The sequence below is a fragment of the Kitasatospora sp. SolWspMP-SS2h genome (assembly GCF_003259315.1).
Classification (GTDB): Bacteria; Actinomycetota; Actinomycetes; order Streptomycetales; family Streptomycetaceae; genus Kitasatospora; species Kitasatospora fiedleri.
Genome location: NZ_QLLT01000014.1, coordinates 1 through 56584 on the forward strand (window position 1 = coordinate 1; position 56584 = coordinate 56584).

Annotated in this window: 50 protein-coding genes; 9 read left to right on the forward strand and 41 right to left on the reverse strand. The window is 73.6% G+C overall.

The genetic code is table 11. The features are described 5' to 3' along the window. Window positions 1-8: 8 nt before the first annotated feature. The 5 genes from K353_RS18365 to K353_RS36885 all read right to left on the reverse strand — a co-directional run bounded on the left by K353_RS18365 (window position 9) and on the right by K353_RS36885 (window position 5109). Window positions 9-860, reverse strand: coding sequence for an AfsR/SARP family transcriptional regulator (locus K353_RS18365; RefSeq protein WP_111554706.1), 852 nt, complete (start codon window positions 858-860; stop codon window positions 9-11). Window positions 861-965: 105 nt separating this feature from the next. Continuing rightward, complete coding sequence (locus K353_RS18370; protein ID WP_233533670.1) at window positions 966-2048, reverse strand: 4'-phosphopantetheinyl transferase superfamily protein; 1083 nt, start codon at window positions 2046-2048, stop codon at window positions 966-968. Continuing rightward, window positions 2026-2907, reverse strand: coding sequence for a hypothetical protein (locus K353_RS18375; protein ID WP_111554707.1), 882 nt, complete (start codon window positions 2905-2907; stop codon window positions 2026-2028). Before K353_RS18375 ends, K353_RS18370 begins: the two co-directional genes overlap by 23 nt. Beyond that, window positions 2904-3308 carry an acyl carrier protein gene (locus K353_RS18380; protein ID WP_111554708.1) on the reverse strand — a complete coding sequence of 135 codons (405 nt, stop codon included), beginning with the start codon at window positions 3306-3308 and terminating at the stop codon, window positions 2904-2906. Before K353_RS18380 ends, K353_RS18375 begins: the two co-directional genes overlap by 4 nt. A gap of 64 nt (window positions 3309-3372) precedes the next feature. Continuing rightward, window positions 3373-5109, reverse strand: coding sequence for an acyl-CoA dehydrogenase (locus K353_RS36885; protein WP_305000313.1), 1737 nt, complete (start codon window positions 5107-5109; stop codon window positions 3373-3375). Between the two features lie 231 nt (window positions 5110-5340). Between K353_RS36885 and K353_RS18390 the strand changes: the two genes are divergently transcribed. The 3 genes from K353_RS18390 (at window position 5341) to K353_RS18400 (ending at window position 7900) form a co-directional block, all read left to right on the forward strand. Continuing rightward, window positions 5341-6000, forward strand: a complete 660-nt coding sequence (locus K353_RS18390) for a ScbR family autoregulator-binding transcription factor (RefSeq protein ID WP_111554709.1) — start codon at window positions 5341-5343, stop codon at window positions 5998-6000. A gap of 153 nt (window positions 6001-6153) precedes the next feature. Then, entirely contained in the window at window positions 6154-6915 is a 762-nt protein-coding gene (locus K353_RS18395) for a polyprenol monophosphomannose synthase (RefSeq protein WP_111554710.1), read from the forward strand. A 73-nt stretch (window positions 6916-6988) separates the two neighbouring features. Next, complete coding sequence (locus K353_RS18400) at window positions 6989-7900, forward strand: YhjD/YihY/BrkB family envelope integrity protein (RefSeq protein ID WP_111554711.1); 912 nt, start codon at window positions 6989-6991, stop codon at window positions 7898-7900. 125 nt (window positions 7901-8025) lie between these two features. Here K353_RS18400 and K353_RS18405 read toward each other — a convergent pair whose 3' ends face one another. Continuing rightward, window positions 8026-10362, reverse strand: coding sequence for a D-alanyl-D-alanine carboxypeptidase (locus K353_RS18405; protein WP_111554712.1), 2337 nt, complete (start codon window positions 10360-10362; stop codon window positions 8026-8028). A 300-nt stretch (window positions 10363-10662) separates the two neighbouring features. On the opposite strand from K353_RS18405, the gene K353_RS18410 reads away from it, so the two are divergent. The 3 genes from K353_RS18410 (at window position 10663) to K353_RS18420 (ending at window position 12784) form a co-directional block, all read left to right on the forward strand. Continuing rightward, window positions 10663-11391, forward strand: coding sequence for a GPP34 family phosphoprotein (locus K353_RS18410; RefSeq protein WP_014137624.1), 729 nt, complete (start codon window positions 10663-10665; stop codon window positions 11389-11391). Between the two features lie 332 nt (window positions 11392-11723). Further along, on the forward strand, window positions 11724-12581 hold the full coding sequence (locus K353_RS18415; RefSeq protein WP_111554713.1) for a helix-turn-helix transcriptional regulator: 858 nt from the start codon (window positions 11724-11726) through the stop codon (window positions 12579-12581). Further along, on the forward strand, window positions 12578-12784 hold the full coding sequence (locus K353_RS18420; RefSeq protein WP_111554714.1) for a DUF397 domain-containing protein: 207 nt from the start codon (window positions 12578-12580) through the stop codon (window positions 12782-12784). The genes K353_RS18415 and K353_RS18420 overlap by 4 nt, the downstream gene beginning before the upstream one ends. A 132-nt stretch (window positions 12785-12916) precedes the next feature. Here the strand turns inward: K353_RS18420 and K353_RS18425 are convergent, their stop codons facing one another. Both K353_RS18425 and K353_RS18430 read right to left on the reverse strand, forming a co-directional pair. Continuing rightward, window positions 12917-14020: an ADP-ribosylglycohydrolase family protein gene (locus K353_RS18425; protein ID WP_111554715.1), complete on the reverse strand. Its 1104-nt coding sequence runs from the start codon at window positions 14018-14020 to the stop codon at window positions 12917-12919. A gap of 182 nt (window positions 14021-14202) precedes the next feature. Further along, window positions 14203-16791 (reverse strand): bifunctional FO biosynthesis protein CofGH, encoded by a 2589-nt coding sequence (locus tag K353_RS18430; RefSeq protein ID WP_111554716.1) that lies wholly within the window; start codon window positions 16789-16791, stop codon window positions 14203-14205. Between the two features lie 185 nt (window positions 16792-16976). On the opposite strand from K353_RS18430, the gene K353_RS18435 reads away from it, so the two are divergent. Next, window positions 16977-18245, forward strand: coding sequence for a DUF2092 domain-containing protein (locus tag K353_RS18435; RefSeq protein ID WP_233533671.1), 1269 nt, complete (start codon window positions 16977-16979; stop codon window positions 18243-18245). Window positions 18246-18327: 82 nt separating this feature from the next. Here K353_RS18435 and K353_RS18440 read toward each other — a convergent pair whose 3' ends face one another. The 29 genes from K353_RS18440 to K353_RS18580 all read right to left on the reverse strand — a co-directional run bounded on the left by K353_RS18440 (window position 18328) and on the right by K353_RS18580 (window position 51117). After that, window positions 18328-18657 (reverse strand): hypothetical protein, encoded by a 330-nt coding sequence (locus K353_RS18440; protein ID WP_146616504.1) that lies wholly within the window; start codon window positions 18655-18657, stop codon window positions 18328-18330. A 204-nt stretch (window positions 18658-18861) separates the two neighbouring features. Further along, window positions 18862-19788, reverse strand: a complete 927-nt coding sequence (gene rarD, locus K353_RS18445; protein WP_111554718.1) for an EamA family transporter RarD — start codon at window positions 19786-19788, stop codon at window positions 18862-18864. A gap of 152 nt (window positions 19789-19940) precedes the next feature. Next, complete coding sequence (locus K353_RS18450; protein ID WP_111554719.1) at window positions 19941-20978, reverse strand: 2-oxoacid:ferredoxin oxidoreductase subunit beta; 1038 nt, start codon at window positions 20976-20978, stop codon at window positions 19941-19943. Beyond that, window positions 20975-22924 (reverse strand): 2-oxoacid:acceptor oxidoreductase subunit alpha, encoded by a 1950-nt coding sequence (locus K353_RS18455; RefSeq protein ID WP_111554720.1) that lies wholly within the window; start codon window positions 22922-22924, stop codon window positions 20975-20977. The genes K353_RS18450 and K353_RS18455 overlap by 4 nt, the downstream gene beginning before the upstream one ends. A gap of 142 nt (window positions 22925-23066) precedes the next feature. Next, window positions 23067-23729 carry a response regulator transcription factor gene (locus tag K353_RS18460; RefSeq protein ID WP_111554721.1) on the reverse strand — a complete coding sequence of 221 codons (663 nt, stop codon included), beginning with the start codon at window positions 23727-23729 and terminating at the stop codon, window positions 23067-23069. A 45-nt stretch (window positions 23730-23774) separates the two neighbouring features. Continuing rightward, a complete protein-coding gene (locus tag K353_RS18465; protein WP_111554722.1) occupies window positions 23775-24788 on the reverse strand; it encodes a polyprenyl synthetase family protein in 1014 nt (337 codons plus the stop codon). 151 nt (window positions 24789-24939) lie between these two features. Then, complete coding sequence (locus tag K353_RS18470; RefSeq protein WP_111554723.1) at window positions 24940-25524, reverse strand: Uma2 family endonuclease; 585 nt, start codon at window positions 25522-25524, stop codon at window positions 24940-24942. A 143-nt stretch (window positions 25525-25667) separates the two neighbouring features. Then, on the reverse strand, window positions 25668-27305 hold the full coding sequence (nuoN, locus tag K353_RS18475) for an NADH-quinone oxidoreductase subunit NuoN (protein ID WP_111554724.1): 1638 nt from the start codon (window positions 27303-27305) through the stop codon (window positions 25668-25670). After that, a complete protein-coding gene (locus tag K353_RS18480; protein WP_111554725.1) occupies window positions 27302-28915 on the reverse strand; it encodes an NADH-quinone oxidoreductase subunit M in 1614 nt (537 codons plus the stop codon). The genes nuoN and K353_RS18480 overlap by 4 nt, the downstream gene beginning before the upstream one ends. Further along, window positions 28915-30813, reverse strand: a complete 1899-nt coding sequence (gene nuoL / locus K353_RS18485) for an NADH-quinone oxidoreductase subunit L (RefSeq protein WP_111554726.1) — start codon at window positions 30811-30813, stop codon at window positions 28915-28917. Before nuoL ends, K353_RS18480 begins: the two co-directional genes overlap by 1 nt. Window positions 30814-30830: 17 nt before the next feature. Continuing rightward, the gene (gene nuoK / locus K353_RS18490) at window positions 30831-31130 is read right to left on the reverse strand and encodes an NADH-quinone oxidoreductase subunit NuoK (RefSeq protein ID WP_100836724.1); all 300 of its coding nucleotides are present in this window, start codon (window positions 31128-31130) and stop codon (window positions 30831-30833) included. Further along, on the reverse strand, window positions 31127-31990 hold the full coding sequence (locus K353_RS18495) for an NADH-quinone oxidoreductase subunit J (protein ID WP_111554727.1): 864 nt from the start codon (window positions 31988-31990) through the stop codon (window positions 31127-31129). The genes nuoK and K353_RS18495 overlap by 4 nt, the downstream gene beginning before the upstream one ends. Continuing rightward, entirely contained in the window at window positions 31987-32577 is a 591-nt protein-coding gene (nuoI, locus tag K353_RS18500; RefSeq protein ID WP_111554728.1) for an NADH-quinone oxidoreductase subunit NuoI, read from the reverse strand. Before nuoI ends, K353_RS18495 begins: the two co-directional genes overlap by 4 nt. A 7-nt stretch (window positions 32578-32584) precedes the next feature. Then, window positions 32585-33934, reverse strand: coding sequence for an NADH-quinone oxidoreductase subunit NuoH (nuoH, locus tag K353_RS18505; protein WP_111554729.1), 1350 nt, complete (start codon window positions 33932-33934; stop codon window positions 32585-32587). Continuing rightward, window positions 33931-36372 carry an NADH-quinone oxidoreductase subunit G gene (locus K353_RS18510; protein ID WP_111554730.1) on the reverse strand — a complete coding sequence of 814 codons (2442 nt, stop codon included), beginning with the start codon at window positions 36370-36372 and terminating at the stop codon, window positions 33931-33933. The genes nuoH and K353_RS18510 overlap by 4 nt, the downstream gene beginning before the upstream one ends. Further along, the gene (gene nuoF, locus K353_RS18515; RefSeq protein ID WP_111554731.1) at window positions 36369-37727 is read right to left on the reverse strand and encodes an NADH-quinone oxidoreductase subunit NuoF; all 1359 of its coding nucleotides are present in this window, start codon (window positions 37725-37727) and stop codon (window positions 36369-36371) included. Before nuoF ends, K353_RS18510 begins: the two co-directional genes overlap by 4 nt. Next, on the reverse strand, window positions 37727-38446 hold the full coding sequence (gene nuoE / locus K353_RS18520) for an NADH-quinone oxidoreductase subunit NuoE (RefSeq protein WP_111554848.1): 720 nt from the start codon (window positions 38444-38446) through the stop codon (window positions 37727-37729). The genes nuoF and nuoE overlap by 1 nt, the downstream gene beginning before the upstream one ends. Window positions 38447-38463: 17 nt before the next feature. Then, on the reverse strand, window positions 38464-39792 hold the full coding sequence (locus K353_RS18525; protein ID WP_100836730.1) for an NADH-quinone oxidoreductase subunit D: 1329 nt from the start codon (window positions 39790-39792) through the stop codon (window positions 38464-38466). Continuing rightward, entirely contained in the window at window positions 39792-40514 is a 723-nt protein-coding gene (locus K353_RS18530) for an NADH-quinone oxidoreductase subunit C (protein WP_111554732.1), read from the reverse strand. Before K353_RS18530 ends, K353_RS18525 begins: the two co-directional genes overlap by 1 nt. Further along, window positions 40511-41065, reverse strand: coding sequence for an NADH-quinone oxidoreductase subunit B family protein (locus tag K353_RS18535; RefSeq protein WP_030459087.1), 555 nt, complete (start codon window positions 41063-41065; stop codon window positions 40511-40513). Before K353_RS18535 ends, K353_RS18530 begins: the two co-directional genes overlap by 4 nt. A 65-nt stretch (window positions 41066-41130) precedes the next feature. Continuing rightward, complete coding sequence (locus K353_RS18540) at window positions 41131-41490, reverse strand: NADH-quinone oxidoreductase subunit A (RefSeq protein ID WP_014137597.1); 360 nt, start codon at window positions 41488-41490, stop codon at window positions 41131-41133. Between the two features lie 415 nt (window positions 41491-41905). After that, complete coding sequence (locus tag K353_RS18545; protein ID WP_111554733.1) at window positions 41906-42820, reverse strand: DMT family transporter; 915 nt, start codon at window positions 42818-42820, stop codon at window positions 41906-41908. Window positions 42821-43509: 689 nt separating this feature from the next. Continuing rightward, window positions 43510-44790 (reverse strand): geranylgeranyl reductase family protein, encoded by a 1281-nt coding sequence (locus tag K353_RS18550; RefSeq protein WP_111554734.1) that lies wholly within the window; start codon window positions 44788-44790, stop codon window positions 43510-43512. A gap of 95 nt (window positions 44791-44885) precedes the next feature. Continuing rightward, window positions 44886-45581 carry a demethylmenaquinone methyltransferase gene (locus K353_RS18555; protein ID WP_111554735.1) on the reverse strand — a complete coding sequence of 232 codons (696 nt, stop codon included), beginning with the start codon at window positions 45579-45581 and terminating at the stop codon, window positions 44886-44888. A 44-nt stretch (window positions 45582-45625) separates the two neighbouring features. Beyond that, window positions 45626-46192: a hypothetical protein gene (locus K353_RS18560; RefSeq protein WP_146616505.1), complete on the reverse strand. Its 567-nt coding sequence runs from the start codon at window positions 46190-46192 to the stop codon at window positions 45626-45628. A 176-nt stretch (window positions 46193-46368) separates the two neighbouring features. After that, entirely contained in the window at window positions 46369-47043 is a 675-nt protein-coding gene (locus K353_RS18565; RefSeq protein ID WP_199528162.1) for a hypothetical protein, read from the reverse strand. Window positions 47044-47056: 13 nt separating this feature from the next. After that, on the reverse strand, window positions 47057-48265 hold the full coding sequence (gene mqnC / locus K353_RS18570) for a cyclic dehypoxanthinyl futalosine synthase (RefSeq protein WP_100836740.1): 1209 nt from the start codon (window positions 48263-48265) through the stop codon (window positions 47057-47059). Window positions 48266-48366: 101 nt separating this feature from the next. Beyond that, window positions 48367-50052 carry a serine/threonine-protein kinase gene (locus K353_RS18575; protein WP_111554737.1) on the reverse strand — a complete coding sequence of 562 codons (1686 nt, stop codon included), beginning with the start codon at window positions 50050-50052 and terminating at the stop codon, window positions 48367-48369. Window positions 50053-50229: 177 nt separating this feature from the next. Beyond that, window positions 50230-51117, reverse strand: coding sequence for a menaquinone biosynthetic enzyme MqnA/MqnD family protein (locus tag K353_RS18580; protein WP_100836742.1), 888 nt, complete (start codon window positions 51115-51117; stop codon window positions 50230-50232). 352 nt (window positions 51118-51469) lie between these two features. Between K353_RS18580 and K353_RS18585 the strand changes: the two genes are divergently transcribed. Beyond that, entirely contained in the window at window positions 51470-51673 is a 204-nt protein-coding gene (locus tag K353_RS18585) for a cold-shock protein (protein ID WP_100836743.1), read from the forward strand. Window positions 51674-51918: 245 nt separating this feature from the next. Beyond that, entirely contained in the window at window positions 51919-52917 is a 999-nt protein-coding gene (locus tag K353_RS18590; protein WP_111554738.1) for a bile acid:sodium symporter family protein, read from the forward strand. Window positions 52918-53063: 146 nt separating this feature from the next. On the opposite strand, the gene K353_RS18595 is transcribed toward K353_RS18590, so the two are convergent. The 4 genes from K353_RS18595 to K353_RS18615 all read right to left on the reverse strand — a co-directional run bounded on the left by K353_RS18595 (window position 53064) and on the right by K353_RS18615 (window position 56242). Further along, window positions 53064-53627 carry a TetR family transcriptional regulator gene (locus tag K353_RS18595; RefSeq protein ID WP_111554739.1) on the reverse strand — a complete coding sequence of 188 codons (564 nt, stop codon included), beginning with the start codon at window positions 53625-53627 and terminating at the stop codon, window positions 53064-53066. Next, entirely contained in the window at window positions 53624-53986 is a 363-nt protein-coding gene (locus tag K353_RS18600) for a DUF1304 domain-containing protein (RefSeq protein WP_111554850.1), read from the reverse strand. Before K353_RS18600 ends, K353_RS18595 begins: the two co-directional genes overlap by 4 nt. A 203-nt stretch (window positions 53987-54189) precedes the next feature. Then, window positions 54190-54750 carry a Uma2 family endonuclease gene (locus K353_RS18605; RefSeq protein WP_111554740.1) on the reverse strand — a complete coding sequence of 187 codons (561 nt, stop codon included), beginning with the start codon at window positions 54748-54750 and terminating at the stop codon, window positions 54190-54192. A gap of 154 nt (window positions 54751-54904) precedes the next feature. Next, window positions 54905-56242, reverse strand: a complete 1338-nt coding sequence (locus K353_RS18615) for a dicarboxylate/amino acid:cation symporter (protein WP_111554741.1) — start codon at window positions 56240-56242, stop codon at window positions 54905-54907. Window positions 56243-56584: the final 342 nt, after the last annotated feature.

Here is a 56584-nt window from a genome sequence, read left to right on the forward strand (position 1 = left end):
GACGGGCCCTAGCTGGCCGGGGCCAGCCGGCCGGCCGGGTACGGGGTGGGACGGCCGGCCGGGTGGGGGGTGCGGGCGGGGGCCGCGGCCGGGGCCTCCGACTCCAGCACCGCCTGGTGGGCGGCCCGGACCTCGGCGCACGGGTCGAGGCCGAGCTGGTCGATCAGCGCGGTGCGCAACCGCTGGTAGACCTCCAGCGCCCGCCAGCGCCCGCCGGTGCGGTGCAGCGCCCGCATCAGCTGCGCGTGCAGGCCCTCGTGCAGCGGGAACTCGGCGCACAGCGCGCCGAGTTCGACGATCAGTTCGTGGTGCCGGCCGAGCCGCATGTCGGCCGCGATCCGGCGCTCCAGCAGCGACAGCCGGACGTTCTCCAGCCGCAGCGCCTCGGCGGTCAGCCGGACGCCGGTGCGGGTGTCGGAGAGCGCGGGGCCGCTCCACAGCGCCAGCGCCTGGGCGAACAGCGCCGAGGCGCGCGCGTCGTCGCCGCCGTCGGCGGCCCGGTAGCCGGAGGCGGCCAGCCGCTGCATCCGCAGCATGTCGATGTCGCCGCCGGCCAGGTCGAGGGAGTAGCCGCCGGGCCTGGTCTGGAGCAGCCACTTCGGGTCCGGGGCGCCCGGGGCGGACCCGCTCCAGGCGGCGCCGATCAGCCGCCGCAGCCGGACCACGTACCCCTGGAGGGTGTTGTCCGCGCTGCGCGGCGGCGCCTCGCCCCAGATCTCGGACATCAGCGTCCCGGAGGGGACGGTGGAGCCCTGGTGGAGCGCCAGCAGGGCCAGCACCGCCCGGGGTTTGGCCGCCGCCGGCACCACCGAGAGCCCGTTCTCCGTGGCCCCGAATCTCCCCAACACCGTGATTTCCATCAGGACTTCCCCCTAGTCGCAACCGACGGTCGGAACCGGTCCTGCCGCGGTGCGGCGGCACGCGGTCGTCTTGGAGCACTATTGAAAAACCGACCAGACGGTTTGTCAATCGCGGGGCCGGTAGAACTCCCCGATCGCCGCGGCCAGCGCCGCGTCGGCCATCGAGGCCACCCCGACCGCCGCCGGGTCCGGCGCGCCGAACCCGGCGTCCCGCAGCGCGAAACTGGCCGCGTAGCCGGGCAGCGTCAGCGCCACCGAGCCGAAGCTCCACTCCGCGCCGGGGCCGCTGCCGCCGTCCGGGCCGCGCACCTGGAGCAGGTCGGGACCGGCGCCGGGCCCGCCCTGCTCGAAGCCGAACTCGGTGAACCGGAACCGCAGCCCCTGCCCGATCGCCTTGCTGTACGCCTCCTTGAGCGTCCACAGCCGCACCAGCGCCGGGTTGCGCTCCGGCTCCGGCAGCGCGGCCAGCAGCGCCGACTCGCGCGGCGTGCAGATCAGTTGCTCGGCCCCGGTGCCGACCAGCGGCCGGTCGGCGGCCTCCGCGTCGACCCCGATCAGCCCCCGGGTGGTCAGCCCGATCAGCAGCAGGTCGTCGGTGTGGCTCAGCGAGATGTCCACCTGGTCGCAGCCGCGCAGGTACGGCCGCCCGTGCAGGCTGTAGCCCAGCTCGATCGCCTCCGGGCGGACCCGGACGGCCCGGGCCGCGACGTGCTTGATCATCGCCCGGGAGGCGGCGAACCTGGCCCTCACCTCCGGGTGGGTCAGCTCCTGGTAGCGGCCCCAGTCCGCGCCCAGCAGCCGGCGCAGCGCCGGGCCCCCGGTGTCGGCCGGTGCCCACTCGTCGATCCGGGCGTGCAGCAGCGCGGTGCCGTGCACCTCCAACTGCCGGGCCAGCGGCTCGCCGAACGCGCACGGCCCCGGCGCCGGGATCGACCGGCTCGGCCCGGCGTCGCCCAGCGAGAGCCACAGCGCCGCCGGACGCCGCCCGGGCCGGGCCCGCCACGACGCCCCGCCGCCCGGCCGCAGCCCGTCGCCCGCCGCCGCGGACCCCGGTCCGGCGGCACCCGGCCCGGCAGACCCCGCCCCGGCGGCACCCGGCCCGCCGGGGCGTCCGGGCCCGTCCAGGCGGGCGAACAGCGGGCCGCGGTCCGGCGCGGCCCACGGCTCAGTGGTGCTCTCGGTCGTCATCGCCCCTCCTCGGCCGGTCCCGCCGGCCCACCAGCCGGGCCGCCCGCCGCGCGCACAGCAGCAGCAGCCGCTCGTCGAACGGTCCCGCCCCCGGATGCCGGGGCCGGGCCGCGCCGTGCCGCTCCAGGTCCACCACGGCCAGCCGGGGGAAGCGCGACGTCAGCCGCAGCACCCGGGCGTTGGCCTCCCGCCAGAGCCCGCCCAGCAGCGCCCCGTCCGCACCGCCGCCGGACGGAGCGGCCGGAGCCGACGGAACGGGCGGAGCCGACGGGTCGGCCGGGGCCGCCGGGTCGGGCCGCGGCAGGGTGGTGGTCAGCAGCAGTCCCGTGCCGACCCGCTGGTGCACCTCCAGCAGCGAGGACAGCAGCCGGTGGTGGTCGGCGGCGGCCCGCCGGAAGCCCTCCGGGCCGCTCGGCACGGCCAGTTCGCGGTCCAGCGCGCCCGGGTCGACCAGGCAGAGCGTCAGGTCCGGCCGGGACGCGTACACCCCCGAGGCCGGGTCGGCCAGGTCGTACGCCCAGGTGCCCGGCGGGGAGACCGCCGCCCGCAACAGCCTTCCGTCCCGGGCCAGTTCGACCGCGAGCGGGGGCAGCGCGGCGGCGGGCGGCACGTCCCCGGCCAGCGCCACCCGCACCGGACGGGCACCCGGCGGACCGTCCGCCGGCGGGCCCGGCGGCGGACCCGCCCGATCCGCCGCCGGGCCGGGCGCCGGCCAGGCCAGCAGGCTGCCCGCCCGGAGCAGCTCCTCGCCCTCCAGCACCGCCAGCAGGGCGGGCACCCGGCGGATCTCGCGCACCAGCCGCCCGCTGCGGTGCAGGTCGCGCAGGACGGCCAGGGCCCGGCGGGACGCGGCCGTCATGCGGGCACTCCCCCGGAGTCCGCGGGCAGCTCGGCCAGCAGCTCCGCCAGGTGCCCGTGCAGCAGGTCGACGGTCGGGTAGTCCCAGCACACCGCCGGGTCCAGCGCCAGCCCGTAGCGCGCCTCCAGCGCGACGTACAGCTGGAGCGCCGCCACCGAGTCCAGCCCGAGCCCCGCCAGCGGACGGTCGCACGGCACCTCCTCGACACCGAGACCGAGCCGCCCGGCCACCTGCTCGCACAGCCACCCCCGGACGTCCGCCCCGCCCGCCGCCTCGCTCCCCGGCCCGCCGACCGGCCCACCAGCCGGCTCACCGGCCAGCCCGACCGGTCTGCCCGCCGGTCCGCCCGTCGCGGGGCTCGCCGCCGCGGCCGTGGAACGCGCCGTCGTGGTTGCCGACATCAGGGTCTCCTCGTGATCGGGTCGTGTCGTGGGGCCGTGCGCCGGCGGCGCGGGGCCGGCGCGGTCATCCGGCCAGCGGGGTGTCGTACAGGTCGAAGCTGCGCAGGGACGCGAAGCGGTCCAGGAGTTCGCGGTGGACGTGGTCGGCGCAGGCGCGCGGCAGCTCGCCGGCCGGGTGGCCGAGTCGGCGCACGATCCGCGCGAGGGCGGGGGCCAGCCAGCCGGGGTCGGCCAGGAAGCCGTCCGGGCTCGCCGGGTCGGGCGCGGTCCGCTCGTGCTGCCAGACGCCCAGGCAGGCGGCGGCGGCCAGCACCAGCACGTAGCGGTCGGCGGCGGCGAACACCCCCGGGTGCCCGTCCGGGGCGCCCGCCAGGCGGCCCGGCAGCTCGCGCAGCTCCCGGACCACCGTCCCGGCCAGGGCGGCCGCCGACGCGGTCGCGGCCGGGGCCCCGGGGACGGCGGCGAGCGAGCGCAGCGTCGCGGTGCCCTCGGCCAGCGAGGCGGCCAGCGCGTCGTGCCGGGCGGCCGGCACCAGCCGGTCCAGGTCCAGCCCGGGCAGCGGCCCGCGGGGCCGGAACAGCTCGGCGGGGGCGGGTTCGCCGGACATCGGCGGGCGCTCCAGCAGCCGGGCCAACTGCGGGACCAGGGTGGCCAGGCAGGCCGAGTTCCCGGCGTGCCCGAGGCTGATCACCGGCAGGTCCCGGACGTTCTTCTGGAACAGCCCGTACGGGCCGGAGCGGTCGAAGACCCGCGCGCCCAGCACCACCGACAGGTCGTAGGTGCTCTCCCGCAGCAGCCGGGGCAGCAGGTAGCGCACCGCCGCGGCCAGCACGCTGGTCTGGGTGGGCAGCAGGTGCGCCGCCCGGGTCGCCACCAGGGCCAGGCTGTCGGCGATCAGCAGGTCCACGAAGGCGGCGTCCATCGCCGCCCGGGCCGCCGGGGTGCGCAGCAGCGGGCGTCCGTACCTGCTGCGCCCGACCGCGAAGGAGAGCGCGGTGCGCAGGCAGGTGTCGGCCGAGGCGATCGCCATCGACGGGAGCAGGCTGCGGGTCAGCTGGAAGGAGCGCTGGGCCAGGCCCACGCCGGTGCCGGGCGCGCCGAGCAGCCGGTCGGCGGGGGCGGGCTGTCCGGCGAAGGCCAGGCCCACCGCCTCCAGTCCGCGCATGCCGGTCATCCGGCGGCGCGGCAGCACCCGGTAGCGGCCCGGCTCGGTCCGCGCCGGGTCGAGCAGCAGGGCGCAGTGGTCGTGCGGGCCGGTCTCGGCCTCGGTGCGGGCGAACAGCACCAGCAGCCCGGCCCGGCCGCCGTTGTTGACCACCGGCTTCACCCCGCGCAGGGTGTAGCCGTCGGCGGTCCGGTCGGCCGTCAGCGAGCTGCGGACGAAGTCGCCGCCCCGGCCCGAGCCCTGGTGCGCCACCGCGACCCGGCCGCCGGCCAGCAGCAGCCGGGCGGTGCGCTCGCGCTGCTCGGGGCGGCCGCCGAACCAGACGTTGGCGGCGGCCAGCACCGAGGTCGCGCCGAAGCCGAGCCCCAGGGTGGCGTCCCGGCGGAAGACCGGCCGCAGCACCCGGGCCAGCGCGTCCACCCGGTCCAGCCGCCCGCCGAGCGCGGTCGGCACGAACTCGGCGGCGATGCCGTGCCCGTGCAGCAGGCGCTCGCCCTCGGCCAGCATCTCGGCCCGCTCGTCGGCGGCGAGCACCGCGGCCGCGCCGGTCGGGTTGCCCGGGTCGCCGGGGTCGCCGAGCAGGTCCTCGACCGCCGCCACCCGGGCGGCGACCGCCGCCTCGTCGGAGCCCGTCACGGATCCTCGCCCCCCTCGAATCTCCCGGTACGGGCGCCCCGGTGGGCTCCGAACGAACCATCGGAACGGTCGACGGCCGTGTCCGGTCACAGTGGTACGCCCGTGACCTGGAGCGGTCCTGCACCCGGGCTGGCGCCGGTTCAAAAGTTGAATACCTTGCGAGCGGTTTATTTTCCGGGCCCCGGTGTGAAATGTTGGCCGGGTCGCTCACAGGTTGGGGAAGGACCGCACGTGCTCAAGCAAGAACGCGCCCTGCAGACCCGTCGGACGGTGCTGGACGCGGCCGCCCGGGTGTTCGCCGTCAACGGCTACCTGGGGACGAGCCTCGCCCAGATCCTCGCCGAGGCGGGCGTCACCAAGGGAGCGCTCTACTTCCACTTCTCCTCCAAGGAGGAACTCGCCCGGGCCGTCGTCGACGAGCAGTTCGCCCCCGCCGCGGACGGCGAGGCCGCCCCGCTGCCCGAGGGCCCCGCGCTGCAGGCCGCGATCGACCTCAGCCACGGGATCGGGCGCTCGCTGCGCGAGGACCCGATGATGCAGGCCAGCATCCGGCTGGTCATCGAGCAGGCGTTCACCGAGCCCGACCCCGGGCCCTACCTGCGCTGGATCGAGGTGATCGAGCAGCTGCTCACCGAGGCGCACCGGGTCGGCGACCTGCGCGCCACGGTCGTCCCCGCCGACCTGGCCCGCTTCGTGATCAGCTCCTTCACCGGCATCCAGCTGGTCTCCGGCGTCCTCGACCACCGGACCGAACTCTCCCGCCGGGTCGGCGACATGTGGGAGCTGATCCTGCCGACCGTCGTCCCGCCGCGCCGCCTGCACAAGTTCCGCGCCCGCCCGGAGACCCCCGCCGACGCCGACACCGGAGCTGCCGACGCCGACACCGCCTGACGCCGCCCGCGCACCACCGGACCTGGGCCGGGGCGCCCGGGCGGACGCCCGGACCCACCCGGTGGCCGTGGGCACCGCTCCGGGTGACCTACCGTGGAAGTCGCGCGCACCCGTGTGCCGCCCCGGCCAGTCGCTCCTGAAAGGCACCCACCTGTGAGCTCCTCCCCGGAGACCCCGTTCGCCGGACTCGGCGAGATCCTGGTGATCATCCCGACCTACAACGAGGCCGAGAACGTCGAACGGATCGTGTCCCGCGTCCGCGCCGCCGTCCCCGAGGCGCACGTGCTGGTCGCGGACGACAACAGCCCGGACGGCACCGGCAAGCTCGCCGACGCCCTCGCCGCCGACGACCCGCACGTCAAGGTGCTGCACCGCCCGGGCAAGGAGGGCCTCGGCGCGGCCTACCTGGCCGGTTTCCGCTGGGGCATCGACGGCGGCTACGACGTGCTGGTCGAGATGGACGCGGACGGCTCGCACCAGCCGGAGGAGCTGCCCCGGCTGCTCACCGCGCTGCGCGGCGCGGACCTGGTGCTGGGCTCCCGCTGGGTGCCCGGCGGCGCGGTGGTGAACTGGCCGAAGTCGCGGCTGCTGCTGTCGAAGGGCGGCTCCACCTACTCCCGGCTGATGCTGGACGTGCCGATCCGGGACGTCACCGGCGGCTACCGGGCCTTCCGCAAGGAGACCCTGCTGGGCCTCGGCATGGACCAGGTCTCCTCGCAGGGCTACTGCTTCCAGGTCGACCTGGCCTGGCGCGCGGTGCGGGCCGGGTTCAAGGTCGCCGAGGTGCCGATCACCTTCGTGGAGCGCGAGCACGGCGCGTCCAAGATGAGCCGCGACATCGTGGTCGAGGCGCTGTGGCGGGTCACCGCCTGGGGCGTGGGCGACCGGGTCGCCAAGCTCACCCGGAAGAAGTAGGCGGCCGCCCTCCGACTCCCCCGGCCGGTGACGATGGAAGTTCCCGGCCGGCGGAGCTTGCGGAGGTGGCGGCGTGACGGAGTCACTGCGACGGGCTGGACGGGACCCCGACCCGGGTCCCCGGCGGTGGGAGTCCGCGAAGGAGCGGGCGGCCCGCCTCACCGCCACCGCCAAGGGCGCCCCCGAGCGCTTCCCGCTGGTCGGGCGGGCCGCCAGCAACCTGATCCGGGTGAACCTGCTGGACAACGCCACCCGGCTGGCCGCGCAGGCCTTCCTGTCCGCGCTGCCGGCCCTGTTCGTGGTCGCGGTGTTCGCCCCCGCGACGCTCAAGCACAGCATCACCGGTTCGCTGCGCGAACAGCTCGGCCTGCAGGGCAGCGCCCAGCAGCAGGTCCAGCAGCTGATGAACACCCCGCACGACGACAGCGCCAGCCAGAGCTTCGGGGTGCTCGGCGTGCTGGTCGCCCTGGCGTCCGCGACCGCGCTGAGCCGGGCGCTCCAGCGGGTCTGCGAACGGGCCTGGGAGATGCCGAAGCACAGCGCCCGGCTGGCCCTGTGGCGCTGGGTGGTGTGGCTGCTGGCGTGGCTGGTGTTCCTGGTCGTCCAGGTGCCGCTGCGCAAGGGCTTCGGCGCCGGCCTGTGGCTGGGCGTCCCGCTGACCTTCCTGGCCTCCACCGGCGTGTGGTGGTGGACGCAGCACCTGCTGCTCGGCGGCCGGGTCCGCTGGTACCCGCTGCTGCCGGGCGCGGTGCTCTGCGGTGTCGGCGAGGTCGGCTTCGGCATCGCCTCGCAGGTGTGGCTGCCGTACGCGATGTCCGAGTCGGTCGACAAGTTCGGCCCGTACGGGGTGGTGTTCACCGTGCTGTCCTGGCTGATCGCGCTGTTCACCGCCATCACCCTGGCGCTGGTGCTGGGCCGGGTGGTCTCCGAGGAGCCGATCGTGGCCCGCGCCCTCGGCACCCGCACCGAACCCGGCAGCTGGTAGCCCCGCGCCTCCCCTCACCCCCCTCCCTCTCCCCCTCCCTCGGAACGGCCCCGGCCCCGGTCCCCGCCGCAGTGGACGGGGGCCGGGGCCGGAGCGCGGGGCCGGGGGGCCGGGGTGGTGGGGCCTCAGCCGAGGCGCAGCAGGCGGGAGGTGATGGACGCCGGGGCCAGGTCCGACCGGAGGACGACCGGCACCTCGACCCGGCCGTCGCCCTCGCCCGCCGCGATCGTGCCGACCTGGGTGCCGGCCGGCAGGGTGTGGGCGATCTTCCCGACCGGGGTCAGGGTCAGGTGCGCGGTGATGCCGTTCCAGCCCGCGACGGTCAGGTCCTTGGCCGCCACCACCGGCACCTTGCCGCCCACGCCGTCGTCCACGTGGCCGACCACGTCGCCCTGCTTGGCCAGGGTCTGCCCGGCCAGCGCGGTCTGCGCGGCCACGTTGATCCGCTGGCTGGGCGCCTGGGCGGCGGTGACCAGGCTCGGGTCCTCCTTCGTCGCGGGCTGGCCCAGCGTCACGCCGAGGACCATCCGCTGCACGCCGCCGACCTCCTTGACCGCCGCCCACATCAGGCAGGACTGGGCGGGGGTGGAGGAGCCGGTCTTGCCGCCGATCATGCCGTTCTTGCCCAGCAGCTTGTTGGTGTTGTAGATCCGCTGGCCGTTGAACCGGGTGTCCGGCTCGGCGATGACCTGCTTGAAGATGTCCAGCTGCATGGCCTTCTCGGCCAGCTTCAGCTGGTCCTTCGCGGTCGACTTGGTGTCGTTGCTGTACCCGGCCGCGTCCGCGTAGGTGGTGTTGCCCATGCCGAGCTGCGCGGCGGTGTCGTTCATCTTCTTCACGAACTCCGGCTCGCTGCCGGAGTCCCAGCGGGCCAGCAGCCGGGCCACGTTGTTGGCCGACGGCAGCATCAGCATCTCCAGCGCCTCGTACTGGGTGAGCTGCTGGCCCTCGGTCAGCGGCACCGTCGACTCGTCGTTGTTGCCCGACTCCTGCGCGGCCAGCTTGTCCACGGTGAGCACCGGGCCGCTCTCCCCCTTCTTCAAGGGGTGCGCCTGGAGGATCAGGTACGCGTTCATCACCTTGGTGACGGACGCGATCGGCACCGGCGTCTCCTCCCCCGACGCCCCCAGGCTGCCCACGCCCACCACCTCGGCCGCGGCCTGGCCCTTCGTCGGCCACGGGATGGTCGGCTGCTCGCCCCCGAAGGTGAACGAGTCCGCCAGCGAGAGCTTCGCCTTCGGCGTCGGCAGCGGACGCAGCAACTGCGCCGCGACCAGCACGCCCAGCACCACGGCCAGGAAGACGCCCCAGACCGTGATCCGCTTCACCGCCCGGCGCAACGGCGTCATCGGACGGGCGCTGAGCGACTTCAGCACCTCCAGCGCCTCGATGGTGCTCTCCGGCCCGGGCGCGGCAGGCACCGGCGGCGCAGGCGGCGGAACGGCGGCCGCGGCGGGCGCGGACGCCCGAACGGGCGCGGGGACGGACGCGGCAGCGGCCGGGGCGGACTTCGGTCCGGCCTTCGGCTCCGGCCCGGGCGCCGCGGCCTCCGGGGGGAGCCGGAGCATCACGGTCTGCTCGGGACGGTCCTTGTCGACCCGCAGCGTCATCGTCGGATCGGGCTTCGCGGCGGGCCCGGCGTCGGAGCCGGTCTCCGCCTGCTCCGCGTCCTCATCCTCCTGCTCCGCGTCCTCGGCCTTGCCCCGGCCCGCCGCCGCACCGGCCTTCGCCGGTCCCGCCGCCCGCAGGGTCACGGTCGGCTGCGGCCCGGCCGGAACGGACTCCCCCTCCGACCCGCCCTCGGCCCCGACTCCCTCGTCCTCGTGCTCCGCCCCGGCCTCGTCCTCGCCCTCGTCAGCGGCCTCGGGCAGATCCGTCAGTCGGAGCATCATGGTCGGCTCGGGCTTCGCGGCGGAACCGGAACCGCCCTCGTCCGCAGGCGCGGCCTCGTCCTCGGCACTCGCCCCACCGGCGGGCGCAGCCTCGCCCTCGCCCTCGTCCTCGCCCTCAGACCCAGCCTCGGCGGCAGGCGCGGCCCCGTCCTCGCTCCCCGTCTCGGGCAGCTCCGGCATCCGCAGCATCATCGTCCGCTGCGGCCCGGCCGGAACGGCTTCCGCCTCCGATTCCTCCGGGTCCTCCGCGTCCTCCGCGTCATCCCCTTCCCCTCCTCCCGCGTCCCGCGTCTCCGGCCGGTCCGGTACCGCGGGTGTCGGGGCCGATTCCGTCTCGGATTCCGGGGCGTCCTCGTCCCGAGGGGTGGGACGGGAGTCGGCGAGGGCGGCGCTCGCCTCGGGGAGGTCGGCGGGGAGGCGGAGGGCGGCGGTGCGGGTGTCCGCATCGCGGACGCGCAGGTGGACGGTGCCGTTGCCCCCGGCGCGCTCGCCGGGTTCGCGCGGGGTCTCCTCGGTCTCGGCCGACCGCGTCTCGCCGTCGTGCCGCTCGCTCTGCGGGGACTCGCCCACGTAACCCACTCCTCCTCGTCCGCCCGGCACCGCCGGTCCGATCACACAAGCTGGTTTTTTTCGGGCGGGTTCTCGGCCCGGCCCAGCACCTGTACAGTCTCCGGCACCGAGCCCGCAAGGGCCCGCCGCACCCCGCCCGACCGGCGGTTTTTCCTGCCCGTACGGGCTGTTGCCCGGTCAGACGCGGCGCCGTCGGACGGCGGTTCCAGCCTGCCCGGGCAAGGTCACGATTCGGAGGCGTACTCGACAAGCCTGTGTGAGAGGCGTCACCCTGTCATTCATCCACGCGGGGAGGCTTGGATGGGCAGAGGCCGTCGAACCATTCCCGAGGAGCTGCTGTTGCTCGCGCTGGACCCGGCCACGGGTACCACCGCACAGCCGCAGACCCTCGACCTCGGACTTGCCGGGGCGCAGCTCGTCGAGCTGTCCCTGGCCGGAAGGATAGTCCCGGACGGGGACCGGATCGCCGTGGTGGTGCCACGGCCGACCGGTGATCCGACACTTGACCACGCACTGGAGCTGTTGCGCCGGCGCGGCAGTCCGGTGCGCGCCGCGCACTGGATCGGTGGCCCGCGCCTGGGCCTCCGGCAGACGTACCTGGCGCACCTGGAGCGGTGCGGCATGGTGACGGCTGTGGCCGGCCAGGTCTGCGGGGTGCTGCCGACGACGCGCTACCAGGCGTCGGACGACTGCACCAACGCGGCGATCAAGCAGCGGCTGGACACGGCGATCCGCACCGGCGTGCCGCCGGACCCGCGGACGGCCGCGCTGGCGGCACTGGCGCACGCGGTCGGCCTGGGCAAGCACCTGTACCCGGGCAACGAGGGGCGGTCCTCGCGCTCCCGGCTGCGGGACCTGATCAGGTACGACCCGCTGGGCGGCATGGTGGCCCACGCGGTGATGGACGTGCAGAACGGTCTGCCCGCCCAGCAGCAGCAGGGCAGGTCGGCGCCCGCGGGTTCGCGCGGTCCGGCCGGTCGCCCCGCTGCCGCGGGGCGCGGCGTGGCCAGTCGGGTGGGCGCGCGATGAGCGGCGCACGCCGTTAGCGTTCGGTTCGGCAGGAGGGCGGGCGGCCCGGTGCGATGCACCGGGCCGCCCGCCCTCTGTCGTTCCACCGCGCCGCCGCCCGTTCCGCGCCCCGACGCCCCGTCAGGAACCGCGTGCGGCAAGGGTCTCCCTTTAGCGGGTGGACGCGCCGAGCGCAAGGGCCCGGTTCCATATTGAGCTATTTTCAGATGATCTGTTCTACTGCGGTACTGCGATTCCCGGGCGTGGACCGTGGGTGAAGTGGCATGCTGCTCAGCGTCAGGGGGTTGGTACCAATTACCGCACTGTTGCCAGAAGTGGGGCCGGAGGTCAATGTGTCCGCCAGCGTGAATCCGACGGTTCGCCGCCGTAGGCTCGGTGCCGAACTCCGGCGTCTGCGCGAACTCAGGGGGATGACCGCCGAAGAGGTGGCCGGCCGCCTGATGGTCTCCCAGTCGAAGATCAGCCGACTGGAGAACGGCCGCCGCTCGATCAGCCAGCGCGACGTGCGCGACCTGTGCGACGTCTACGAGGTCGAGGACGAGCGGGTCCGCGCCGGGCTGATGGAGATGGCCAAGGAGTCGCGCCAGCGCGGCTGGTGGCACGAGTTCGGGGACATCCCGTACAGCGTGTACATCGGGCTGGAGGCGGAGGCGTCCTCGATCCGGGCGTACGAGTCCTCGTTCGTGCCGGGGCTGCTGCAGACCCGCGAGTACGCCGAGGCGGTGGTGGCCGGGACGCAGCCGGACACCGACCCGACCGCGATCCGCCGCCGGGTGGACGTCCGGCTCAAGCGGCAGCACCGCATCAACGGCGAGGACCAGCTGGGCAGCCTGTGGGTCGTGATAGACGAGGCCGTGCTGCGCCGCCAGGTCGGCGGGAAGCGGGTCATGGCCGAGCAGTTGTACCAGCTCGTCGAACTGGGCGAGCGGGCGAACATCAACCTCCAGGTGATCCCCTTTAGCCACGGCTCCCACCCCGGCATGACCGGGACATTCTCCCTGCTGGAGTTCCCCGAGTCGGCGGATTCCACGGTCGTCTACTTCGAAGGAGTGACGAGCGATCTCTACCTGGAGAAGGACGCCGACGTCCGCCGCTATACCAATCTGTACGACCACCTGAGGGCCGCGGCGCTGAGTGTCGCGGAGAGCCGGTCGATGATCGCCACCATCGCAGAGGAGTTCATGAAATGAGCAAGGCCACCGAGAGCCTGACCTGGCGCAAGAGCAGCTACAGCGGGGGCAACGGTGCCTGCGTGGAGATCGCCCTGCCGGGTTCGGCTTCCGTCGCGGTCCGGGACTCCAAGGACCCGCAGGGCCCGCAGCTGCGCTTCTCCGGCGAGTCCTGGGCGGCGTTCGCCGTGGCGGCCGGTGCGGGCCGCTTCGGCGAGGTCTGATCCTCCGACCGGTACGGGGGTGCCCGCCGCTTCCCGCGCGGCGGGCACCTTCGTGTCCGGACGCCTTCGTGTCCGGACGCCTTCACGTCCGGGCCCGAGCGGTCGGCGGCCCGGACGGTCGGTGGCCCCGGGTCAGGCGTCGGCGGCCGGGTAGCGGAGCGACCAGGCTTCGGTGCCGTGCAGTTCGGGGCCGTGCAGCAGCTCCAGCACCAGGTCGTCGGCGAGTTCCAGGATGGTGCCGCGGCCCTCGACCTCGGCCAGCAGGTCCGGCGGGAGGGCGGTCTCGCCGTGCAGGGCGCCCAGCAGGTTGCCGCAGATCGAGCCGGTGGAGTCGCTGTCGCCGGAGTGGTTGACGGCCAGCAGCAGGCCGCTGCGGACGTCCTCGGCGACCAGCGCGCAGTACAGGCCGATGGCGAGCGCCTCCTCGGCGACCCAGCCCTCGCCGAGCGCCTCGACCCGCTCGGGGGACGGCGCCCCGGCCCGCACCGCGTCCAGGGCGGCGCGCAGCGCGGCGGTGGTCTCCTCGTGGCCGGTGCGCTCGGAGAGCAGGGCCAGCGCCAGGTGGACGCCCTCCTCCAGGGTGCCGCCCCGGGCGACCGCGTGGACGACCACCGCGAACGCCCCGGCGGACAGGTAGCCGGTGGGGTGGCCGTGGGTCAGCACCGAGCACTCGACGGCGAGTTGGAAGACCAGCGCCGGGTCCCAGGCGGTGAGCAGCCCGAACGGGGCGGCCCGCATCACGGTGCCGCAGCCCTTGGAGTTCGGGTTGCGCGGCTCCTCGACGGTGGGCAGCGGGCCGCTCTCGGTGCCGGCCAGGCCGGACAGGCAGGCCTGGCCGGGCGCGCGGCGGGCGTACAGCCACTCCTCGTGGCCGAGCCAGCCCAGGTCCTTGCGGCGCTCGTCCGGGCCCCAGTCCTGCTGGGTGGCGTACCAGCGCAGGTAGGCGCGGTGCAGGTCGGACGGCGGGTGCCAGGAGCCGGCGTCGCGGTTGATGTGGGAGCGGATCAGGCCGTCGACGGTGAACAGGGTCATCTGGGTGTCGTCGGTGATCGCGCCGCGCCGCCCGTACGCGGGGACGTAGCCGGTCACGCCCGTCTCGCCGTGGACCGCGCGGATCTGCTCCAGCTGCTCGAACTCGATGCCGCCGCCGAGCGCGTCCCCGATCGCCCCGCCGAGCAGGCAGCCCCGGACCCGGCTGCGGAAGTCCTGCTGCTGGGCGCGTGACCACAGAGGCATCACGGGGCGGAACCCTTTCGGTCGGCGGCCGCGGGCGGGCGCACGGGCGGTAGACGCACCCTATTCGAAGAGCAGCGCGAAAAGGCCCCCCGCCCCGAACATCGATTCGCCCGCCCGACCACGCCCGGTCACGCCCGCCCGGCGCGCCACCGCCCGCCCGGCGCGCCACCGCCCGCCCGGCCCTAGTCGGCCAGCGGCAGCAGCCGGGGCAGGTGCCCGTCGGAGGCGAGCGCGGCGGCCCGGCGCTCGGCCGGCACCTCGCCGTACAGGGTGGTGCGCTGCCGGGGCGGGCGGCCGGCCAGGGCGGCGATCGCCTCCAGGTCGCGCACCGACTTGTAGGAGCCCCAGGAGGAGCCCGCCATCCGGGAGATGGTCTCCTCCATCAGGGTGCCGCCCAGGTCGTTGGCGCCGCTGCGGAGCATCTCGGCGGCGCCCTCCGCGCCCAGCTTGACCCAGCTGGTCTGGATGTTGGTGAGGTGCGGGTGCAGCAGCAGCCGGGCCATCGCGGTCACCGCCCGGTTGTCGCGGGCGGTCGGGCCGGGCCGGGCGATGCCCGCCAGGTAGACCGGCGCGTTGGTGTGCACGAACGGCAGCGTGACGAACTCGGTGAAGCCGCCGGTGCGCTGCTGGAGTTCGGCGAGCAGCCGCAGGTGGCCCAGCCAGTGCTTCGGGGTGTCGACGTGGCCGTACATCATGGTCGAGGACGAGCGCAGGCCCAGCTCGTGCGCGGCGGTGACCACCTCGACCCAGGTCGCGGCGGGCAGCTTGCCCTTGGTGAGCACCCAGCGGACCTCGTCGTCCAGGATCTCCGCCGCCGTGCCGGGGATCGAGTCCAGGCCGGACTCCTTCGCCCGGGCCAGCCAGTCGCGGATCGACAGGCCGGTGCGGGTGGCCCCGTTGACCACCTCCATCGGCGAGAAGGCGTGCACGTGGATGCCCGGCACCCGCTCCTTCACCGCCCGCGCGATGTCGAAGTAGGCGGTGCCCGGCAGGTCCGGGTGGATGCCGCCCTGCATGCACACCTCGGTCGCGCCCACCGCCCAGGCCTGCTCGGCCCGTTCGGCGACCTGCTCCAGCGAGAGGGTGTAGGCGTCCACGTCGGTGCGGCGCTGGGCGAAGGCGCAGAACCGGCAGCCGGTGTAGCAGACGTTGGTGAAGTTGACGTTCCGGGTGACGCAGTACGTGACGTCCTCGCCGACGGTGTCGCGGCGCAGCTCGTCGGCGATCCGGGTCAGCGCGTCCAGCGCCGGGCCGTCGGCGTGGAACAGCGCCAGCGCCTGGTCGTCGGTCAGCTTCTCCGGGTCGTCGGCGGCCGTGGAGAGCGCGGCCCGCAGGTCCGCGTCGAGCCGCCGGGGAGCGGGCAGCGCGGCCTGTTCGCGCAGCGACTCCCAGTCGCCGTACACGTCGTCGAAGTCGGAGCGCCGGTCGCCGGTGCGGCCCTCGGTGTCGACGGTGCGGAACAGGTCGGTGCGGCCGCCGCCGGTCATGGGCTCGTCCGGCTCCTGCCAGGGCAGGCCGACGGGGCGGGCGCCCTCGACGGCCAGGCCGGTGGCCGGGTCGGCCAGCGCCCGGACGTGCGGCAGCAGGCGCGGGTCCAGCCAGGGCTCGCCGCGCTTGAGGTACTCGGGGTGGATGGTGAGCCGCTCGCGCAGCGCGAACCCGGCGGCGGCGGTGCGCTCGGCCAGCTCCTCGACGTGCGGCCAGGGGCGCTCCGGGTTGACGTGGTCGGGCGTCAGCGGGGAGACGCCGCCCCAGTCGTCGATGCCCGCGCCGATCAGCAGCGCGTACTCGGCGTCCACCAGGTTCGGCGGGGCCTGGATGCGGGCGGTCGGGCCGAGCACCAGCCGGGCCACCGCCACCGCCGCGGCCAGCTCGGAGAGTTCGGCGTCTGGCATGGCCCGCATCGCGGTGTCCGGCTTGGCCCGGAAGTTCTGCACGATCACCTCCTGCACGCCCTGGTAGGCGCGGGAGACCTTGCGGATCGCCAGCAGCGCGTCGGCCCGCTCCTCGTACGTCTCGCCGATGCCGATCAGCACCCCGGTGGTGAACGGCACCGCGCTGCGCCCGGCGTCCTCCAGCACCCGCAGCCGGACGGCCGGTTCCTTGTCGGGCGAGCCGTGGTGCGGGCCGCCGGGCTCCGACCAGAGGCGGACGGCGGTGGTCTCCAGCATCATGCCCATCGACGGGGCGACCGGCTTGAGCCGCTGGAAGTCCGTCCAGGACAGCACCCCGGGGTTGAGGTGCGGCAGCAGCCCGGTCTCCTCCAGCACCCGCACCGCCATCGCCCGCACGTACGCCAGGGTGTCGTCGTAGCCGTGCGCGTCCAGCCACTCGCGGGCCTCCGGCCAGCGCTCCTCGGGGCGGTCGCCGAGCGTGAACAGCGCTTCCTTGCAGCCGAGTTCGGCGCCCCGGCGGGCGATGTCCAGCACCTCGTCCGGGGAGAGGTACAGCCCGTGGCCGTCCTTGCGCAGCCTGCCCGGCACGGTGACGAAGGTGCAGTAGTGGCAGCGGTCCCGGCAGAGCCGGGTCAGCGGGACGAACACCTTGCGCGAGTACGTGATGACGCCGGGGCGGCCCGCCTGCTCCAGCCCGGCGTCCCGGAGCCGGGCGGCGACCGCGCACAGCCGCTCCAGGTCCTCGCCGCGGGCCTGCAGCAGCACCGCCGCCTCCGCGACGTCCAGCGCCACCCCGTCCCGGGCCCGGCGCAGCGCGCGCCGCATCGCGGTCGGGATCGGGGCGGTGGCGGCTGCGGACGGGGGCTGGAGGCTCATGGGCCCGACCCTACGCGAGAGGTAGCCCTCCGGGACCACACGACCCTGACGGCGTCTCAGGGTCGTGACGCCCCGGGTACGACGGGAGGCGTACGGCGATCTGCTGCCGCCGGGCGACGCCACCGGACGCCCCCGGGGGCTCTAATGGACGGTGACAGCGCACAGGCACTCGGAAGGGGGCTGCCATGGAGCACGACTCCACCGCAGACGCAGGACAGGACACCGCACCGCTCCGGATCGCTCCGGCCGAACGGGCCGAGCGCCCGGCCCGGCCCGCGCAGCGGCGCACCGCCGTCCGGGTGGGCGTGCCGCTGGCGGTCGCCGCGGCGGTCGCCGCCGGCATCGGCCTGGTGCCCGCGCTCGCCAGCGACGAGGCGCCCGACCTGCCCCCGGTCAGCGCCCAGGACCTGGTCGCGAAGGCGCTCGCCGCGGACACCGACACCTTCTCCGGCACCGTCCGGATCAGCGCCGACCTCGGCCTGCCCGCCGTCCTCACCGACGCCGCGTCCGGCTCCGGCGCCCTCGGCAGCCTGGCCCGCAGCGCGGGCGCGGGCGTCGGCGGCGCCGACCCGCAGCTGAAGGCCGTCGAACTGCTCGGCGGCTCGCACACCCTGACCGTCGCCGCGGCCGGGCCCGAGCGGCAGCGGCTCACCCTCTCCGGCGAGAAGTCCGGCTACGAGCTGGTCCACGACGGCGACCAGGTCTGGGCCTACGACCGCGACTCCCGGCAGGCCCTGCACGTCACCGGCGTCGGCGTCGGCGGCGCTGCCGGGGCCGGGGCCGGGGAGCACGACGCGGGCAGGGCCGGCATCGGCGCGTTCACCCCGCAGGACGTCGCCGCGCGGCTCCTGGCGCACTCCGCCGCGACCACCTCCGTCACCGTCAGCGGCACCGAGCGGATCGCCGGGCACGACGCGTACCGGCTGAGCGTCCGGCCGAAGCAGGCCGGTTCGACCATCGACGAGATCCGGGTCTCGATCGACGCCGAGAAGGGCGTGCCACTGGCCGTGCAGGTCCGCACGACCGACGGCGCGACCGCGTTCGACATCCGCTTCGGCACCCTCTCCTACGCCGAACCGGCCGCCGGGACCTTCGCGTTCACCGCCCCCAAGGGCGCGAAGGTGGTCGAGGCACCCGCCTCCGCCCTGCCGCACGACCCGCTCGCCTCCGCGCTGCCCGCGCTGCCCTCCCTGCCCGCCGAACCGGCCCCCGGGCAGGACGCGGCGGGCCGGGGTGCGGCGGGCGGGGTGATCGGCGAGGGCTGGACCACCGTGCTGCACGGCACCGCGGGCGCCGAGGCCGCGAAGGGCCTGGCCAAGTTCACCGGCCGTCCCGTCGACGGCGGCACCCTGGTCTCGACCCGCGTCGTCAACGCCCTGATCACCACCGACGGCCGGGTCTACCTGGGCGCCGTCACCCCGGAGACGCTCCAGCAGGCGGCGAAGCACTCCTGACCCGCGGGCGCGGGTCGGACGGCCGCCGGGGCCCGGCGGCCGTCCGGCTGTCCGGCCGTCCGGCTGTCCAGCCGTCCGGCCGTCAGAAGGCGGTGCGCCGGGTGGAGGCGGCGGCCAGGGCCAGGGCCGGGAGGTCGGCCGGCGGGACCAGGAAGAGCGGGGACCACCCGGCGCTGACCAGGCGCACCCCGGCGGTGAGGCCGTGCAGGCGGGCCAGGTGGGAGTGGCGGAGCTCGACCCGGTCGAGGCGGTAGGGCGGCAGCAGGTCGACCGGGTCGCCCGTGCCGGGGTGCCAGCGGATCTCGGCGGGCAGGCCGCGGTGCCGGACGATGCGCAGCTCGCCGCTCTGCGACCCGCCGGCCTCCCGCCGGACGGCGGGAACGTGGCGGAGCACGGGACGGGCGAGGTGCACCACAGGAGTTCCTCCCGCGCGCCGGGACAGCTGGCGACCGGGTCGCGCAGCACGGACGTTAGCAGTCCGGGCATCCGGTTGAGGAGATCCCGCGGAGACGTTCTTCACCGGCCCCGGGCCCGCGCGCGGTGCCCGCGCGCCCGTCCGCGGCCTCGCCGCCGCCCGAGCGCCCGCCGCCCCCGTCCCGTCGGCCCACGGCGTCCGTCAGCCCGCTGCGGTGGCCGGCACCGGGGTGCGCCGCCGTTCGACGCGCAGGCGCCGCAGCGCGTCCCAGCTGAGCACCACCAGCGCCACCCAGACCAGCGCGAACCCGGCCCAGCGGGCCGGCTCCATCGTCTCGTGGAACACCGTCACGCCGATCAGGAACTGCGAGACCGGCGCCAGGTACTGGAGCAGCCCCAGCGTGGTCAGCGGGACCCGCAGCGCCGCCGCGCCGAAGCACATCAGCGGGACCGCCGTGATCACCCCGCTCGCCACCAGCAGCGCGGTGTGGCCCCAGCCGTGGTGGCCCAGGGTGCCCTGGCCGCGCACCTCCAGGTACACCAGGAACGCCACCGCGAACGGGAACATCACCGCGCTCTCCACCGCGAGGCTCTCCGCCCCGCCCAGGCCGACCTTCTTCTTCAGCAGCCCGTAGGTGGCGAACGAGAACGCCAGCGTCAGCGCGATCCACGGCGGCCGGCCGTACGCCACCGTCAGCACCAGCACCGCGACGGTGCCGACGCCCACCGCCGTCCACTGCGCCGGGCGCAGCCGCTCGCGCAGCACCAGCACGCCGAACGCGATCGTCACCAGCGGGTTGATGAAGTACCCCAGGCTGGTCTCCACCACGTGCCCGGAGTTCACGCCCCAGATGTAGACGCCCCAGTTCACCGAGACGGTGGCCGCCGCGAGCGCCAGCATGCCCAGCCGCCGGGGCTGGCGCAGCAGCGGCCGGACCCACGCCCAGCGCCGCCGCACCAGCAGCATCGCCGCGACCGCGACCAGCGACCAGGCCATCCGGTTGGCCAGGATGTCGGCCGCCCCGGCGGGCTCCAGCAGCGGCCAGAACAGCGGGAACAGCCCCCACATCCCGTACGCCGCGAAGCCGTTCCACAACCCGACCCTGGCCTCCCGCGAACCCTCCGCCATGGCCTGCCTGCCCCCTCACCCGCGCGCCGTCCGTGTCACCCGAAAGGTAGCGGCCCGCGAACGCGGATGTCATCCCCGAATGGTGGGGACGGTGCTGACAGTGCCGGGGTCCGGGGGAGCGGCGCTCCCCCGGGCCCCGGCGGGAAGGTCCGCTACCCGCCCACCGTCCAGGTGTGGGGGCCCGCGAGCAGGGCGGCGAGGTCGCCCCGGCCGCGCCGGGCCTCGGCGCGGGCGAGCTGTTCGGTCATCAGCGTGTCGTAGACCGGGCGGGCGACGTCGCGCAGGACGCCGATCGGGGTGTGGTGCAGGGTGTCGGCGTCGGCGAGGCGGGTGAGGGCGAAGGCGGTGGCCGGCCCGGCCGCGTGGGCGTCGTGGACGATCGCGGTGCCCTCGCCGCGCGGGGCGATGCGCAGTTCGCCGTCCGGGTCGCGCACCACGTGGCGCTCGGCGCCGACCAGGACCGGCTGCCCGTGTTCGAGGCGGATCAGCGCCTCGTCGCGGGTGCCCGGCTCCTTGAGGAGCTCGAAGGCGCCGTCGTTGAAGATGTTGCAGTTCTGGTAGATCTCCACCAGCGCGGTGCCCTCGTGCTGCGCGGCGGCCCGCAGCACGGACTGCAGGTGCCGGCGGTCGGAGTCGATGGTGCGGGCCACGAAGGTGGCCTCGGCGCCGACGGCCAGCGAGAGCGGGTTGAAGGGGGCGTCGAGCGAGCCCATCGGCGTCGACTTGGTGATCTTGCCGACCTCGCTGGTGGGCGAGTACTGGCCCTTGGTCAGGCCGTAGATCCGGTTGTTGAACAGCAGGATCTTCAGGTTGACGTTGCGGCGCAGCGCGTGGATCAGGTGGTTGCCGCCGATGGAGAGCGCGTCGCCGTCACCGGTGACCACCCACACCGACAGGTCGGGGCGGGAGGCGGCCAGGCCGGTGGCGATCGCCGGGGCGCGGCCGTGGATGGAGTGCATCCCGTAGGTGTTCATGTAGTACGGGAAGCGCGAGGAGCAGCCGATGCCGGAGACGAAGACGGTGTTCTCGCGCCGGATGCCCAGCTCGGGCATGAAGGACTGCACGGCGGCGAGGATCGCGTAGTCGCCGCAGCCGGGGCACCAGCGCACCTCCTGGTCGGTCTTGAAGTCCTTCGCGGTCTGCGCCCCGTCCGCCTTGGGGACCAGGCGCAGGGCGGGGAAGTCGGTCATCGGTTCTCCTGCGCGTCGAGGCTGCCGAGGGCGGCGTGCAGCACGTCGGCGAGTTGGGCGGCCTTGAACGGCAGGCCGCGGACCTGGTTGTAGGACTGGGCGTCGACGAGGTAGCGGGCCCGCAGCAGCAGGGCGAGCTGACCGAGGTTCATCTCGGGGACGATCACCCGCTCGTAGCCGCGCAGCACCGCGCCGAGGTTGGCCGGGAAGGGGTTGAGGTGGCGCAGGTGGGCCTGGGCGACGTGGCCGCCGTCGGCCCGCACCCGGCGCACCGCGGCGGTGATCGGGCCGTAGGTGGAGCCCCAGCCGAGCACCAGGACCCGGGCCCGGCCCGCCGGGTCGTCGACCTGGACGTCGGGGACCGCGATGTTGTCGACCTTGGCCTGCCGGGTGCGGACCATGAAGTCGTGGTTGGCCGGGTCGTAGGAGATGTCGCCGGTGCCGTCCTGCTTCTCGATGCCGCCGATCCGGTGCTCCAGGCCGGGCGTGCCGGGCACCGCCCAGGGGCGGGCCAGCGTGTGCGGGTCGCGCTGGTAGGGGCGGAAGGCGCCGTCCGGGCCGTTCGGCTCGGTGGCGAACTCGACCCGCAGGTCCGGGAGTTCGCTGAGGGCGGGGAGCTTCCACGGCTCGGAGCCGTTGGCCAGGTAGCCGTCCGAGAGCAGGAACACCGGGGTGCGGTAGGTGAGCGCGATCCGGGCCGCGTCCAGGGCCGCGCCGAAGCACTCGGCGGGGGTGGCGGGCGCCACGATCGGCACCGGCGCCTCGCCGTTGCGGCCGAACATCGCCTGCAGCAGGTCGGCCTGCTCGGTCTTGGTCGGCAGGCCGGTGGACGGCCCGCCGCGCTGGATGTCGACCACCAGCAGCGGCAGCTCCAGCGACACCGCCAGCCCGATCGTCTCGCTCTTGAGCGCCACCCCGGGCCCGGAGGTGGTGGTCACCCCCAGCGCGCCGCCGAACGCCGCGCCCAGCGCGGCGCCGATCCCGGCGATCTCGTCCTCGGCCTGGAAGGTGCGCACCCCGAAGTCCTTGTGCTTCGACAGCTCGTGCAGGATGTCCGAGGCCGGGGTGATCGGGTACGAGCCGAGGAACACCGGCAGCCCGGCGCACTCCCCCGCCGCGACCAGGCCGTAGGACAGCGCCAGGTTCCCGGAGATGTTGCGGTAGGTGCCCGGGGCCAGCTCGGCCGGCGGCACCTCGTAGGAGACCGCGAAGTCCTCGGTGGTCTCGCCGAAGTTCCACCCCGCCCGGAACGCCGCCACGTTGGCCTCGGCGATCTCCGGCTTCTTCGCGAACTTCTGCCGCAGGAACAGCTCCGTGCCGTGCGTGGGCCGGTGGTACATCCAGGACAGCAGGCCCAGCGCGAACATGTTCTTCGCCCGCTCGGCGTCCTTGCGGGCCAGGCCGCTGTCCTTGAGCGCCTCCAGGGTCAGCGTGGTCAGCGGCACCGGGTGCAGCCGGAACGCCGCCAGCGAGCCGTCGCCCAGCGGGTCCGCCGGGTAGCCGACCTTGGCCAGCGCCCGCTTGGTGAACTCGTCGGTGTCGACGATGATCTCCGCTCCGGGCGACAGGTCCGGCACGTTGGCCTTCAGCGCCGCCGGGTTCATCGCCACCAGCACGTCCGGCGCGTCCCCCGGCGTCAGGATGTCGTGGTCCGCGAAGTGCAGCTGGAAGCTGGAGACCCCCGGCAGCGTCCCGGCGGGCGCCCGGATCTCGGCCGGGAAGTTCGGCAGCGTCGACAGGTCGTTCCCGAACGCCGCCGTCTCCGAGGTGAACCGGTCCCCGGTCAGCTGCATCCCGTCACCCGAGTCACCCGCGAACCGGATGACCACCCGATCCAACCGCCTGATCGGCTTCGCCGTCCGCCCGGACGCCGCCCGCGCCGCCCCACCGGGGCCGCCGCCGTCCGGACCGTCCACTGCTTCCGACTGATCGACCTGACTGGTCACTGCCGCGGACCTCCTCGTCGGGGAGCCAGCAGCGGGCGTGAGCCGTGTGCCCCGTCCGCCTGGTGCACCACTGGGCATCCTAAGCGGGCGGGGCGCGGCGGGAGGGGAACTCGCGCAGTCCGTTCGGGCGGTCAGCGGGCGGTCAGGACTCCAGGTAGGCGAGGACGGCGAGAACCCGCCGGTGGTCCTGCTGGCTCTGGCCCAAACCCAGTTTCTGGAAGATGTTCGACACGTGCTTCTCGACCGCGCCGTCGGAGACCACGAGCTGCCGGGCGATGGCCGCGTTGGTGCGGCCCTCGGCCATCAGGCCCAGCACCTCGCGCTCGCGGGGGGTCAGGGCCGCCAGGGTGTCGACCTGGCGGCTGCGGCTGAGCAGCTGCTGCACCACCTCCGGGTCCAGCGCGGTGCCGCCCGCGGCGACCCGGGCGACCGCGTCGGCGAACTCGCGGACCTCGGCGACCCGGTCCTTGAGCAGGTAGCCCACGCCCCGGGTGGAGCCGGCCAGCAGCTCGCTCGCGTACTGCTCCTCGACGTGCTGGGAGAGCACCAGCACGCCCAGGGCGGGGTGCCGTCCGCGCAGCTCCACGCAGGCCCGGACGCCCTCGTCGGTGTGCGTCGGCGGCATCCGGACGTCCGCCACCACGACGTCGGGCAGGGCGCCCCCGGCGTGCAGCGCGTCGACCGTCCGCACCAGGGCGTCGCCGTCGCCGACCCCCGCCACGACCTCCATCCCGCGGTCCGTCAGCAGTCGGGTCAGCCCCTCGCGGAGCAGTACGGAGTCCTCGGCGATCACCACGCGCAACATGGCACCGACCCTATCGAGAACCGGGCGGGCGCCGGGCCGCGGCCGCTACATGGTGCGGATCGCGACGGTGTCGCACAGCTCCTGGAGGGCGGCCTTGGCCGAGCAGTCGGGGAGGGTGTCGAGCAGCGCCCGGGCGTCCTCGGCGTAGCGCAGCGTCTCGCGGCGGGCCCGCTCCAGCGCCGGGTGGCGGCGCAGCAGGCGCAGCGCCTCGGCGTGCGCGGCGTCGTCGGCGGCCAGGTCGGTGTCGAGCAGTTCGCGCAGCCGGACGTCCTCGGGGTCGTCCGGGTCGACGGGCATCTGGCGCAGCAGCAGCACGGGCAGGGTGGGGACGCCCTCGCGCAGGTCGGTGCCGGGGGTCTTGCCGGACTCGTGGCCGTCGCTGGCGATGTCGAGGACGTCGTCGGCGAGTTGGAAGGCGGTGCCGATCCGCTCGCCGTACTGGGTGAGCAGGTCGACGATCCAGCGTTCGGCGCCGGCCATCAGGGCGCCGAAGCGGCAGGCCACGGCGATCAGCGAGCCGGTCTTGCCGGACAGCACGTCCAGGTAGTGGCGCAGCGGGTCGTCCTCGGGGCGCGGCCCGGCGGTCTCCAGGATCTGGCCGGTGACCAGCCGTTCGAAGGCGTCGGACTGGATGCGGACGGCCTCGGTGCCGAGGTCGGAGAGCACCTGGGAGGCGCGGGAGAACAGGAAGTCGCCGGTGAGGATGGCCACCGAGTTGTCCCAGCGGCTGTTGGCGCTGGGGGCGCCGCGGCGCACCGGCGCCTCGTCCATCACGTCGTCGTGGTACAGCGTGGCGAGGTGGGTCAGTTCGACGACCACCGCGGAGGGCACCACGCCGGGCGCCGCCGGGTCGCCGAACTGGGCGGCCAGCATCACCAGCAGCGGGCGGAAGCGCTTGCCGCCGGCCTCGATGAGGTGGCTGGCGGTCACCGTGATGAAGGGCACGTCGCTCTTGACGGCCTCGGCCAGGGCGGCCTCCACGGCCTCCATCCCGGCCTGGACGTCCCGGGTCAGATCGCGGTCCTGCACGCTCAGCCCGAAGGGCCCCACGACGGTCACGCTGACCACTCCTGTCCCTGGTCGATCCAGCGGGCCGGTCCCTCAGCGCCGCCGATGCACATACGAAGCAGCGTATCCGGTCCGGAGTGGATCACTGCACGGGCATGGGCCCGACTCCTCCGGTGGCGGGGGGCGGCAGGGAGGGCGTCGGTCAGCGCGGGACGATCCGGGTCAGGTCCACCTCGACGGGGTACGGCAGGAGGGTGCGCAGCGTGCCGTGGTGGACGGCCGTGCCGGGTGCCGGGGCGTACACGCCGGTCTCCGCGTCCAGGTGGAACTCGTAGACCACGGGGAGGCCGTCCTCGCCGCGCTCGACCCGCCAGAAGAACGGCACGCCCGCCTCGGCGTACATGCCGGGCTTGCGGAACCGGTCGTCGCTGCGCGAGCCGTGCGAGACCACCTCGACGGCGAGGGCCACGGCGGTGGCCGGGACGCACTCCGTGGTGAAGAAGTCGAGCCCGGTGCGGTCGAAGACGATCACGTCGGGCTTGGGCACGTTGTAGGGGTCGACCAGCACGCAACGCTCGGCGGCAGCCTGGTGCGGGTCCCGCCGGGCGCTGCGGAGTGCGAAGTACAGCTCGTCGCGCACGGTGTCGTGCCACAGATTGGTCATGCCGCGAACCACGATCGCCCCATCCACCAACTCGAACTCGAAGGGCAGATCGAGGTCCTTGACCTGGTCGTAGGTCCAGCCTCCCGAGGGCGGGGACGTCCAGTCGATCGGTTCGGCAGTCATGGCCACCTCCTGCACCCAGTGTAGGAGCCGAGCCTACGGGTGGCGACGAGTGGCGGAACGCTTCACCGGCGTGCCGTTCACCCCCCGAACAGCCGTCCGGCCCCCGCTCCGGTGGGGGCCGGGGCCGGGGCCGCGGGGGCGGGTCAGCGGACGAACAGCGAGGCCTTAGAGGCCAGGTCGAGGAAGTACTGCGGGAGCAGGCCGAGACCGAGGGTGACCAGGACGCCGACGCCGATGGCGGTGGCGGTGAGCGGGCTGGGCACGGCGACGGCGGGGCCGGAGGGCTGCGGGTCGGAGAAGAACATCAACACGATGACCCGGATGTAGAAGAACGCGGCGACCGCGGAGGAGAGCACGCCGACGATGACCAGCGGGGTGGCCCCGCCCTCGGCCGCGGCCTGGAAGACCGCGAACTTGCCGGTGAAGCCGGAGGTCAGCGGGATGCCCGCGAAGGCCAGCAGGAACAGCGCGAACACCGCGGCCAGCAGCGGCGAGCGGCGGCCCAGCCCGGCCCAGCTGGACAGGTGGGTGGCCTCGCCCTTGGAGTCGCGCACCAGGGTGGTCACGGCGAACGCGCCGAGCGTCACGAAGGAGTACGCCAGCAGGTAGAAGAGGACCGCCGAGACGCCGCGCCGGTCGGTGGCGATCAGGCCGGTGAGGATGAACCCGGCGTGCGCGACCGAGGAGTAGGCGAGCAGCCGCTTGACGTCCTGCTGGGTGACGGCGAGGACCGCGCCGACCACCATGGTGAGGATCGCCACGCCCCACATGACCGGCCGCCAGTCCCAGCGCAGGCCGGGGAAGGCGACGTAGAACAGCCGCAGCAGGGCGCCGAACGCGGCGGTCTTGGTGGCGGCCGCCATGAACCCGGTGACGGGCGTCGGGGCGCCCTGGTAGACGTCCGGCGTCCAGGAGTGGAAGGGCACCGCGCCGACCTTGAACAGCAGGCCGACGGCCAGCATGGCCAGGCCGATCAGCAGCAGCGCGTCGTTCTGGGTGGTGACGGCCAGCGCCGGGGTGACCGGGGCGACGCCGGAGACCGCGTCGGCGATCTCGCCGAGCTGGACCGAGCCCGCGTAGCCGTACAGCAGGGCGGTGCCGAACAGGAAGAACGCCGAGGCGAACGCGCCGAGCAGGAAGTACTTGACGGCCGCCTCCTGGGAGATCAGCCGGCGGCGGCGGGCGAGCGCGCACATCAGGTACAGCGGGAGGGAGAGCACCTCCAGCGCCACGAACATGGTCAGCAGGTCGTTGGCGGCCGGGAAGAGCAGCATGCCGCCGACCGCGAACAGGGTGAGCGGGTAGATCTCGGTGGTGCGCAGGCCCTCGCGGGTGGCGTCGCGCTCCTGCTCGCCGCCGGGGACGGCCGCGGCCTGGGCGGCGAACGCGTCGACCCGGTGGCCGTTGATCCGCGGCTCCAGCCGGCCCTCGGCGTAGGTGAGCACGGTCAGCACCGCGGTCAGCAGGATCACGCCCTGGAGGAACAGCGCGGGGCCGTCGATGGCGACCGCGCCCATCGCCAGCAGCCCGGCCTTGGTCGTGGCGTGGCCCTGCGCGGCGAGCACCACCACGGCGGCGAAGGCACCGCCGAGGCCGAGCAGCGAGACGCCCAGCTGGGCGGTGGCGCGCAGCCGTCGGGGCAGGAACGCCTCGACCAGGACGCCCAGCACCGCGGCGCCGAAGACCACCAGCATCGGGGAGAGCTGGCCGTACTCGATGTGCGGGGCGGGGATGCTCGGGCTGTTGCCGCCGGCGGCGGCCAGCGCGTGGACGGGGTTCACTCCTGCTCACCTCCGTTGGTGGCGGCGACCGGGTGGGCCGGCGCGGGGTCGGTGCGGTGGACCTGGCTGAGGGTGTCGTTCACGGACGGGCCGACCAGGTCGGTGAGCGGCTTCGGGTAGACCCCCAGCAGCAGGGTCAGCGCCACCAGCGGCGCGACGACGGCGAGTTCGCGGACCTTGAGGTCCTTGACGCCCTCGACGCCGGCCTTCACCGGGCCGGTCATGGTGCGCTGGTACAGCAGCAGGGCGTACAGCGCGGCCAGCACGATGCCGAAGGTGGCGACGACGCCGAGCGCCGGGTAGCGGCTGAAGGTGCCGACCAGGACGAGGAACTCGCTGACGAACGGAGCCATGCCGGGCAGCGACAGGGTGGCCAGGCCGCCGATCAGGAAGGTGCCGGCCAGCACCGGGGCGACCTTCTGCACGCCGCCGTAGTCGGCGATCAGGCGGGAGCCGCGGCGGGAGATCAGGAAGCCGGCCACCAGCATCCACGCGGCGGTGGAGATGCCGTGGTTGACCATGTAGAGCGTCGCGCCGGACTGGCCCTGGCTGGTCATCGCGAAGACGCCCAGGATGATGAACCCGAAGTGCGAGATGGACGCGTAGGCGACCAGCCGCTTGATGTCCTTCTGGCCGATCGCGACCAGCGCGCCGTAGACGATGCCGATCAGCGCCAGCACCATGATCACCGGGGCGAAGGTCTTCGACGCGTCCGGGAAGAGGCCCAGGCAGAAGCGCAGCATCGCGAAGGTGCCGACCTTGTCGACCACCGCGGTGATCAGCACGGCCGTCCCGGCGGTGGACTCGCCCATCGCGTTCGGCAGCCAGGTGTGCAGCGGCCACATCGGGGCCTTCACCGCGAAGGCGAAGAAGAAGCCGAGGAACAGCGCCCGCTGCGCGTTCGGGTCGATGACCAGCTTGCCGGAGGAGATCGCGTCGGTCAGCGCGGTCAGGCTGAACGTCGCCTGGCCCTGGTTCCCGGCCGCCACGTACAGGCCGATCACGGCGGCCAGCATGACCAGGCCGCCGAGCAGGTTGTACAGCAGGAACTTGACGGCGGCGTAGGAGCGCTGGCGGTCCGAGTCGGGGCCGCCGGCCCGGTCGCCGAAGCCGCCGATCAGGAAGTACATCGGGATCAGCATGGCTTCGAAGAACACGTAGAACACGAAGACGTCGGTGGCCAGGAAGGACACCAGCACCATCGCCTCGACGGCCAGGATCAGCGCGAAGAACGCCTGGGTGCGCCGCTTGGACTCGAACGAGCCCTCGGGGACGGCGGGGTCGGCGTCGTGCCAGCCGGCCAGCATCACCAGCGGCACCAGGACGGCGGTGAGCAGCGCCAGCGCGGTGCCGATGCCGTCCGCGCCCAGCGAGAAGCTGATCCCGAAGGAGCGGATCCAGGAGTGGGATTCGGTCAACTGGTAGCGGGCGCCGCCGGGTTCGTAGCAGGCGGCGATCGCGGCGGCCAGGCCGAGGGTGACGGCGGAGACCGCCAGCGCGACGGTCTTGGTGGTGCGCCGCCGGGCCTCGCTGGTCCCGGCCGGGAGGGCGGCGGTGAGCACCGCTCCGGCGGCCGGGACGGCACAGGTGGCGGAGAGGAGGTAGCTCATCAGACCGACCTCATCAGGAGAGTGGAGGCGACCAGCACCAGCGTGCCGCCGAACATGGAGAGCGCGTACGTGCGGACGTAGCCGGTCTGGATGCGGCGCAGCCGGCCGGAGAGTCCGCCGATCGCGGCGGCCAGGCCGTTGACGAGGCCGTCCAGGCCCCGGCTGTCGAACCAGACCAGGGTGGCGGCCAGTGCCGAGCCGGGGCGGACCAGGACGGCGTGGTTGAAGTCGTCCTGGAGCAGGTCGCGGCGGGCGGCCCGGGTGAGCGGGGAGCCGATCGGGGCCGTGACCGGGACGGGGCCGCGGCCGTACATCTGCCAGGCCAGGCCCGCGCCGGCCAGCATGCAGACGGTGGCGATCAGGCTGACCGCGAGCGGGGACAGCGGCGAGTCGCCCTCGGCGTGGCCGGTGACCGGCTCCAGCCAGTGCAGGAAGGAGCTGCCGAAGGCGAACAGGCCGCCGGCGAAGACCGAGCCGAAGGCCAGCACGACCATCGGGACGGTCATGGTCCTCGGGGACTCGTGCGGGTGCGGCGGTTCGCCGGTCTCGGGGTCCGGCTGCCAGCGCTGCTCGCCGAAGAAGGTCAGCACCATCACCCGGGTCATGTAGAACGCGGTGACCGCGGCGCCGAGCAGGGCGCACAGGCCGAGGATCCAGCCCTCGGTGCCGCCCCTGGCGAACGCCGCCTCGATGATCTTGTCCTTGGAGAAGAAGCCGGACAGGCCCGGGAAGCCGATGATCGCCAGGTAGCCGAGGCCGAAGGTGACGAAGGTGACCGGCATGTGCTTGCGCAGGCCGCCGTAGTGCCGCATGTTCACCTCGTCGTTCATGCCGTGCATGACCGACCCGGCGCCGAGGAACATCCCGGCCTTGAAGAAGCCGTGGGTGACCAGGTGCATGATGGCGAAGGCGTAGCCGATCGGGCCCAGGCCGGCCGCCATGACCATGTAGCCGATCTGCGACATGGTCGACCCGGCGAGGGCCTTCTTGATGTCGTCCTTGGCGCAACCGACGATCGCACCGAACAGCAGCGTCACCGTGCCGACCACCACCACGGCGGTCCGGGCGTCCGGCGCCAGGTCGAAGATGGCCCCGGAGCGGACGATCAGGTAGACGCCGGCGGTGACCATGGTGGCCGCGTGGATCAGCGCGGAGACCGGGGTCGGGCCCTCCATCGCGTCGCCCAGCCAGGACTGCAGCGGCACCTGGGCGGACTTGCCGCAGGCCGCCAGCAGCAGCATCAGCGCGATCGCGGTGAGTTTGCCCTCGCTCGCGTCGCCCGCGGTGGCGAACACCGGCCGGAAGGCGAACGAGCCGAACTCGACGAACATCAGCATGATCGCGATGGACAGGCCCATGTCGCCGACCCGGTTGACGATGAACGCCTTCTTGGCGGCCGTCGCGGCGCTCGGCTTGTGCTGCCAGAACCCGATCAGCAGGTAGGACGCCAGTCCGACGCCCTCCCAACCGACGTACAGCAGCAGGTAGTTGTCGGCCAGCACCAGCACCAGCATGGCGGCCAGGAAGAGGTTCAGGTAGGCGAAGAAGCGGCGGCGGCGCTCGTCGTGCGCCATGTAGCCCACCGAGTACAGGTGGATCAGGGTGCCGACGCCGGTGATCAGCAGGACGAAGGTGACCGAGAGTTGGTCGAGCTGGAAGGAGACGTCGGCCTGGAAGCCGCCGACCGGGATCCAGCTGAACAGCCGCTCGGTGACGGCGCGGTGCTCGGCGTCCCGGCCGAGCATGTCCGCGAACAGGGCCAGTCCGAAGGCGAAGGAGAGCGCGGCCAGCAGGGTCGCGATCCAGTGCCCGGACCGGTCCAGGGCCCGTCCGCCGAGCAGCAGCAGGGCAGCACCGGCCAGCGGCGCCGCGATCAGCAGCGGAATGAGAGAGTTCACTGTGAAGGGCCCTCCGCCTACAGCTTCATCAGGTTGCTGTCGTCGACCGAAGCGGAGTGCCTGGTCCGGAAGATCGAGACGATGATGGCGAGGCCGACCACGACCTCGGCCGCCGCGACCACCATGGTGAAGAACGCGATGATCTGGCCGTCCAGGTTGCCGTGCATCCGGGAGAAGGTGACCAGCGCCAGGTTCGAGGCGTTCAGCATCAGCTCCACGCACATGAACAGCACGATCGCGTTGCGCCGCAGCAGCACCCCGGAGGCGCCGATGGTGAACAGCAGCGCGGCGAGGTACAGGTAGTTGGCCGGGTTCACTCCGCCTCCTCCTTGGTCGGGGCCGGCGTCGGGGTCGGCACGGTCTCCAGCGCCTGGCGCGGCCCGGACACCCGGGGGCGGGCGGAGGACGGGCGGCCCAGCCAGTCGGCCGTGGTCTCCTCCAGCTCGGCCATCCGCCGGAGCATCTCCTGGCTGACGTCGCGGACCTGGCCGCGCTCGCGCAGGGTGCCCATCACCGAGTCCTCGGCGACGGTGCCGTCCGGCAGCAGCGCCGGGACGTCCACCGCGTTGTGCCGGGCGTACACGCCGGGGGCGGGCAGCGGCGGCACCTGGATGTTGTCGCTGACCCGCCGGGCGGCCAGCTGGCGCTGGGTCAGCGGGGCGCGGACCTTCTCGCGGTGGGTCAGCACCATCGCGCCGACCGCCGCGGTGATCAGCAGCGCGCCGGTCACCTCGAACGCCCAGACGTACTTGGTGAAGATCAGCCGGGCCAGGCCCTGCACGTTGCCCTCGGCGTTCGCCCCGGACAGGCCGGTGAAGTCGCGCAGGTGGGCGTTGGCCAGCCCGGCGATCAGCAGCACGCCGAAGCCCAGGCCGCAGAGCACCGCGGCGATCCGCTGGCCCTTCAGCTGCTCCTTGAGCGAGTCCGCCGAGGAGACGCCGACCAGCATCACCACGAACAGGAACAGCATCATGATCGCGCCGGTGTAGACCACGATCTGCACCACGCCGAGGAAGACCGCGCCCTGCGCCATGTAGCAGACCGCCAGCGCGAGCATGGTGGCCGCCAGGCAGAGCGCCGAGTGCACGGCCTTCCGCAGCAGCAGCATGCCGAGCGCCCCGCCGACCGCGACCACGGCCAGCACCCAGAACTGCACGGCCTCGCCGGTGGAGGTCATGACCGCTCCTCCTTCTCGCGCTCGTGCCGCTCCTGCCGGACGGTGCCGGGCGCCGCGCCGGTGACCTCGCCCCGGTAGTACGCGCCCTCGTCGGCGCCCGGGAAGATCGCGTGCGGGGCGTCGACCATGCCCTCGGTCAGCCCGACCAGCAGCTGCTCCTTGGTGAAGATCAGGTCCTGCCGGGAGGAGTCCGCGAGCTCGTACTCGTTGGTCATGGTCAGCGCCCGGGTCGGACACGCCTCGATGCACAGCCCGCACAGGATGCAGCGGGCGTAGTTGATCTGGTAGACCGCGCCGTAGCGCTCGCCGGGCGAGTAGCGCTCCTCGTCCCGGTTGTCGGCGCCCTCGACGTAGATGGCGTCGGCCGGGCAGGCCCAGGCGCACAGCTCGCAGCCGACGCACTTCTCCAGGCCGTCCGGGTGCCGGTTCAGCTGGTGGCGGCCGTGGAAGCGCGGAGCGGTGGGCTTCTTGTACTCCGGGTACTGCTCGGTGAGCCGCTTCTTGAACATGGCCTTGAAGGTCACGCCGAAGCCGGCGGCCGGCCCGAGGACCGACTTCTCTGAGGTCTCGGAGGACTCGTCAGACATTCTCGGATCAGCTCCCTTCGGAATGGTCGGCCCCGTTGAGGGCGTCCTGGAGTTGCGGGGCCCGGCGGCGGCGGCGCGGGACGGGCGGCAGTTCCTGCCCGGGCAGCGGCGGTACGGGGTAGCCCCCGGCCATCGGGTCGAACACCGGCTCGGCGGCGGGCGGTTCGGCGGGCTTCTTGCGCAGCAGGTCGACCACCAGCGCGGCCAGCAGGACCACCGCCAGCGGCGCGCCCACGTACAGCACCACCTTGGCGAAGTCGTAGCCCTCGTTGCGCAGCGCCCGCACGGTGGCGACCATCACCAGCCAGACCAGCGAGACCGGGATGAGCACCTTCCAGCCGAGCTTCATGAACTGGTCGTAGCGCAGCCGGGGCAGGGTGCCGCGCAGCCAGATGAAGAAGAACAGCAGCAGCTGGATCTTCAGCACGATCCAGAGCATCGGCCACCAGCCGTGGTTGGCGCCCGCCCAGAAGGTCGAGATCGGCCACGGGGCGCGCCAGCCGCCCAGGAACAGGGTGGAGGCGACCGCCGAGACGGTGACCATGTTGACGTACTCGGCCAGCATGAACATCGCGAACTTCAGCGAGGAGTACTCGGTGTTGAAGCCGCCGACCAGCTCGCCCTCGGCCTCCGGGAGGTCGAACGGCGCCCGGTTGGTCTCGCCGACCATCGCGATGACGTACACGATGAACGACACCGGCAGCAGCACCGCGAACCAGGTCGGCTGCTGCGAGGAGACGATCTCCGAGGTGGACATCGAGCCCGAGTAGATGAACACCGCCGCGAACGACAGGCCCATCGCGATCTCGTAGCTGATCATCTGGGCGGAGGAGCGGATGCCGCCGAGCAGCGGGTACGTCGAGCCGGACGACCAGCCCGCCAGCACGATGCCGTAGATGCCCACCGAGGCGGTGGCCAGGATGTACAGCAGCGCGATCGGCAGGTCGGTCAGCTGGAGCGGCGTCCGGGTGCCGAAGATCGACACCTGGTTGTCGGCCGGGCCGAACGGGATCACCGCGAACGCCATGAACGCGGGGATCGCCGCCACCACCGGCGCCAGCACGTAGACCGCCTTGTCGGCGCCCTTGACCACCAGATCTTCCTTGAGCGCCAGCTTCACGCCGTCGGCCAGCGACTGCAGCAGGCCCCACGGGCCGTGCCGGTTCGGGCCGATCCGCAGCTGCATCCAGGCGACGACCTTGCGCTCCCAGACGATGGCGATCAGCACCGTCAGCACCAGGAACGCGAAGCAGAACACCGCCTTCAGCAGCACCAGCCACCACGGGTCGCGGCCGAAGAAGCCGAGCGTGTCGGCGGCGGCCAGGGGAGTGGCCAAGGGGGCAGCGAGGGGGCTCATGATTCCTCCGCCGGGGCGATGGTGACCAGGTGGCCGACCGTGGTGCCGAGCGCGCGGTACGCGCCGCCGTCCGGCGTCGAGTTGAGCGGCAGCCAGACCGTGCGGTCCGGCATCGCGTCGGTGATCTCCAGCGGCAGGGTCAGCGACCCGGCCGGTCCGGTGACCCGCAGCGCGCCGCGCGCGCCGACCTCGGCGGCGGTGGCCGCGGACAGCCGGGCCACCGCCGGGTGCCGGGTGCCGGCCAGGTGGGTGTCGCCGTCCTGCAGCGAGCCGTGGTCCAGCAGCATCCGGTGCCCGGCCAGCACGGCCTGCCCGGTGGCCGGGCGGGGCAGCGCGGCGGGGTGCGCGGCGGGCGCGGCCGGGCGGGCGCCCTGCCACGGGGTGAAGCGGTCCAGCTCCAGCCGGGCCGCCCGGACGTCGGGCAGGCCGATCGGCCGGTCCAGCGCGTCCGCGAGCATGTTCAGCACCCGGACGTCGGCGTGCAGGTGGCCGCGCATCAACTGGTCCGGCTTGAGCGCCGGTTCGAACATCCGGACCCGGCCCTCCCAGTCCAGGAAGGTGCCGGCCTTCTCGGCGACCGCCGCGACCGGCAGCACCACGTCGGCGTACGCGGTGACCGCGGACGGGCGCAGCTCCAGCGAGAGCACGAACTCGACCTGCGAGAGGGCCTGTTCGGCGAGCGCCGGGTCCGGCAGGTCGTCCAGGCCGACCCCGCCGACCACCAGCGCGTCCAGCTCGCCCGTGGCGGCGGCGGCCAGGATCTCGCCGGTGTCGCGGCCGGGGCCGGCCGGCAGCTCGGCGACGCCCCAGTGCGCGGCGGCCTCGGCGCGGGCGGCGGGCACCGCGACGGCCCGGCCGCCGGGCAGCAGCCCGGGCAGCGCGCCCGCCTCGACGGCGCCGCGCTCACCGGCCCGGCGCGGCACCCAGGCGAGCCCCGCCCCGGTGGCGTGCGCCAGGCGCAGCGCGGCGGTCAGGCCGCCGGCGGTCTGCGCGAGCCGCTCGCCGACCAGCACGACGGCGCCCGGGGAGCGCAGCGCGTCCGCGCAGCGTCCGGCGTCGTCGGCGAGCACCTCGTCGCCGGCCAGCGCCGCCAGCCACTCGACCTCGGTGCCGGGGGCGGCGGGCAGCAGCGCGCCGTGCAGCTTGGCCAGGCCGCGGGAGGCGTGCGAGGCGATCGAGAACACCCGCAGCCCGGACGCCCGGTTGGCCTTGCGCAGCCGCAGGAAGACGATCGGCGCCTCCTCCTCGGCCTCCAGCCCGACCAGCAGCACGGCCGGTGCGGCCTCCAGGTCGCGGTAGGCGACGGAAGGGCCGTCCAGGTCGACGCCCGTCCCGGCGACCGCGGCGGCCAGGAAGTCGGCCTCCTCGGCGCTGTGCGGCCGGGCCCGGAAGTCGACGTCGTTGGTGCCGAGCGCGACGCGGGCGAACTTGCCGTAGCCGTACGCGTCCTCGACCGTCACCCGGCCGCCCGCGAGCACCGCGGCGCGCGCCCCGCGCAGCCCCTCGGCGGCCCGGGCCAGCGCCTCCGGCCAGGACGCGGCGACGAGTTCGCCGTCCCGGCGGACCAGCGGGGTGGTGAGGCGGTCGCGCTGCTGGGCGTAGCGGAACGCGAACCGGCCCTTGTCGCAGTTCCACTCCTCGTTGACCTCCGGCTCGTTGCCGGCCAGGCGCCGCAGCACCTTGCCGCGCCGGTGGTCGGTGCGCTGCCCGCAGCCCGCCGAGCAGTGCTCGCACACCGACGGGGAGGAGACCAGGTCGAACGGGCGGGAGCGGAACCGGTAGGCGGCGGAGGTGAGCGCGCCGACCGGGCAGATCTGGATGGTGTTGCCGGAGAAGTACGAGTCCAGCGGCTGGTCGACGCCGGTGCCGACCTGCTGGAGCGCGCCGCGCTCCACCAGGTCGATGAACGGGTCGCCGGCGATCTGCTGCGAGAAGCGGGTGCAGCGGGCGCACAGCACGCAGCGCTCGCGGTCCAGCAGCACCTGGGTGGAGAGCGGGACCGGCTTCTCGTACGTCCGCTTGACGCCCTCGAACCGGGAGTCGGGGTCGCCGGTGGACATCGCCTGGTTCTGCAGCGGGCACTCGCCGCCCTTGTCGCAGACCGGGCAGTCCAGCGGGTGGTTGATCAGCAGCAGTTCCATCACGCCGCGCTGCGCCTTCTCGGCGACCGGCGAGGACAGCTGGGTGCGCACCACCATGCCCTCGGCGACCGGGATGGTGCAGGAGGCGACCGGCTTGCGCTGCCCCTCGACCTCCACGATGCACTGGCGGCACGCCCCGGCGGGGTCGAGCAGCGGGTGGTCGCAGAAGCGCGGGACCTGGGTGCCGATCTGCTCGGCGGCGCGGATCACCAGCGTGCCCTTGGGGACGCTGACCTCGGTGCCGTCGATGGTGAGCGTGACCAGCTCGGTCTGGGTGGAAGGCTCCGTGACCGTCACGCGTGCACCTCCCTCTCGGTGGCGGACTCGTGGGCGGGGGCCCGGCCGGCCCAGACGGTGGAGGCCGCCGGGTCGAACGGGCAGCGGTGCTCGTCGATGTGCTGCTGGTACTCGGCGCGGAAGTGCTGGAGCGAGGAGACAATCGGGCTGGCCGCGCCGTCGCCCAGCGCGCAGAACGACTTGCCGTTGATGTTGTCGGCGATGTCCAGCAGCTTCTCCAGGTCGCCGGCCGCGCCCTGCCCGGCCTCGATCCGCTTGAGCAGCTGGACCAGCCAGTAGGTGCCCTCGCGGCACGGGGTGCACTTGCCGCAGGACTCGTGGGCGTAGAACTCGGTCCACCGGGTGACGGCCCGCACCACGCAGGTGGTCTCGTCGAAGACCTGGAGCGCCTTGGTGCCGAGCATCGAGCCGGCCGCGCCGACGCCCTCGTAGTCCAGCGGGACGTCCAGGTGCTCCTCGGTGAACATGGGGGTCGAGGAGCCGCCCGGGGTCCAGAACTTGAGCCGGTGCCCGGCCCGGACGCCGCCGGAGACGTCCAGCAGCTGGCGCAGCGTGATGCCGAGCGGCGCCTCGTACTGGCCGGGGTTGGTGACGTGCCCGGAGAGCGAGTACAGCGTGAAGCCGGGCGACTTCTCGGTGCCCAGCGACGTGAACCAGTCCTTGCCGCGGGCCAGGATCGGCGGCACCGAGGCGATCGACTCGACGTTGTTCACCACCGTCGGGCAGGCGTACAGGCCGGCGATCGCCGGGAACGGCGGGCGCAGCCGGGGCTGGCCGCGGCGGCCCTCCAGCGAGTCGAGCAGCGCGGTCTCCTCGCCGCAGATGTACGCGCCGGCGCCGGCGTGGACGGTGATGTCCAGGTCGATGCCGGAGCCCTGGACGTCCTTGCCGAGGTAGCCGGCCTCGTACGCCTCGGCGACGGCCGCCTGGAGGCGGCGCAGCACCGGGACGACCTCGCCGCGCAGGTAGACGAAGGCGTGCTCGCAGCGGATCGCGTACGAGGCGATGACCATGCCCTCGATCAGCGCGTGCGGGTTGGCGAAGAGCAGCGGGATGTCCTTGCAGGTGCCCGGCTCGGACTCGTCGGCGTTGACCACCAGGTAGTGCGGCTTGCCGTCGTTCTGCGGGATGAACTGCCACTTCATGCCGGTGGGGAAGCCCGCGCCGCCGCGGCCGCGCAGGCCGGCGTCCTTGACCAGGGCGATCACGTCGTCCGGGGGCATCGCGAGGGCGGCGGCCAGGCCGTCGTAGCCGCCGTGGCGGCGGTAGGTCTCCAGCGTCCAGGGGCGCTGGTCGTCCCAGGACGCGGAGAGGACCGGGGAGAGGAGCTTCTCGGCCGGCTCGGCGGAGGTCATCACGCTTCCGTCCCTTCGTGCCGCGGGGAGACCACCTTGGCGCCCGGGGTGCCGGGCAGCGCCTCGCCCCGGGCCAGCCGCAGGCCGGCCAGCGAGGGCGCGCCGCCGGCCCCGGACTCGTCGACCGCGCCGGGGCGCTCGTCGGCGAAGCCGGCCAGGATGCGCGAGGTCTGCTTGAACGAGCAGAGCTTGGCGCCGCGGGTGGGCGCCACCTCCTGCCCGGCGCGCAGCTGGTCGACCAGCTGCTTGGCGCTCTCCGGCGTCTGGTTGTCGAAGAACTCCCAGTTGACCATCACCACGGGGGCGTAGTCGCAGGCCGCGTTGCACTCGATCCGCTCGATCGAGACCGAACCGTCTTCGGTGGTGCGGTTGTTGGCGATCCCGAGGTGCTCGGAGAGCTCGTCGAAGATCTGGTCGCCGCCGAGCACCGCGCACAGCGTGTTGGTGCACACGCCGACGTGGTACTCGCCGGCCGGGCGCCGCCGGTACATGGTGTAGAAGGTGGCGACCGCGGTGACCTCGGCGGTGGTCAGGTCCAACTGCTCGGCGCAGAACCGGATGCCGGTCGGCGTGACGCAGCCGTCCTCGGCCTGCACCAGGTGCAGCAGCGGCAGCAGCGCCGAGCGGGACTGCGGGTAGCGGGAGATCAACTCCCGGGCGTCGGCGGCGAGTCGCTGCTCGACCTCCGGCGGGTAGGGCTTGGCCGGCAGCGCCGGCAGGCCGAGTTCTGTGCTGCTCACCGGTCCACGCCTCCCATCACCGGGTCGATCCCGGCCACCGCCACGATCACGTCGGCCAGCGGGCCGCCCTCGCACATCGCGGCCATCGTCTGCAGGTTGGTGAACGACGGGTCGCGGAAGTGCACCCGGTAGGGCCGGGTGCCGCCGTCGCTGACCACGTGCACGCCGAGTTCGCCCTTGGGCGACTCCACCGCGGCGTAGGCCTGGCCGACCGGGACCTTGAAACCCTCGGTGACCAGCTTGAAGTGGTGGATCAGGGCCTCCATCGAGGTGCCCATGATCTTCCGGATGTGGTCCAGCGAGTTGCCCATGCCGTCGGGGCCGACGGCCAGCTGGGACGGCCAGGCGATCTTCTTGTCGGCCACCATGACCGGCCCGGGGGCCAGCCGCTCCAGGCACTGCTCGACGATCCGCAGCGACTGCCGCATCTCCTCCAGCCGGATCAGGAACCGCCCGTAGGAGTCCGCGGTGTCGGCGACCGCGACGTCGAAGTCGTAGGTCTCGTAGCCGCAGTACGGGTCGGACTTGCGCAGGTCGTGCGGCAGCCCGGTGGCCCGCAGGATCGGGCCGGTGGCGCCGAGCGCCAGGCAGCCGGGCAGGTCGAGGAAGCCGACGTCGACCAGCCGGGCCTTGAACACCGGGTTGTCGGTGGCCAGCTTGTCGTACTCGTGCATCCGCGAGCGCAGCAGGTTGACGCCCTCGCGGATCTTGTCGACCGCGCCGGGCGGCAGGTCCTGGGCCAGGCCGCCGGGGCGGACGTAGGCGTGGTTCATCCGCAGGCCGGTGACCAGCTCGAAGATGTCCAGGACGACCTCGCGGTCCCGGAAGCCGTAGATCATCAGGGTGGTGGAGCCGATCTCCATGCCGCCGGTGGCCAGCGCCACCAGGTGCGAGGAGATCCGGTTGAGCTCCATCATCAGCACCCGGATCACGGTGGCCCGCTCGGGCACGTCGGCGGTGATCCCGAGCAGCTTCTCCACGGCCAGGCAGTAGGCGGTCTCGTTGTACAGCGGGGTGAGGTAGTCCATCCGCGTCACGAACGTGGTGCCCTGCACCCAGTTGCGGAACTCCATGTTCTTCTCGATGCCGGTGTGCAGGTAGCCGATGCCGCAGCGGGCCTCGGTGACCGTCTCGCCGTCGATCTCCAGGATCAGCCGCAGCACGCCGTGGGTGGACGGGTGCTGCGGGCCCATGTTGACGATGATCCGCTCGTCGTCGGCGCCGGCCACCGCCTCGGCGACCTCGCCCCAGTCGCCGCCGGTGACGGTGAACACCCGTCCCTCGGTGGTCTCCCGGGCGCCTGCTTCGTAGTGGGTGCTGCTCATCAGCTGTACGACCTCCGCTGGTCGGGAGCCGGGATCTGGGCGCCCTTGTACTCGACGGGGATGCCGCCGAGCGGGTAGTCCTTGCGCTGCGGGTGGCCCAGCCAGTCGTCCGGCATCATGATCCGGGTGAGCGCCGGGTGGCCCTCGAAGACCAGGCCGAAGAAGTCGTAGGTCTCCCGCTCGTGCCAGTCGTTGGTCGGGTAGACGCTCACCACGGACGGGAGGCGCGGGTCCGCGTCGGGCGCGGTGACCTCCAGCCGGATCAGCCGGGTGTGGGTGATCGAGCGCAGGTGGTAGACGGCGTGCAGCTCCCGGCCCTTGTCCTGCGGGTAGTGCACGCCGCTGACGCCCAGGCACAGCTCGAAGCGGAGCGCCGGGTCGTCGCGCAGGATGCGCACCGACTTCAGCAGGTGCTCGCGCTCGATGTGGAAGGTCAGTTCGCCGCGGTCGACGATGGTCTTCCCGATCACGTCGGCGACGTCGAGGCCCTGCTCCTCCAGCGCGCCCTCGAACTCGTCGGCCACCTCGTCGAACCAGCCGCCGTAGGGGCGCTCGCTGGCGCCGGGCAGCACGATCGGGGCGTCCAGGCCGCCGAAGCCGGAGGTGTCGCCGGTGCCGCGGGCGCCGAACATGCCCTGCCGGCGGCCGACCACCTCGACCGGGATCTCCCGCCGGGTCGCCGGCACCTCGGGCGCCTGCTCCGGCTTGTCGGAGTCGCTCATCGCAGCAGCCCCCGCATCTCGCTGGTCGGGACGGCCTGCAGCGCGAGGCGCTCGGCCTCCTCCTCGGCCCGGCGGCGGTTCACGCCGAGCTTCTCGTGCTGGATCTTCTCGTGCAGCTTGACGATCGCGTCCAGCAGCATCTCCGGGCGGGGCGGGCAGCCCGGCAGGTAGATGTCCACCGGGACGATGTGGTCGACGCCCTGGACGATCGCGTAGTTGTTGAACATGCCGCCCGAGGAGGCGCACACGCCCATCGAGATGACCCACTTCGGGTTCGGCATCTGGTCGTAGACCTGCCGCAGCACCGGCGCCATCTTCTGGCTCACCCGGCCCGCCACGATCATCAGGTCGGCCTGCCGGGGCGAGCCCCGGAAGACCTCCATGCCGAACCGGGCCAGGTCGTAGCGGCCCGCGCCGGTGGTCATCATCTCGATCGCGCAGCAGGCCAGACCGAAGGTCGCCGGGAAGACCGAAGCCTTCCGCACCCAGCCCGCGGCGGCCTCCACGCTGGTGAGCAGGAAGCCGCTCGGCAGCTTCTCCTCGATACCCATCAGTTCCCTCTCAATGCCTTCGAGTCCGTTGGCTTGTCCGCCCGTTCACAGCCGGCGGCCGGCGGTCAGTCCCACTCCAGGCCGCCGCGGCGCCAGACGTAGGCGTAGGCGACGAACACGGTGGCGATGAACAGGAGCATCTCGACCAGCCCGAAGATCCCCAGGGCGTCGAAGCTGACCGCCCACGGGTAGAGGAAGACGATCTCGATGTCGAAGACGATGAAGAGCATCGCCGTCAGGTAGTACTTGATCGGGAACCGCCCGCCGCCCACCGGCTGCGGGGTCGGTTCGATACCGCACTCGTACGCCTCCAACTTGGCCCGGTTGTAGCGCTTCGGGCCGGTGAGCGAGGCCATCACGACGGAGCCGACCGCGAACGCCGCCGCGATGGCACCGAGTACGAGGATCGGCGCGTAGGCATTCATAGCCCCCGCTCCCTCCGTCCAGTCGTCCTTGACTGCAGATCGGAACCACCAGGTCACCGATGGTGAAATGATGATCCACTTCGTGGGATCCGGCTCCATGTGAGGCAGTTCACAAAGCCGGGTTGGAGCGCATCCTATGCCTGTCCGCTTGTGATCTGCGACACGCAGTTCCCGATGATCTTTGTGATCTTCGCCACCAGACGAAGGCCCGCGAAGGCGGATCGATCACCACCGCTCCACCCGATGTGGGCGATTTGCCACATACAGTCGCAATCCAATGGGAAACGACCGCCGTTCGGCCACGCCCTATATCAATTCTGCGGCGGCCAAGGCAAATTTCGGAGTGATCCGGTTGACGTGATAGGGGGACTCACCCTGGCGGTGGACCCGGCGCGGCAGCCGCTTGACCCTTCGTTCACAAGCTCCCGGGGGCACCCGGCGCCCGCCGCCGCCCCCACTCGGTGCCCACCAGCACCGCCACCGCCCCCAGCAGCGCGAGCGGCCCCGGCCGGTCCCCCGCCAGCAGCACCCCGCACAGCGCCGCCCACAGCGGCTCGGTGCCCAGCAGCAGGCTCACCCGGGACGGCGAGGTCGCCCGCACCGCCCACAGCTGCACGAAGAACGCGAACAGCGTGCACAGCAGCGACAGGTACAGCAGCAGACCCCAGCGGGCCGCGTCCAGGGACCCCGCCACGCTCAGCGGCGACGGGCCGGCGAACGGCGACGCCAGCACGAACACCGCTGTGGCGAAGGCCAGTTGGACCCAGGTCAGGGCCAGCGCGTCCACCCCGCGCACCGCCCGCAGCCGGGCCGTCGCCAGCACGTTCACCGTCCGCGCCCCCGCCGCCCCCAGCACCAGCAGGTCGCCCGCCGACGGCGCCCGCAGCCCGCCGTCCCCGGTCAGCAGCGCCACCCCCAGCACCGACAGGGCCGCCGCCGCCAGGAACGCCCCCGACGGCGCGCTGCGCCGCAGCGCCGCCTCCGCCAGCGGCGTGAACACCATCGTCAGACTGATCACCAACCCCGCGTTGGTCGCCGAGGTGTGCACCGCCCCGTACGTCTCCAGCAGGAACACCGCCCCCAGCACCACCCCCAGCAGCGCCCCGCCGGCCCACTGCGCCGCCGACAGCCCGCGCAGCCGCCGCCACGCCACCGCCCCCAGCACCGGCAGCACCAGCCCGAACCGCAGCACCAGCACCGCCACCACCGTCTCCGGCCCGGCCACCCGCTTCACCACCAGGAAGCTGGACCCCCACACCACCGCCACCGCCACCAGCGGCAGGTCCCGCGCGAACCGCGGACGGACGGGTTCGATCGACACGACGGCCACGGCACGGCTCCCGGAAGGGTCGACGGGGGCCCGTGCGGCATCGGACGGGACAGAACCGCCACTGTCCCGCACGCAGGGGGCGACGGACAAGCCACTTTGCCCGACGGTCCTACCACACCTCCCGCCCACCTCTCCCCAGAACTGCGAGACCCGGCGAACGAACCACCGGTGTTCGGGCATCAGGCTGAGGCCATTTAGCTGCAGTGGAGGAAGCCTTGGTCATCTACATCAGGAACGACACGCTCGACGCCCTGGAGGGACGAGCAGACCGCCACGGGGGCGCGACACTCGTCCGAAACAAGCACATCCGCTCGCTGGAGGGCCGTGACCGTCTCCGGATCGAGCGTCTGCACAGGGTGTGCACCCTGGTTCGCGGCAGGGGGCTGGCGACGTTTCCGGAATGGCCCAGATGGCCCGACGAGTGGGTTCCCCTGGTCTTGTACCGGCCTGAAGTACTACAGGTCGATCTGTCGGTGGCCCACCGGGAACGCGACGCCGTCATGTACGTCATGGACGAACTGGCCAAGCCCCTTTACCGACAAGGGCCGGTGCACAAGTTCTATCCGGAACTGCGCAAGCTGGTGGGACTCCGAACCGCCCGAGCACAATCAGTCGGCACCGAACGCTTCTACGTAGCCCGAGAAAGGGTCGGCCCGGTCGTAACGCCCCGGACCGACCCGTGGGACAGCTCAGGCGCGCGGGGCCACCTTGGTCAGGCCGTTGATGATCCGGTCCGCGGCGTCGCCGCCGCTCGGGTCGGTGAGGTTGGCGAGGAGCTTGAGGACGAACTTCATCAGGACGGGGTGGGTGAGGCCGCGTTCGGCGGCGATCCGCATCACCCGGTCGTTGCCGATCAGCTTCACGAAGGCGCGGCCGAGGGTGTAGTAGCCGCCGTAGGTGTCCTTGAGCACCTGCGGGTAGCGGGCCAGGGCGCGTTCCCGGCCCTCGGGGGTGATCCGGGCCATGGCCTGGACGATGACGCCCGCGGCGAGTTGGCCGGATTCCATCGCATAGGCGATGCCCTCGCCGTTGAACGGGTTGACCAGGCCGCCCGCGTCGCCGACCAGCAGCAGGCCGCGGGTGTAGTGCGGCTGCCGGTTGAAGGCCATCGGCAGGGCCGCGCCGCGGATCGGCTCGGTCATGTTCTCCGGGGTGTAGCCCCACTCCTCGGGCATGCCGGCGCACCAGCTCTTGAGCACCTCGCGCCAGTTCAGGTCGCCGAAGGCGGGCGAGGAGTTGAGGATGCCCAGGCCGACGTTGGAGGTGCCGTCGCCCATGCCGAAGATCCAGCCGTAGCCGGGGAGCAGCTTCTTCTGGCCGCCGCGGGTGTCCCACAGCTCCAGCCAGGACTCCAGGTAGTCGTCGTCGTGCCGGGGCGAGGTGAAGTACGTCCGGTAGGCGACGCCCATCGGCCGGGACTCGATCCGGTGCAGGCCCATGGCCAGCGACAGCCGGGTCGAGTTGCCGTCCGCGGCCACCACCAGCGGCGCGTGGAACTCGACCTCGCGCTTGTCCGGCCCGATCTTGGCGGTGACGCCGGTGATCCGCCCGGTGCGGTCCTGGACCGGGCCGCTGACGTTGCAGTTCTCGTACAGCCGGGCGCCGGCCTTCTGCGCCTGCCGGGCCAGCAGTTCGTCGAAGTCGGCGCGCTTGCGCACCAGCCCGTAGTCGGGGAAGGAGGCCAGCTCCGGCCAGTCCAGCTCCAGCCGGACGCCGCCGCCGATGATCCGCAGGCCCTTGTTCTGGAGCCAGCCGTTCTCGGTGGACACGTCGATGCCCATGTCGACCAGCTGCTTGACGGCCCGCGGGGTCAGGCCGTCCCCGCACACCTTCTCGCGCGGGAACTCGGTCTTCTCCAGCAGCAGCACGTCCAGGCCCGCCTGGGCCAGCCAGTAGGCGGTGCTGGAGCCGGCCGGACCGGCGCCGACCACGATGACGTCGGCGGTGGACTCGACGGCGGTCTCGGTCATACGGGGCTCTCTCCTGAGCGCGTCGGGGGGCACGGAGTCGGGGCCGACGCCCCGTCAGCGCATTTCCGGCGGACGGGGTGCCGAACCCTCGCAGTCTACGGGGCCTTGAAGCCGCGGTGGAGGGCGACGATGCCGCCGGTCAGGTTGCGCCACGCCACCTTCGTCCAGCCCGCCCGCTGGAGTTCGGCGGAGAGCGCGGGCTGGTCCGGCCAGGCCCGGATCGACTCCGCGAGGTACACGTACGCCTCCGGGTTGGAGGACACCCGGGTGGCCACCGGCGGCAGCGCCCGCATCAGGTACTCGGTGTAGACGGTGCGCAGCGGCGTCCAGGTCGGCGTGGAGAACTCGCAGATCACCAGCTTCCCGCCGGGCTTGGTCACCCGCAGCATCTCGCGCACCGCCGTCTCGCGGTCCTGCACGTTGCGCAGCGCGAAGGAGATCGTCACCGCGTCGAAGGACTCGTCGGCGAACGGCAGCCGGGTCGCGTCCCCGGCGGTCAGCGCGAGTTCGGGGTGGCGGCTCTTGCCCTCGCTCAGCATGCCGATCGAGAAGTCGCACGGCACCACGTCGGCGCCCGCCTCCAGGAACGGCAGCGAGGACGTGCCGGTGCCCGCACCGAGGTCCAGGATGCGCTGGCCCGCGACGGCGCCCACCGCGTCGGCCACCGCCCGGCGCCAGAGCCGGGCCTGGCCCAGCGAGAGCACGTCGTTGGTGCGGTCGTACTTGGCCGCGACGTCGTCGAACATGGCGGCGACGTCCTGCGGCTGCTTGTCCAGATGGGCTCGGGTCACCCGCCCATTGTTCACCTTGCCGTGACGCGGACCGCCACCAGGGCTCACCGCAGGGCGCGGCGGCCCCCCTTGCGGCGGCGCCGGGAGCGCTTGCCCTGCGTCAGCGCGGGCATCCCCTCGGCGGCGAACGCCACCGTGAAGGCGGCCCGGGCCCGTTCCTCGCCCGCCTGGTGGCGGCGGAAGCGCCAGATCCGCCACAGGCACAGCGCGCACAGCAGCACCGCCGCCGGCACGCTGGTCTGGGCCAGCCCGACGCCCACCGGCTGCGGGTAGGTCTTCCCGCACACCCGCACCGCGGAGGCGTCGTCCGCCGCCCGCTCCAGGCAGATCGGTGCGCCGACCTTGGCGTCGGCCGGCAGCCACAGGTCCGCGGCGGTCAGCCGCCGCCCGTCCACCGGGTAGGCGACCTGGCTGTACGTCCCGCTGCCGCCCGGCAGTTGGGTGACCGTCCCCTCGACCCGCACCGGGTGCGCGTCGATCCGGTCCGCCTGGTCGGCCTGCCGCCAGCCCAGCAGGCACATCGCGAGGGCGACCACGGCGCTCAGCACGGCCCCGACGTACCAGCCCCGAGCCGGTCTGGTCCGAAGACGTTCGGGGGTCGCGGCGCGCATACGTCCTGTTCCTGGCTCGGGTGGAGGTCTGACCGGATGGTAACCGCAAAGGCCCGCCCAGGTCACGGCCAGTCAGAAAAGCCCGGGTGCTTCGGAAACGAACCGGCCGGGCCCCGCCCGGGGTCCGGCCGCCACCGCCGCTGCCGCCGCCGCTGCCGTCCAAGCCGCCGCCCGAGTCACCGCCGCCGGTGGAGCAGCCGGCCGTCCAGGACGGTGGCCAGGCAGACCGCCCCGCCGCCGTCCAGTTCCTCGACCGTCCGGACCGCGAACACGGCGAAGTCCGCCGCCCCGCCGACCGTCAGGGGCCGGTGCGGGGCGGCGGCCAACGGGCCGGCGGCGAGCGGGTCGAGCGGCCCCGGGGCGGTGGCGGTGCCGGGGGCGCCCGGGGCGGTGCGCAGGCCGGAGCGGCCGACCGCCGTGCGGACCGCGGCCCGGGCGAACGGTCCGGTCAGCGCCGTCACGCCGTGGCCGAGCAGCCGTTGCAGCCCGCGCCGGGCGCTGCCGCCCCACTGGCCGTCCGTCAGGCCGTCGGCGAGCGGCAGCGGCTGCTCGCCGATCCCCTCCCGGGGGTCGGGGTGGTAGACGCCCTCCAGCAGCCACGCCCCGTGCCGGTTGAGCAGCCCGGGCACCAGCACCCCGGGCCACTCGCGGACCCGGGCCGGGCTCCCGGCCGCCAGCTCCGCGAACGGGCCGATCGCGGCGACGGCCGCCCCGTCCACCAGCACCGCCCCGTCGACCAGCACCGCACCGGCGGCGGACGGTCCGGCGGCGGACGGTCCGGCGGAGTCAGCGGGCGCGACGGAGGCCCCGTCCCCCGGGTACAGCAGCTCCGCCCGGTGCAGCGTCAGCATCGGACCGGGGGCGTCAGTTCGTCGCCAGGATGGTCAGTTCGGGGTGCGCGGTGCCGCCCTCGATCGCGGTGGAGGCGATGTGCGAGGCGACCCGCGGGTCGACCGGGTCGTTGGCCGGGTCGTCCAGGACCCGCAGGTGCTCGTAGGTGGTGGAGCGCTGGGCGGGCACCCGGCCGGCGGTGCGGATCAGGTGGATCAGCTCGTGCAGGTTGGAGCGGTGCTTGGCGCCGGCCGCGGAGACCACGTTCTCCTCCAGCATGACCGAGCCGAGGTCGTCCGCCCCGTAGTGCAGCGACAGCTGGCCGGCCTCCTTGCCGGTGGTGAGCCAGGAGCCCTGGATGTGGGCGACGTTGTCGAGGAAGAGCCGCGCGACGGCGATCATCCGCAGGTACTCGAAGACCGTGGCCTGGGTCGAGCCCTTCAGGTGGTTGTTCTGCGGCTGGTAGGTGTAGGGGATGAACGCCCGGAAGCCGCCGGTACGGTCCTGCACGTCGCGGATCATCCGCAGGTGCTCGATCCGCTCGGCGTTGGTCTCGCCGGTGCCCATCAGCATGGTGGAGGTGGACTCGACGCCCAGGCGGTGCGCGGTCTCCATGATCTCCAGCCAGCGCTCGCCGGACTCCTTGAGCGGCGCGATCGCCTTGCGCGGCCGCTCGGGCAGCAGTTCGGCGCCGGCGCCCGCGAACGAGTCCAGGCCGGCCGCGTGGATGCGGGTGATCGCCTCCTCGACCGTGACGCCGGAGAGCTTCGCCATGTGCTCGACCTCGGAGGCGCCCAGCGAGTGGATCACCAGCTGCGGGAAGGCCGCCTTGATCGCGGCGAAGTTCCGCTCGTAGTACTCGACGCCGTAGTCGGGGTGGTGCCCGCCCTGGAACATGATCTGGGTGCCGCCGAGCTCGACCGTCTCCGCGCAGCGGCGCAGGATCTCGTCCAGGTCCCGCGACCAGCCCTTGTCGCTCTTCGGCGGCACGTAGAACGCGCAGAACTTGCACGCCGTCACGCAGACGTTGGTGTAGTTGATGTTCCGCTCGATGATGTACGTGGCGATGTGCTCGACGCCCGCGTACCGCCGCCGGCGCACCGCGTCGGCCGCCGTGCCGAGCGCGTGCAGCGGGGCCGAGCGGTACAGCTCCAGCGCCTCCTCGGCGGTGATCCGGCCGCCCTCGGCCGCTCGGTCCAGCACGGCCTGCAACTGGGTGGCGGAAAGGTTCTGCTCGGACACCTGGCGGGCCTGCTTTCTGCGTCGGAGGGGCGGACCCGCCCAGCCTACGCCAGCGCATTTCGCCGCCGCCGCAGCCCTCTTCCCGCGCCGCCGCGGGCCCGTCACTGCTTGGCCAGGTCGCCCTCCGGATCGGTGCCGAGCTGCGCCCCGCTGACCGCCAGGTGCAGTCCGCCGCCGTCGAGCAGGGTGTAGCGCTGCTTCTCGGGCACGCCGGTGCAGGCGCTGTCGTTGCCGTCCGGGCGCTCCTGGAGCAGCACCTCGCGGTCGGTGGCGGAGAGCAGGGTGAGCACGCCCCGGCAGACGGTGCTGTCGAACGCGGAGGCGTTGCCGGTGCGCCCGACGTCCTGGCCGACCCGGCCCGCGGTGAAGGTCACGGTGAAGGTGGACGGCAGCGGGACGATCTTGGTGGTGATGGTGCCCTTGAAGGTGCCGAGGAACGCGTCGGGCAGCGCCGCGCCGCCGCCCGGGGCCGGCGGCCCCGTCCCGCTCGCGCTCGCACTCGCGTCCGCGCTCGTGCTCGCGGCGGTGCCCGGGCCCGCCGTGCCGCTGCCGCTCGGGCCCGTGCCGGCCCGGGGCGTCCCGCCGCCGCTCGCGCGGGGAGTGCCGCCGCCCGCCGTCCCGGTGGCGGCGTCCTGCCCGGGCGAGGGGCTGCCGCCGGGGTCGGCCGACGACCAGGGCAGGCGGTCGCCGGCGGCCAGCCCGCCGTAAGCCGCGGCGGCCAGCACCGCGACCGCCACCGGCGCCGCCCACCGCGCCCGGCGCCGCGTGCGCCCCTCCGCCGGGCCCCGGTCCCGCGTCCGGTCCCGCCCGGGTCCCGGGGCCGCCCCGGACGGGCGCCGTCCGCCGTCGAGCACGGTGGGCATCCGGTCGACGGCCACCGCGCCGGTCCGGCCGCTGTCGCCCTCCAGGTCGAGGAGTTCGACCGCGGCCCGGCCGACCGCGGCGGCCAGCGGGCCGGGCAGCCAGCCCTCGGGGCCGGCCGCGGCGGAGGCGAGCCGGGCCCGCAGCGCGGCGGGGGTGGGGCGCAGCGCCGGGTCCTTGGCCAGGCAGGCGGTCACGACCGCGCGCAACCCGCCGTCCAGGCCGCCGAGTTCCGGCTCCTCGTGGAGCACCCGGTAGAGCAGGACGGCGGCGCTGACGCCCTCGCCGAACGGGGCGGTGCCGGTGGCGGCGAAGGCCAGCAGGGCGCCGAGCGAGAAGACGTCGGCGGGCGGCCCGGTGGGCGCGCCGGCGGCCTGTTCGGGCGACATGAAGCCGGGCGAGCCGACCACGTAGCCGCTGTGGGTGACGGCGGAGGCGGCGTCCAGCGCGCGGGTCACCCCGAAGTCGATCAGCCGGGGCCCGTCCAGGGTGAGCAGCACGTTGGACGGCTTGACGTCCCGGTGCACCAGGCCGAGGGCGTGCACCTGCTCCAGGGCCTCGGCGAGCCGGACGCCGAGCGCGTGCACCGAGGGGACGGGCAGCGGGCCGGCCGTGCGGACGGCCTCGCCGAGCGCGGGGCCGGCCACGTAGCCGGTGGCGAGCCAGGGGCGGGGGCCCTCGGTGTCGGCGTCCAGCACCGGGGCGGTCCAGCGCCCGCCGACCCGGCGGGCGGCCGAGACCTCCTGGCGGAACCTGGCCCGGAACTCGGGGTCGTCGGCCAGTTCGGGGCGCACCACCTTGACCGCGACGGTCCGCCCGCCCGCGGTCCGGCCCAGGTAGACCCGGCCCATGCCGCCGGCGCCGAGCCGGCGCAGCAGCCGGTAGTCGCCGATCGCCGTCGGGTCGTCCGCCGTCAGCAGTTCCATGCCCGTCCCCCTCACGCCGCCGGGGCGGCGCCCGGCCCGGCCGTCCGATCATCCCAGGACGGCCGCCGGCCGGGAACGCCGAACCGCCCGGCGGCGGCCCGGGCCACAACGGCTCGGGCCACGGCGGCTCGGGCCACGGACGCCGAACCGCCCGGCCGCGGCCCGGGCAGCGACGGCTCAGGCCACCGCGGGCGCGGCCTCCAGCAGCCGGATCGGCACGTCGGGGGCGAAGCCGCTGTCGGCGGCGACCCGGCGGGCGAACTCGGCGATGCCGGCCAGCTGGCGCTCGCCGAGCGAGAAGTCGAGCGCCTCGGAGAAGTAGGTCTCCAGCAGCGGGGCGTCGAACTCCTCCCAGCGGGCGGCCTGCTCGGCGACCTTGCCGGCCTCGGCCAGCGAGAGGTCGCGGGACTCCAGGAAGGCCCGGTGGACGGCGGCGGTCAGCGCGGGGTGCCGCTCGGCGTACTCGCGGCGGGCGGCCCAGACCGCGAAGACGAACGGCAGGCCGGTCCACTCCTTCCACATCGCGCCGAGGTCGTGCACGGCCAGCCCCTGCCGGGGGGCCTGCTCCAGCGAGGCGCGCAGCGCGGGGTCGCCGATCAGGACGGCGGCGTCGGCGTCGGCCAGCATCGCGTCCAGGTCGGGCGGGCAGGAGAAGTACTCGGGGCGCACCCCCTCGCGCTCCTCCAGCAGCAGCCGGGCCAGCCGCACCGAGGTACGGCTGGTGGAGCCGAGCGCGACCCGGCGGCCGTCCAGCTCGGCCAGCGGGACCTTGCTGACGATCACGCAGGACATCACCGGGCCGTCGCTGCCCACCGCGATGTCCGGCAGCACCACCAGCCGGTCGGCGTTGCGCAGGTACTCCACGCAGGTGATCGGGCCGATGTCGAGGGCGCCGGCCACCAGCCGGTCGCTCAGCTTCTCCGGGGTGTCCTTGCTCAGGTCGAGATCGAGCAGGTTGCCCGTGCGCGCGAGACCCCAGTAGAGGGGAAGACAGTTGAGGAACTGGATATGCCCGACCCGCGGCCTGACCGCGGTCTCCGGCCGTTCGGCATCCCTACTGCTCACCGTGTGCTCCCTTGCGGTTGGTGCCCTCCCGGCAGGGTATGCCCGCTGATTGGGACGGTTCGCACCCGGTGTCCGACACACCGCCCGACACCGCTGTTCACCCCTGGTCGGGGCAGCCACCGCGTGCTACCGTTCCCCTCAGTTGCAGTTTGATTCCCCTTGCAGTACTTGGAGCCTGCGGAGCATGTAACCGCAGGCTTTTTGTAATTTTTCAGCAGTATCAGGCGTCAATTGAGTTCGATTGAAGCCTGTGCGAAAAACTCCGGACTCGTCCGGAGGCGGGGCGATCAGCGCAGCGGACCCGGGCGCCACAAGGTGTGGTGTCCACAACGTCCCTCGCAAGGAGAACGGTATGGCGACCGGAACCGTCAAGTGGTTCAACGCCGAGAAGGGCTTCGGCTTCATCGCCCAGGAGGGCGGCGGCCCCGACGTCTTCGTCCACTACTCCGCCATCAACGCGAGCGGTTTCCGCTCGCTGGAGGAGAACCAGGCGGTCAACTTCGACGTCACCCAGGGCCCCAAGGGCCCGCAGGCGGAGAACGTCACCCCCGTCTGAGACGGGATCTCCCAATTGATCGCTCACGGCCCCTCGGGTCCGTACGAGTAGTAGTTCCCAAGGAGGCCCGCTGCCGGCGGGCCTCCTGCCTTTTCGCACTTCCCCCGCATTTCCCCATTCCGCCCGAATTCCTCCCCCCGTGCCCGTTTCGGCCCCCCGCCCGGACCCGGCCCCGGCCGTTTCGGCCCCCCGCCCGGAGCGGACCCGCCCGGAGCCGCCGACCGCCGCCGGGGGATCATCGGTGCATGTACCGCCTCCGATCCGCCCGCCGCGCCCTCGACCGCTCACTCGGCCGGATCGGCATCGACACCTACCTCCTGCTGCTGCTCGGCAACGTCCTGCTGGCCACCCTGCTGCCCGCCCGGGGCGCCGCCGCCACCGCCGTCACCCACGGGGTCTCGCTCGCCGTCGCCCTGCTGTTCTTCCTGTACGGCGCCCGGCTCTCCCCGCAGGAGGCCCTGGCCGGGGCCCGGCACTGGCGGCTGCACCTGCTGATCCTGGGCTGCACCTTCGTCCTGTTCCCGCTGCTCGGCGAGGCCACCCGGCTGCTGCCGGACGCGGTGCTGCCGCCGCAGCTGTTCACCGGCGTGCTCTTCCTCACCCTGCTGCCGTCCACCGTGCAGTCCTCGATCGCGTTCACCTCGGTCGCCGGCGGCAACGTCGCGGCCGCGATCTGCGCCGCCACCTTCTCCAGCCTGCTCGGCATCGTGCTCACCCCGCTGCTGGCCGCCTGGCTGCTCGCCGGCGGCTCCGGCGTCACCGTGGACGGCGGCCAGGTGCTCGACATCGTCCTGCAACTGCTCGTCCCGTTCGCCCTCGGCCAACTGCTGCGCCGCCGGGTCGGCCCGTGGATCGCCCGGCACCGGCTGGTCACCACGGTGGTGGACCGCGGCTCGATCCTGCTGATCGTCTACAGCGCCTTCAGCGAGGGCGTCCGCGAGGGCATCTGGAGCCGGGTCACCGCCGGACAGCTGCTCTGGCTGGCCGCGATCTCCCTGGCCCTCCTCCTCACCGTCCTCGCCTTCACCCGCCTGGCCTCCCGCCGCCTCGGCTTCTCCCGCCCGGACGGCATCACCATCCAGTTCTGCGGCTCCAAGAAGTCCCTGGCCAACGGCCTCCCCCTGGCCACCATCCTGTTCCCGGCCTCCGCGGTCGGGCTGACGGTGCTCCCGCTGATGCTCTTCCACCAGCTCCAGCTCATGGTCTGCACCGTGCTCGCCCAACGCTGGTCCCGCCGGACCTGACGCCGCCCGGCCCGCCGCGCGACGCCGCCGCGAGCCGGACCGACAGGGCGAGCCGAGCCGACGACACGAGCCGGGCCGACAGCGGCATCGGACGCCACCCCCGTACCCGTCCGCCGCCGCCCCCACCCGTCGTACGACCGCCGCCGTCACCCCAGCGGTGTGCGGTGCAGGCCGATCAGCAGCCGCCACACCCGTCCCGCGACGGTGGCCGGGGGTTCGGCGACCAGGCCGTGCAGCCAGTCCGCCAGCACGCCGGTGAAGGTGCCCGCCACCGCGGCGGCGACCAGCGGGGCGTCCGGTGCGCCGGCCAGTTCCCGTTCCGTCCGGCTGCGTTCCCGCAGTTCGTGGTGGAGCACCGGGCCGAGCGGGCCGCCGCCGCCCGGGGCCAGCAGTTCCCGGTAGAGGCCGCGGTGGGCGTCCGCCCGGTCGAAGAACTCCACCAGCGCGGACGGCGGGGCCGCCGGGTCCGCGACGCCCCGCCAGGCGTGCAGCGCGTCCACCGCGTCCCGGACCACTCCCGCGCAGGCGTCCACGGCCAGCGCCGACAGGTCGGGGTAGTGCAGGTAGAACGTCGCCCGGCCGACCCCCGCCCGGCGGGCCACCGCCGCCACCGCCAGCTCCGCCAGCGGACGGTCCGCGCACTCCGCCAGTAGCGCGGCCCGCAGCTTCGCCCTGGTCCGTTCCGCCCGCGGGTCGCCCTGCGCGCTCACCCCGCCACCAGCACCGCGGCCAGCGCCACCGCGCCGGGCAGGGCCTGGGCCCACAGGATCCGCCAGTTGGCCGTCAGGCCGCCGTACCCGCCCGCCACCACCACGCAGACCAGGAAGAAGACCCGCACCCGGAAGCCGGTCGGGTCGTCCGCCAGCAGGCCCCAGACCAGGCCCGCCGCCAGGAACCCGTTGTACAGGCCCTGGTTGGCCGCCAACGGGGCCGTCCGCCGGGCCAACTCCGGGTCGAACCCGGACAGCGACCGCCCCGGCGCCCGCTCCCACAGGAACATCTCCAGCACCAGGATGTACCCGTGCAACAGGGCCACCGCCCCCACCAGCACCGCCGCCGCGACCGTCATGGCCACTCCCCACTCCTGGACAGGTGTCCAGAATAACCAGACACTCGTCCAGAAAAAAGCCCTCCCCACCGCACTCCCACTACGGCGGCCCGGACCAGCTGCGCACCCCCGCCGCCACCCCCGGCCCCACCGTCCGCGTCACCGGCACCCCGGGCTTCGGCCGCCCCGAGATCCGCCACGCCCGCCGCTGACGGCGCCGGCGCTCAGAAGCCGGACGTGTCCACCCGCAGCCCGAACGGCTCCGGCAGTTCGACCGGCTCCCCGAACGGCAGCGGCCCCACCGCCCGGGTGTACCCGAGCGCGCCCGGCTCCGAGAACAGCGTGCACGCCCGGTCCCGACGGTCGATCAGCAGGTAGAGCGGCGCCCCGTACTCGGCGCACCGGCGCCGCTTCACCACCCGGTCGGTGTCGCCGGTCGAGTCCGACGTCACCTCGACCACGAGCAGCGTCTGATCGGGCAGCAGGGCACGACCCCCCTTGGCGAGAGGGCGCGGAACGACCGCGATGTCGGGGATGTACCAGTTGCTCGATCCCGGCAGGTCGAGGTCGCCGGAGCCCATCACACAGCCCAGCTCACGGACCTTGCCGAAGAGTTGGTAGCGAAGATCGTCTGCCAATGTCTCGTGGTCCCACTGCGGCGCCATCGGCTCGATGACCCCTTCCACGATCTGAACGCGGTCGCCGGCATAGTGCCGGATCGCGTACTTCAGGGCCTGCTCCGGATCGACGGCGTCGTACGACCGCTCGCTGGGCAGCGCGCTCATCGCCCCTCCTTCGTCGGCTCCACGCTACCGACCGCCCCGGCCCGCCCCAAGCGGTCTCACTCCAATGAGCGAAGGCCCGCACCCCGGGGGGTGCGGGCCTTCGTGCCGGTCCGGTCGCGGGCCGGTCAGGTACCGGTCGCGGGACGGTCGCGGGTCAGGCGGCGACGGGCTCGTCGACGGTCCGGGCCGGGGCGGTGGCCGGGCGGTCGGCGGCGAGCAGGTCGCCGGTGGGGGTGTTGTAGGCGGTGAGGTCGAGGGTCTTCTCGCGGGCGGAGACCAGGATCGGGACGACGACCTGACCGGCCACGTTGGTGGCGGTGCGCATCATGTCGAGGATCGGGTCGATCGCCAGCAGCAGGCCGACGCCCTCCAGCGGGAGGCCCAGGGTGGAGAGGGTCAGGGTGAGCATCACGATCGCGCCGGTGAGGCCGGCGGTGGCCGCGGAGCCGATCACCGAGACGAAGGCGATCAGCAGGTAGTCCTTGATGCCGAGGTCGATGCCGTACACCTGGGCGACGAAGATCGCGGCGAGCGACGGGTAGATCGCGGCGCAGCCGTCCATCTTGGTGGTGGCGCCGAACGGCACCGCGAAGGAGGCGTACTCGGACGGGACGCCGAGGCGCTCGGTGACCCGGCGGGTGACCGGCAGGGTGCCGACCGAGGAGCGGGAGACGAAGGCCAGCTGGATCGCGGGCCAGGCGCCCTTGAAGAAGTTCAGCGGGTTGAGGCCGCCGACGAAGCGCAGCAGCAGCGAGTAGACGCCGAACAGGACGATCGCGCAGCCGGCGTAGACGTCGATGGTGAGGGTGGAGAAGGGCTTGAGCAGGTCCCAGCCGTAGACGGCGACGGACTTGCCGATCAGGCCGAGGGTGCCGAGCGGGGCGAGCCGGATGACCCACCACAGGGCGGTCTGGACGAGTTCGAGGACGGACTCGGAGAGCTTGCGGACCGGCTCGGCCCTGTCGCCGAGCTTGAGGACGGCCGCGCCGACGACCACGCCGAGGAAGACGATCTGGAGGACGTTCACCTTCAGGAAGGCGTCGGCGATGTTGGTCGGGATGATGCCGGTCAGGAAGTCGATCCAGGTGCCGCCCTTCTCCACGCCCTTGAGGCCCTGGGTGGAGAGGTTCGCGCCCTTGCCGGGGTCGGTGAGCAGGCCGAGGCCGAGGCCGACGGCGACCGCGATCAGCGAGGTGGCGAGGAACCAGAACAGGGTGCGGGCGGCGAGGCGGGCCGCGTTGGTGACGTTCCGCAGGTTGGCGACCGAGACGATGATCGCGGTGAAGACCAGCGGCGGGACGGCCAGCTTGAGCAGCTGGACGAAGGTCTTGCCGATGGTGTCCAGGGTGGTGGTCAGCCAGCTGACGTCGCCGGCGCGGGCGATCCAGCCGAGCAGCAGGCCGAGGACGAGGCCGCTGACGATCTGGACCCAGAAGGGGGTGCGGCGGAGGCGTCCCAGCAGGGTGGGCTCGGGCGCGGGCGCGGTGGACATGGGTCTGCGACTCCGGGGGGAAGTGGGGCGGGGCGGGGGGCGGAGGCGGCGGCACGGCGGACGCGGGGGCCGGGCGGGGAGACCCGGTGGCCGACAGCTGAGGTGTCGGGCGCGTCAGGAGCGGCGTGCCGCCCGCATACAGCCGCCGGAGCGACAGCGGCGCGGGCCGTCCACGGCGCCGGGCAGACGCGGGCAGCGCGGCACGAGCGGGGTGCTCGTCCCGGCCCGGTGCGCGGCGTCTGCGGTGGTCATGACCGGCACATTAGCAACAAACCTTTGAGATGTTCAAAGTACTTGTTTGAGGTCGTTCCCGAACCATCCTTCCCTGACAGGCCGTCAGCC

What these genes read in the sequence shown, in the direction of transcription:
- K353_RS18420 (WP_111554714.1), top strand. Translation starts at nt 12,578, where the DNA reads ATGAGCAAGGCCACCGAGAGCCTGACCTGGCGCAAGAGCAGCTACAGC.
- K353_RS18425 (WP_111554715.1), bottom strand. Translation starts at nt 14,020, where the DNA reads ATGCCTCTGTGGTCACGCGCCCAGCAGCAGGACTTCCGCAGCCGGGTC.
- K353_RS18450 (WP_111554719.1), bottom strand. Translation starts at nt 20,978, where the DNA reads ATGACCGACTTCCCCGCCCTGCGCCTGGTCCCCAAGGCGGACGGGGCG.
- rarD (WP_111554718.1), bottom strand. Translation starts at nt 19,788, where the DNA reads ATGGCGGAGGGTTCGCGGGAGGCCAGGGTCGGGTTGTGGAACGGCTTC.
- K353_RS18380 (WP_111554708.1), bottom strand. Translation starts at nt 3,308, where the DNA reads ATGTCGGCAACCACGACGGCGCGTTCCACGGCCGCGGCGGCGAGCCCC.
- K353_RS18585 (WP_100836743.1), top strand. Translation starts at nt 51,470, where the DNA reads ATGGCGACCGGAACCGTCAAGTGGTTCAACGCCGAGAAGGGCTTCGGC.
- K353_RS18575 (WP_111554737.1), bottom strand. Translation starts at nt 50,052, where the DNA reads ATGGAACTGCTGACGGCGGACGACCCGACGGCGATCGGCGACTACCGG.
- K353_RS18615 (WP_111554741.1), bottom strand. Translation starts at nt 56,242, where the DNA reads ATGTCCACCGCGCCCGCGCCCGAGCCCACCCTGCTGGGACGCCTCCGC.
- K353_RS18435 (WP_233533671.1), top strand. Translation starts at nt 16,977, where the DNA reads ATGGAGCACGACTCCACCGCAGACGCAGGACAGGACACCGCACCGCTC.
- K353_RS18480 (WP_111554725.1), bottom strand. Translation starts at nt 28,915, where the DNA reads ATGAGCTACCTCCTCTCCGCCACCTGTGCCGTCCCGGCCGCCGGAGCG.
- K353_RS18525 (WP_100836730.1), bottom strand. Translation starts at nt 39,792, where the DNA reads ATGAGCAGCACCCACTACGAAGCAGGCGCCCGGGAGACCACCGAGGGA.
- K353_RS18535 (WP_030459087.1), bottom strand. Translation starts at nt 41,065, where the DNA reads ATGGGTATCGAGGAGAAGCTGCCGAGCGGCTTCCTGCTCACCAGCGTG.
- K353_RS18565 (WP_199528162.1), bottom strand. Translation starts at nt 47,043, where the DNA reads ATGCTGACGCTGCACCGGGCGGAGCTGCTGTACCCGGGGGACGGGGCC.
- nuoH (WP_111554729.1), bottom strand. Translation starts at nt 33,934, where the DNA reads ATGAGCCCCCTCGCTGCCCCCTTGGCCACTCCCCTGGCCGCCGCCGAC.
- K353_RS18560 (WP_146616505.1), bottom strand. Translation starts at nt 46,192, where the DNA reads ATGCGCGCCGCGACCCCCGAACGTCTTCGGACCAGACCGGCTCGGGGC.
- K353_RS18550 (WP_111554734.1), bottom strand. Translation starts at nt 44,790, where the DNA reads ATGACCGAGACCGCCGTCGAGTCCACCGCCGACGTCATCGTGGTCGGC.
- K353_RS18530 (WP_111554732.1), bottom strand. Translation starts at nt 40,514, where the DNA reads ATGAGCGACTCCGACAAGCCGGAGCAGGCGCCCGAGGTGCCGGCGACC.
- K353_RS18590 (WP_111554738.1), top strand. Translation starts at nt 51,919, where the DNA reads ATGTACCGCCTCCGATCCGCCCGCCGCGCCCTCGACCGCTCACTCGGC.
- K353_RS18430 (WP_111554716.1), bottom strand. Translation starts at nt 16,791, where the DNA reads ATGAGCCTCCAGCCCCCGTCCGCAGCCGCCACCGCCCCGATCCCGACC.
- nuoF (WP_111554731.1), bottom strand. Translation starts at nt 37,727, where the DNA reads ATGACCTCCGCCGAGCCGGCCGAGAAGCTCCTCTCCCCGGTCCTCTCC.
- K353_RS18605 (WP_111554740.1), bottom strand. Translation starts at nt 54,750, where the DNA reads ATGAGCGCGCTGCCCAGCGAGCGGTCGTACGACGCCGTCGATCCGGAG.
- K353_RS18495 (WP_111554727.1), bottom strand. Translation starts at nt 31,990, where the DNA reads ATGACCTCCACCGGCGAGGCCGTGCAGTTCTGGGTGCTGGCCGTGGTC.
- K353_RS18470 (WP_111554723.1), bottom strand. Translation starts at nt 25,524, where the DNA reads ATGACTGCCGAACCGATCGACTGGACGTCCCCGCCCTCGGGAGGCTGG.
- K353_RS18600 (WP_111554850.1), bottom strand. Translation starts at nt 53,986, where the DNA reads ATGACGGTCGCGGCGGCGGTGCTGGTGGGGGCGGTGGCCCTGTTGCAC.
- K353_RS18375 (WP_111554707.1), bottom strand. Translation starts at nt 2,907, where the DNA reads ATGACGGCCGCGTCCCGCCGGGCCCTGGCCGTCCTGCGCGACCTGCAC.
- nuoI (WP_111554728.1), bottom strand. Translation starts at nt 32,577, where the DNA reads ATGTCTGACGAGTCCTCCGAGACCTCAGAGAAGTCGGTCCTCGGGCCG.
- K353_RS18410 (WP_014137624.1), top strand. Translation starts at nt 10,663, where the DNA reads ATGGGCAGAGGCCGTCGAACCATTCCCGAGGAGCTGCTGTTGCTCGCG.
- K353_RS18460 (WP_111554721.1), bottom strand. Translation starts at nt 23,729, where the DNA reads ATGTTGCGCGTGGTGATCGCCGAGGACTCCGTACTGCTCCGCGAGGGG.
- K353_RS18370 (WP_233533670.1), bottom strand. Translation starts at nt 2,048, where the DNA reads ATGACGACCGAGAGCACCACTGAGCCGTGGGCCGCGCCGGACCGCGGC.
- K353_RS18365 (WP_111554706.1), bottom strand. Translation starts at nt 860, where the DNA reads ATGGAAATCACGGTGTTGGGGAGATTCGGGGCCACGGAGAACGGGCTC.
- K353_RS18540 (WP_014137597.1), bottom strand. Translation starts at nt 41,490, where the DNA reads ATGAATGCCTACGCGCCGATCCTCGTACTCGGTGCCATCGCGGCGGCG.